Below are 54,112 nucleotides of genomic sequence, written 5' to 3'. Positions count from 1 at the left end.
GGTTCTTCCTCCCGTTTACCGACCACGAGTGGGACTTCGCGGACGCCGCCGTCGACACGATGACCATCGACCCCCACAAGGCGGGGCAGGCGCCGGTACCGGCCGGCGGGTTTCTGGCGCGCTCGCCAGCCCTGCTGGACGAACTGGCGGTCGAGACGCCCTATCTGGAGTCGACATCCCAGGCGACGCTGACGGGGACCCGCTCGGGAGCGGGCGTGGCGGGCGCGCTTGCGGCCCTGGAAGCGCTGTGGCCGGCCGGCTACCGCGAGCAGTACGGTACCTCGATGGACAACGCCGAGTGGCTGGCGGACGAACTCCGGCGCCGCGGACACGCGGTCGTCGGGCCGGAGCTCCCGCTGGTCGCGGCGGACGTGTCGGCGCCGACGATAGCCCACCTCCGCGAGCGGGGCTGGCGACTCTCACGGACCGGTACGGGGGAGCTCCGGGTCGTCTGTATGCCCCACGTCACCCGGTCGATGCTGCGCTCTTTCGTCGCGGACCTGGACTGGTACTGACGCCGCCTACATCCCCTGCGTGTACTGTCTGATCTCCTCGCGTTTGTGGTAGGCGTACACCGAGAAGACGGCGAGTGCGGCGACGAGTACGACGGCCTCGACGACGTTGCCGGTCGCCAGCCCGTCGCCGGCGAAGTTGGTGACGACGTACGCGGGGAGGCGGCCGATGAACATCACACTCACGAACACGAACAGCCGGAAGTGTGCCAGCCCGGCGAGAAAGCAGATCACGTCGTCGGGGAGCCCCGGGATGACGACGAAGAGGAACAGGCCGGGGACGCCCAGCGTCTCGACGAACCCGTCGAAGCGGTCGAGCAGGGCCCCGTCGATCATCCGCTCGACGACCGGCCGGCCGTACCGCTGAGCGATGAGGAAGGCGATGGCGCTGCCGACCGTGACGCCGACCATGCTGTAGGCGGTTCCCGCCACGGGGCCGAACAGGTAGCCGCCGACGATGGCCGTCACCTGACCGGGGATGGGGGCGACGATGACCTGGGCGACCTGGGCGACGATGAACACGAGCGGCGCGAACGCGCCGAACTCCCCGACCCAGTCGCGCATCGCCTCGGCGTCGAACAGGAACGGGGCGTACGTGCGGACCAGCAGGTACCCGCCGGCGAGCACGACGACCAGCCCCAACGCTGCGAGGACCGCGATCCGACGGCTCCGCTTCGACGTGAAGACTTTCATCCCCGTTCACCCGGCGTCCCCGGCGGACCGGCCGTCTCCCGCCCGGTAACACGGGCCGCGGCGGCGGGAGGACGGTCGGCGTGGCCGGTCTGGACAGCCATCGTTCCCGTTGTTCTAAGCCTCGCGGTGCCGCCCGATTTAATTCCACCGGATGCGCGCGACCGTCACCACCGACGTGGGGAGAGGACGCGGGGTTTTATGTCAGCAATACGTGTAGTCAGCGTATGGCACGCCGCCTCCCGACCCAGGTCCTGTTCGGCGCCCTCGTGGTCGTCGTCGGCATCGTCCTCCTGGCCGAGACGACCGGGCTCTACGACGCCCGGTTCCTGTTCGACTACGTCCCCTCGCTGTTCATCCTGCTCGGGCTGTACGCGATGGTGCGCAGCGGCTTTCGCAACCTCTTCGGCCCGGCGGTCGTCGTGGTCGTGGCCGCCGCCTGGCAGGCGGTCGCGCTCGACCTCGTCCCCGTCGACAGCGTCTGGGAGTTCTGGCCGCTCGTGGTCGTCCTCTTCGGGCTCTCGCTGATGTTCGACTACCTCCGGGGACGGCCCGGCCCGGATGCCGACAGCGGCTCGTACGTTTCGACCTTTGCGGCCTTCGGCGGCTCGGAGAAGCGGTCGACCTCCCGCTCCTTCACCGGCGGAAGCCTGACGGCGGCCTTCGGCGGCGTCGAACTCGACCTGCGGGACGCCGAGATATCCGACCCGCCGGCACACGTCAGCACGCTGGCCCTCTTCGGCGGCGTCGAGATCCACGCCCCCCGCGAGTGGGATGTCGACCTGGACGTGCTCCCGCTGTTTGGCGGGGCGAGCGACGAACGGCCGCGCCCGGCCCGCGATGCCGGCGGCGACCCGGCCGACGCGGCCGACGCCGCCACCCGCCAGGCCGGCGAGCGGGGCGACCGCGAGGAGCGGGGGAGCGAGCCGGACCTGGTCGTGACCGGCGTCGCCGCGTTCGGGGGCGTGACGGTCAACTGACCGCCGCCCGGCTCGCGGGAAGCGCACCCTACAGGTCGACCGGCCGCCAGCCGCGGGGCTGGTCGCCCGGTCCCTGCGCGTCGAGTTCGTAGCCCCCTGCGTCGGTCCGCCGGAGGTCCACCCGGCCGTCACACAGCCGGGCCAGGGTCTGGACGACCTGGGGTTCGTGCATCGCGGGGTCGAGGACGAAGACGCCGAGTCCCCCCGTCTGCGACACCCGGCCGGCCATCGTGTGGACAAAGCGGGTGATCGTGCGAAACTCCGAGTACAGCAACAGCGTCGACACCGAGTCGAAACCGGTCCGGATGCGTTCGACGCCGCCGTCGTACAGCGCCGAGTAGACGACCGAGAAGCCGATGCTGATCCCCGTCAGGTCGCCGGTGTTCGAGACCGACTCGACGTGGGCGCCGGTGTCCGTTTCCACGTCCCCGGTGCCGCTGGCGTCGACGACGCCGAGCCGCGAGGTGTCGAGGGCGGGGACCGCCGACAGGCAGTCCGCGACCACCTGGCGGCCGGAGGAGCCGGTGGAAACCAGCACCATCCCCTCCCCGCGGTCGTCCCCCGAGAGCACCAGTTCCCGGGCGAGCCGCGAGCCCGCCCGGTCGGCAGTCGTCACGAGTACCGACGACCCCGCGGGGACCGGCTCGAGCGGGAGGCCGTCGAAGGTGTACGGCTCGTCGCTCACGGCTCCGCTCCCCCATCGTTGGCCAGCGCCAGCACGTCCATCACGAGGTCGGCGAGCGTCGACAGATACTCGCGGTCGGCCGCGGAAAAGGAGCGGGGCTCGTCGTCGTAGACACACAGCGAGCCGATGCTGTGTCCCGCCGGCGTCCGGAGGTTCGCGCCGAGGTAGGCGTAAATGTCCATCTCCCGGAGGGTGTCGTTGTCGGCAAAGCGCGGGTCCTCGGTCGTGTCCTCGACGGCCATCGTCCGGTCCTCGAGGATGGTGTACGTGCAGATGGAGGCGTCCCGCGGGGTCGGGACCCACTCCCGGCCGTGGACCGTCAGGAAGTCCTGCTGGTCCTCCCGGATGAGGTTGACCGAGGCGACCTCGACCCCGAAGTGGGCGGCGGCAAGCTCCACGACCCGGTCCAGCGCGTCGCCGGCGCGGTCTTCGGCCTCGCCGTCGACGTAGGCCGCGAGCGCCGCCAGCCGGCCCGCCTCGTCTTCGGGGAGCGGGTACGCGGTGTGGCTGTTGTCGAGTGCCGCCGCCTCGAGCGCCGCGGCGAACTGGTCGGTGTCGGCGCCGGTGTTCGGGACGTACTCGAGGACCCCCTCGAACGACGCGGTGTCGATGTCGGTCGTCGCCGTATAGAGGATGCAGCCGGCGTCGGGGGCCACTCCCCGGAGGTGCTCCGCCAGGTCCAGCCCGGTCCCGTCGCCGAGGTCGTACTCCGTGACGGCGGCGTCCAGGCGGGCCGCCTCCCGGTCCTCCTCTACTGCCGCGACGAGCGCCTCCCGGGCGGCGGCGAGCGACTCGGCCTCGTGGACCGTCGCGTCGGGTAGCGCCTCCCGGACGGCGCCGGCGGTCGCCGCCCTGCGCTCCCCGTCGGGGTCGGCGACGAGGACGGTCGGTTCCGGCGCGGTCGGCTCTGGCATGTACGCCGGTAGGGGTCCGGGGACGGTTAAACACCGGTGGAAGCGGCGGCGAACCGGCCCGTTTTTGCCCCTGCCGGTCGCACGGACCGGTATGAGTCACGAGCCGCTTCCGACCGACCAGCCGGCGGTGGTGACCTGCGGGCTGCCCTACGCCAACGGCGACCTGCACGTGGGCCACCTCCGGACCTACGTCGTCGGCGACGCCTACAGCAGGGCGCTCCGGCGCCTGGGCCAGCAGACCGCCTTCGTCTGTGGCTCGGACATGCACGGGACGCCCGTCGCCGTCAACGCCGCCGAGCAGGGGGTCGCCCCCGAGGAGTTCGCCCTCGAGTATCACGAGACCTACGAGGAGACCTTCCCGGAGTTCAACGTCGAGTTCGACAACTACGGCCACACCCACGACGAGACGAACACCGAGACCACCCGGGAGTTCGTCCGGTCGTGGGTCGACAACGACCACGTCTTCGAGAAGGAGATCCAGGTCGCCTGGGACGCCGAGGAGGACCAGCCGCTCCCGGACCGCTACGTCGAGGGGACCTGCCCCTACTGCGGCGAAAAGGCGAGAGGCGACGAGTGCGACGAGGGCTGCCAGCGCCACCTCGAGCCCGGGGAGATCGTCGACCCCGTCTCCACGCTGACGGGTAACCCCGCCGAGTACCGCGAGCGCGAGCACAAGTTCCTCCGGCTGTCGGACTTCCAGGAGTATCTCCAGGGCTTTCTCGACCGGCTGGAGGGGACCGACAACGCCCGCAACCAGCCCCGGGAGTGGGTCGACGGGGAACTGCAGGACCTCTGTATCACCCGCGATATGGACTGGGGGATCGACTATCCGGGCGAAGGCGAGGAGGACCTCGTCCTCTACGTCTGGGTCGACGCCCCCATCGAGTACGTCTCCTCGACCAAGCAGTACACCGAGCGGGTCGGGGCCGAGGAGTACGACTGGCGGGACGTCTGGACGGTCGGTGGCGAACAGCGCCACGGCACCGGGTGGGAGGCGGGGTGGACCGACGAGGGCGGCGAAATCATCCACGTCATCGGCCGGGACATCATCCAGCACCACACCGTCTTCTGGCCCTCGATGCTCCGGGGGGCGGGGTACAACGAGCCCCGGGCGGTGCTCGCGACCGGCTTCGTCGGCATCGACGGGAAGGCGCTGTCGACCTCCCGGAACCGCGCCGTCTGGGCCGACGAGTATCTCGAGACCAGCTTCCACCCCGACCTGTTCCGCTACTACATCGTGACGGGCGCGGGTCTGGAGACGGACGTCGACTTCTCCTGGGACCGCTTCGCCGAGCGGGTCAACGGCGAACTCGTCGGCAACCTCGGCAACTTCTGTTACCGCGCGCTCCTCTTTGCCCACCGCAACTACGACGGCACGCCCGACGCCGAGCCCGGCCCGGAGGTCCGCGAGCGGGTCGAGGATGCCGTCGCCGCGTTCGAGGACGCGGTGGCCGACTACGACATCCGGGCGGTCGGCGAGGCGGCGGTCGAGCTCGCGGACTTCGGCAACGAGTACATCCAGCGCAACGAACCCTGGAACCTCGTCGACGACGAGCCCGACCGGGCCGCACAGGTCATCCGCGACTGCGTCCAGCTCGCCAAGGCGTGTGCCGTGTTGATGCAGCCGGTGATGCCCGAGACCGCCGAGCGGCTGTGGACCCAGCTCGGCGAGACCGGGACGGTCGCCGACGCCGCCCTCGAGGACGCGCTGGCGGCCCCGCCGGCCGAGTTCGGCGAGCCCGAGGAGCTGTTCACGCAGGTCGAAGACGAGCGCGTCGCCGGGCTGAACGAGACGCTGCGCGAGCGGGTCGCCGCCGCGAGCGATGGGGACGCCGGGGCCGACGGGGACGGTGACGACGGCGAGCCGGAAGCGGGTGACGCCGCGGACGCAGGCGACCTGGAACCGCTTGCCGACGGGCGGGTCTCCTTCGAAGCGTTCCAGGAACTTGACATGCGAGTCGGCGAGATCACGGTCGCGGAGCCGATCGAGGACTCGGACGACCTGATGCGCCTGGAGGTCGACATCGGGGTCGAGACCCGGCAAGTCGTCGCCGGGATCAAGGGGCTGCACGACGCCGCCGACCTCCCCGGAACGCGGTGTGTCCTGCTGGCGAACATGGAGAGAGCGGAGCTGTTCGGCTACGAATCCAACGGGATGGTGCTGGCGGCCGGCGAGGAGGCCGACCTGCTGACGACCCACGCGGACGCGCCGGTCGGCACGCGGGTGCGGTAGCGCGGGCACGCGGGTGCAGTGGCGCGGTCACGCGGGTACAGCCCCGCGACGGATGCAGGGGCTTTTGTCGCTGGGCCGTCAAGGTCGGCTATGGCTGCACCCGACGACGGCGAGGAGTGGCGGTTCTCGCTCGAGGACCTCGAGGACGAGGAGGCGAGCGACGAGGGGGCGGGCGAGCGCGGCACGGCGGACGGGGACGAGGCCAGCGGGAACGTCGCCGGCACGCTGCGCCCGGACCGGCCGGTCACGCCGGGGAGTATCGACCCCGAGAACGCCTTCTTCGTGCTCGTCGGCGCGCTGATCGCCGGGCTGTTCGTCGGCGCGGTCCTCTCGCTCGCGCTGTGAGCCCCGCCGTCCCGCTGCACGCGAAAGCGAAGTATTCACTACCCGCCACTACAAAGCCGGGCACATGACCGACAGTGACGCGGACGTTTCCCGCCGTGGATTCATCCGGGCGGCCGCCGGGGGCGCCGCCGCGACGGCCGCGACCGGAACTGCCGCCGCCCAGGAGACGACGGAGGGCGGTGGCGGCGGTGGCGGGGAGCCGGATTTCGGCGGGTGGCTGGACGACGTCGGGAATTTCAACGGCGTCGAGGACATGCGCGGGAACGACCAGGTCACCGTCCGGGTGGGGACGGAGGCTAACGGTGGTCCTTACGGGTACACTCCCGCTGCCGTTCACGTTGACGCCGGGACCACCATCCAGTTCGAGTGGACCGGCAATCAGGAACACAACGTCGTCCACCAGGACGGCGAGTTTGAGAGTGACCTCTACACTGCCGCCGGCGTCAACTACGAGTATACCTTCGAGGAAGACGGCATCTACAACTACTTCTGTACGCCACACCGGGGGCTGGGGATGAAAGGGTCCGTGGTCGTCGGGTCGGACTATCCCACCGCCGGCGGCGGCGACGGTGGCGGCGGCGAGCCGCGGGTCCTGCCCGACGGCGCGAAGACGATCGGCGTCGCCACGGGCTTCGTGATGGTCGCGACGCTCGGCCTGGCCTACTTCTTCATGAAGTACGGCGGGGACTACGGCGACTTCGAGGAGTAGCCCGTCGACGGGGGCAACGCGACGGCCCGCGGCACCCGCGTTACACGGAATCCGGCGCGGCGTGGATGGTGAGGGTAACCTCGCGGGGCTCGCCCTCGAGGTCGGCGACGATCCGGTGGACGATGCGCTCGGCCTCGCGTTTCACCTTCGGTTTCACCCGGTCGACCAGCCAGTCAAGCGAGACGAACTGCGGCAGGTCGATCAGCCGCTCGTCGGCTGACTCGGGGGCGAACTCGATGTACAGCCGGACGCGGGAGGCTTCCTCGACGCCTTCCGGAGCGGCCTCCGGTTCGGGGTCGACCTGCCAGTGGCCCCGGGCATCGAGGTCTTTCACGAGTCGCCAGTCGATCCGTCGTGGTGGCTCGAGGTCAGTCACCTTCGAGACCGCCGTGTAGGAGAGGCGCCACCACGCGAAGGTGATGTCGTAGTTCGTGCCGGTCCCGCCGTCGCCGCGCCGGCGAACCTCCCGGAGGTGTTTGGAGTACTCGGCGTACTGCGGGAAATCCAGCAGGAACTCGTAGACCTCCTCGGGCGGCAGGTAGACGACGGTACTGACCTCGATGCTGTCCACACCTGTAGTTCGGTCGCCAGTACGTAAGCCTCACGCCCCGCCGGAGCGCTGTCCGCGCCGGCGCGTGGGCCCGCGCTCCGCCGCGACCCCGAACACGATCGGTGATAATATGGGTGGTTTTATGCAAGTGAGCCGACTCGTCGGGGGTGTATGAATCGCCGAGACGTACTGAAGACGGCGCCGGCCGCCGCGGCCGCTGCAGGGCTCGCAGGATGCTCCTCGGTTCCCTTCCTCGGGGGCGGGTGTTCGGCACCTTCCGGGTCACCGTCGGAGGTGCTGCCCTCCGGCGGCGACAGCTTCACTCAGGAGTCGGCCACTTCCGGGAGCAGCGGCATCCAGCTCGACGGGTTGCAGGGCCAGGCCCAGGGCGTCTACGCCGACGGCGACGGGAACACGCTCACGATGGCGGTGTTCGAGTTCGAGTCGAGCGACAGCGCCTCGGGCGCGGCCGAACTGCTCCGGCAGGCGGCGGCGAACAGCGACACCCAGTCGGCCGCGGCCGGCGGACTGTTGCAGACCGGTAGCTGGCTCGTGACGGTCGGCGGGCCGAGCGAGAGCAAGGTCCGGTCGCTGGTCGCCGCGTCGGCCTTCGGCGACGGCTGTACCGGCGAGATAGAGTTCGTCACGTCCGGGTAGAGACCCCCCTGTCCGACCCGGCTCCGTTCCCGCCTGGGGCCCGACCTCGGGCCCGGAACAGTTTACATGCCGGGCGGGCCAACGGGGGGGTGTGCTGGAAGGAGTGAACGTCGCACTCGGGGTCGCGGGCTCGATCGCGGCCGTGAAGACGGTCGAACTCGCCCACGAACTCCGCCGCCAGGGGGCGGCGGTCCGCGGGGTGATGACTCCCGCTGCCGAGGGGATCATCCACCCCTGGGCGCTGGAGTACGCCACCGATAACGACGTCGTCACCGAGATCACCGGGAGCGTCGAGCACGTCGAACTCTGTGGCCGGGAGGGGTGGGCCGACGTCCTGCTCGTGGCGCCGGCGACCGCCAACACGGTGGGGAAGATGGCCGCCGCGGTCGACGACACGCCGGTCACCACCTGCGCGACGACGGCCTTCGGCGCCGGGGTTCCCGTCGTGGTGGTGCCGGCGATGCACGAGCCGATGTACGACCACCCCGGGGTGCTCGACGCGCTGGACCGGCTGGCGGAGTGGGACGTCGGCTTCGCCGACCCACGCATCGAGGAGGGAAAGGCGAAGATAGCCGCGGAGGAGGCTATCGTCACGGAGGTCGCCCGGGCCACCAGCGGGGACCCCCTCGCCGGGGAGACCGTCGTCGTCACCAGCGGCGCGACCACCGAGTCGGTCGACCCCATCCGGACGCTCTCGAACCGCGCCTCCGGGAAGACCGGCCGGGCGGTCGCCCGGGCCTGCTACGCACGCGGCGCGGAGGTCGTGCTCGTCCACGACGGGCCCGAGGTGCCCTGGGCGGAGACCGAACGGGTCGAGAGCGCCGCCGAGATGCTCGCGGCCGTCGAAGAGCACGCCTCCGACGCGGACGCGCTGGTCTCGGCGGCGGCCATCTCCGACTACACCGTCGACACCGCCGGCGAGAAACTGCGCTCGGGCCAGGAGCTAACGCTGGAACTGGAACCGACGCCGAAGCTGATCGACACCGTCCGCGAGAGCCATCCCGACCTGCCGGTCGTCGGCTTCAAGGCCGAGACCGGCGGCGACGACGAGACCATCGTCGAGAAGGCCCGCGAGACGATGGAGCGGGTCGGCCTGGCCTTCGTCGTCGGTAACGACGCGAGCGTGATGGGCGCCGAGCGGACTCGCGCGCTGCTGGTGGATGCCGACGGGGTCGAGACCGTCGAGGGGTCGAAAGCCGACCTGGGCGCCCGGGTGGCCGACCGGCTGGCCGGCGTCCTGGGGTGAGGGCCGGAGCGTTTATACCGGCGGCCGGCCGGCATACAGACCGTGTCCCGAACCGTCCACCACAACGCAGGGCGCGGGCGGCGGGAGCGCGACGCGGGCGAGACGGGCGACGTGGACAGGGCGGACGACCTGGGGGGAGTGCCGTGAAGCTGGGTGCGCTGCGCGAGGACCGGTCGGTCAGCCCGGTCATCGGCGTCGTCCTGATGGTGGCCGTGACGGTCGTGCTGGCTGCCACGGCCGCCGCCTTCGTCTTCGGCTTCGGCGACCGTATCAACACGACCGCCCCGCAGACGAGTTTCTCGACGAAGTACACCGGGAGCCCCGCGGCCTCGGCCGACAGCTGGGACCACTCCTACGGGGACGACTTCGACGGCGACAGCACCGACGAAACCGGGGAACTCGACGTCGCGTTCACGAGCGGGGACGGGATCGAGGCCGAGCGGGTCAGCGTCAGCTATCCAGGGGGGTCGGACCAGCTCGCAGACACTCCCTCCTACGCCGCCGGGAGCCAGGTGGGTGCCGGCGACAGCTTCGCGCTCGCGGTCGCGCCCGGCGACACCGTGCGGGTCGTCTGGACCGCGCCCGGCGGCGCCCGGACCGCGACGCTGACCGCCGTCGACGTGCCGGGCTGAGCGGCGCGGCACCGCTCCGCCCCGCGCAGGCACCGACGCGTGCGGCGGGTGCCGGTGCCTGCGACCGGGTTCCGGGAACCCTTTTGTGCGCTGGCCGCTTCCGGGCGACCGATGGAACGCTCGCGGGCAGCCGTCTACGCGACGGCCGCGGTCATCGTCTTGGTGACGGTCGCCAGCGGGCCGCTGGTCGGCGCCGTCACCGTCCCGGAGGGCGGGGTCTCGGGGCCGGCACCCGGCACCGGGTCGGCGACGGTCTCGGTGGTCTCGATGCCCGACCGGGCCACACTCGAGCCCGGGCAGTACGGCACCGACGTCTACTACCTGGAGGTGCCCGACGCCGCCGTCGACGTCTCGGCCGTGACTGGCCAGCCCGTACTCACCTACTCGCTGAGCGTCCCCGAGCTCAAGAGCCGCTCGTCGGTCTTCTTCCTCCGCCCCGGCGAGCAGGGACAGAAGGAACTCTCGATGGACCGGCTGAGTTTCGACCCCGGAGCGGTCGACCGGGAGCGGTACATCGGCCAGCTCCGGCTGGTGTTGCGCGCGTCCGGCGGCGAGACCACGCTGTACCGCGAGCCGGTGGTCATCGAGGTGACGGGGTGAGTCGGCGCCCGGGCTACCCCCGTCCGCCCGGTCCGGCCGTCTCCGCGGGCGGCCGGCGGCGGGCCCGGTGAGACAGGTTTTTGCCCGGCCTGGCAGTACCGCGGGTATGGACCGGCTCGCGGACTCGCTGCGGGAGACGCCGATCGTCGAGAAAGAGGGGTACCACTACTTCATCCACCCGGTCAGCGACGGCGTCCCCAAGCTCGACCCCAAGCTCTTGCGGGAGATCGTCGTCCGGATCGTCCGCAAGGCCGACATCGACGACGTGGACAAGATCATCGCCCCCGAGGCGATGGGGATCCACATCTCCACCGCAGTCTCGCTGATGACCGACATCCCCGTCGTCGTCGCCCGCAAGCGGGAGTACGGCCTCGACGGGGAAGTCGCCCTCTCGAAAGCGACGGGCTACGAGGAGTCGGAGATGTTCATCAACGACGTCAGCGCGGGCGACCGCGTGGTCGTCATCGACGACGTGCTCTCGACCGGCGGGACGCTCGCCGCCCTGCTCGACGCGCTCGACGGGATCGGGGCCGAGGTCGTCGACACCGTCGCCGTCATCAAGAAAGTCGGCGGCGAGAACGCCGTCGACGAGGCCGGCTACCACGTGAAGACGCTGATCAACGTCGACATCCAGGGCGGGGAGGTCGTCATTGTGGACGAGCAGGGCGACGACTGAACGGCGACGGTCTCCCCGGCGAGAGGGGCACCCGCGCGGCCGTCGAGCACCTCGAACCCGATGGCGACGTCGTGTTCGTCTCCTCGATCGGCGGCACCGCCGGGACCGTCGACGCGGGCTACGCGGCGAGCAAGGCCGGCCTGCACGGGCTGACCCGGGCGCTGGCCCGGGAGTACGGCGGCGGGGGCCTCCAGGCCAACGCGGTCGCGCCCGGTCCCGTCGAGACCGACATGAACGACCACGTCCAGGGCGAAGTCCTCAACGGCGGGATGCAGTTCCGGTAGTCAGTCTCCCGGGCGCTCGACTGCCCGGCCGACCTCGTCCACGAGGGCGGCGATGGCACGGCGCTTCAGCAGGACGAAGCCGAGGAAGACGACGCCGAAGCCGACGACAGTCAGCACGGTGATCTCCTCGCCGAGGACGACGACCCCGGCGACGGTCGCGACTACCGGCACCAGATACGCCACCAGCGAGGTCTCCAGCGCGCCGCGGGTCTCCAGCAGCCAGTAGTAGATGAAGAAGGCCAGGCCGGTAGCGAACACGCCGAGGTAGCCGACCGCGAGCCATCCGATGGTTGTCGTCGGGAGCGCGAACGCCTCGCCGAGACCGGCGCTGCCGGCGTGCAGGAGGAGCCCGCCCAGGAGCATCGACCAGCCCGACAGCGCCGCCCGGTCGAGTGTCGGCTTCGCCCGCTGGATCAGGACGCCGCCCAGCGCCGCGCTCGTCACCTGCGCGAGGATGAGCAGCCGGCCGACCGCGTCGCCGCCCAGCAGGTTCGTCGGGTCCGGGCGGACCACCAGCGCGACGCCCACGAATCCGAGTCCGATCCCGACCGCGCCGGCCCCGGAGACCCGCTCCTCGGGCAGCAGGGCCAGCGCCCACAGCGAGGTGACGATGGGGACGAGACTCTGCATGATCGCGGCCACGCCGCTGGGGACGGTCTGCTGGCCGACGAACAGAAACCCGTTGGCGCTGACCAGGAAGACCCCGCCGGCGACGACGGCCGCGGCGTCCGCAGGGGCCGTCGGCGCCCAGTCGACCCCCCGGACCAGCGCGTAGCCGAGCAACACCACGGCGGCGACGTCGTACCGGAAGGCCGCGAACAGAAGCGGCGCCAGCGACTCCAGGCCGACGGCGATCGACAGGAACGAAAACCCCCAGACGACGGCCAGCGTGACGAACGCGCCGACGGTCCGGAGGCGACTGTCCACGGGCCGAATTCACGCCCTCCGCAATTATGACCGGCGGTTCCGGCAGGAGGCCGGAGCGGGGAGGCCGCCGGCCGGACCGCTGTCTATTACTCAGTTGTAGTAGTTAGTTATATACCGGTCCGGAAACACTGTCCCGGTGAGATGGCGTTCAGCGACAGTCTGCTCGAGGAGGGCGCGGCGGTCTGGGAGGCACAGAGAGAACACCCGTTCGTCGTCGAACTCGCCGAGGGGACGCTCGAGGAGGCGGCCTTTCGCACTGGGTGAAACAGGACTACCGGTACCTGCTGGACTACGCACGGGTCTTTGCCCTCGCGGGGACGAAAGCCGACGACGAGGCGACGATGACCGGGCTGATGGAGGTCGCTCACACGGTCCTCGACCACGAGATGGACCTGCATCGGGATTTCGCCGCCGAGTGAGTGCGGTGTGGAAACGTCGAAACCACTCTGGATTCGAGAACATTCCTGTCCGGCGTGCGGTCACACCGAGGACAGGGACCTGAACGCGGCGAAGAACATCCTTTCTCGCGGTCGCTCACAGATAGGGGCGGGACGCTCCGAATCAACGTCCTCAGAATCGCAGAGCGATTCTGATGTGCGAACGAGAGCGAAGCTCTCGTTAACGCCTGTGCAGACTGCGCTCCCTACGGGAACCCTCTCGGTTCCTGCAAAGCGCGTCGTAGAAGCAGGAAGCCCCGAGGCTTGACCTCGGGGTGGGTTCACCCCTGTGGCCAGGGATACCTGGACGTCGCCGACCACATGGCCGACGTGGCCACGGAGAAGCACCGGTACACCCCGTTCATCGAGAAGTACACCGGCGACGAGTTCCGCGAGTCCGTCGCTTGGATGCGCGAACTCGTCGACCGCTGTGGCGAGCAGTACCCCGGCGAACGGGAGGCCTTCCTGACCAGTGCCCGCCTCGAGGGCGAGTTCTGGGAGATGTGCTACACCGAGGAAGACTGGAGCGTGTGACACGTAGCCGGCACGCAGGTGGTATTCAGGGTTATGCGGTCGGGCGACCGACGTTCGGACGTGGCGGACGACAAACGAGGGCGCGACAAGCAAGCACAGGACGCCGACCGACGGCAGCGCGAGCGCGACATCATCGCAGAGCTCGAACGGTGGGAGGAGACCGAGCCGCCGGTCGACGAGACGGAACTCGGGGAGGTCGAGGCGGCACTCGACAGCCTGGAGTTCCCGGCGACGGGTGCGGAGGTCGTCGCGGCGGTGGGCGACCGCGAACTCGACTCCGCCGAGGGGAGATTCGCGGTCGCGGAACTGGTCCCGGAGACGGACAGGGAGCGGTTCGAGGCGCCCGAAGACGTCCGGGTACGCGTCCAGCGGCCGACGGTCGCCGCGTCGATGAAGCGGATCCTGGAAGCCAGCGAGACGGTCTCGAACGTCTCCCTGGGAACCTCACAGCGGGAAGCCTACGAGAAGACCCTCCGGGCGCTCAAGGCGGTCGACGCCGACGACGAGGACGAAGGGGTCCGGTACATCACCGACTGGATCGTCGACCGGATCCGGGAGAAAGACCGGATCCCGGGCTCGCGGGCGGTCCGACGCGAGGCGGCGGAGTTCTGCCGGGCCAACGGCTACGAGGTCCGCAAGGACGAGTGGCTGGGAGTCTGACCGGTCGCCCGCTCGAGCGCCCGGAGTCTACTGGAACCAGACGACCCGCCACTCGCCAGCCTCGGGCGCCACGAGCCACTCCTGGACGAACTCCCCGGCCCCGATTGAGTCGTCGCGCAGCGACACCGCGACGACCGCGTTCTCCCCCGCAATCGGCTCGATGTCCGCCCGCCGTGCCCAGTTGGCGAACAGACCGAAGCGGTCGGCGAGCCCCCCGGCGTCGAGGTTCTCCGCGACGACTTCCGTCCCGGCGAGTTCCTGGCGGCGCAGCCCGGCGAAAAAGCGGGGGTTGTACTCGACGACGCTCGGGAGCGGCGAGACGCTGTGGGAAAGGTCATCGACGGGTTCGTCGAGTGCCTCGAAGCTCCCGGCCGCGTTCACCTGGCGGAAGAACTCCCTGACGGCCGCCCGGGGGCTGTTCCTGCCGTCGAACCAGACCAGTCGCCACTCGCCGTCCTCCGGCGCGACGAGCCACTCCTTTGCGACCCGCCCGCCGATGACCCCGTCGGCCTCGAGCGTGACCGCCACCACGGCGTTGTTCCCGGCGAGTTGCGCGATCCCCTCCTCGCCGACCGACGCGGCGAAAAAGTCCGAGATGTCCTCGATCCGCTCGGCACTGACGTCCTCCTCGACCACTTCGACGTCGACGAGTTCCTGGCGCAGCGTGCCGTCGAAGGCCATCGGAGCGTCCGTCGCGAGCTCCGAGAGCGGCGACACGCTGTGTGTGAGTTCCGGGACCTGTTCGGCGAAGGTCTCACTGTCTTCAGCCGCACGTGCACGGCGGTAGTACGCTTCGACGACGGCTGCCGGCCCGTCCGCGGTGGTCCCGGCAGCGATGGAGGGGAAGCCAGCCGTGAGTGCGAGGACCGATGCACTGCCAACCGAAAGGAACGTTCTCCGTTCCATACCGCGGAGCAGGGATCAGCACCTGAAAACAGTTTTCTCAATTGTCACCCGAGGCTTTCCCAATTTCGTCCCCAGTCGCTCGGAACGCACCACGAAGCGGCCGACGGGCACCGGCGTACCGCCGGGAGTAGCGGGAGGTGGATTTGAACCACGTCCGCTTCGGTCGCTCCGCTCCCTCGCGGCCAGGTTCGAATCCACTCGTCGCTATCACGCGCTCACAGAACGCGGCGCGATGAAACGCGCCGCCCGGGAGTTGTTCATCAGGAGTAGCGGGAGGTGGATTTGAACCACGCCGACTTCGCTCCCGGTGGTCGCTCGTCGTCCGGTTCAAACCCACACCGCAACCACTCACTCACGGAGCGCGCCGAGATGGAACTCGGCGCTAAGCAGTGAGTTCGTGAGAAGTAGCGGGAGGTGGATTTGAACCACCGGTCTGCGGGTTATGAGCCCGCCGGAATCTCCTGGCTATCCCATCCCGCTACCCGCTCGTAACCGAGTCCGCCGGTTAAGGATTGCGTTTCCCCTCGGTCGATTTCAGTCCCGGTGAACCCGCCAGGTAAAGAGGCTCTCGAAGACGTAGTTGACCACCATCCCCACGGCGATCCCGCCGCCCTTCGCGGCGATCAGCCAGAGGTTGACCCCCGCCAGGGGGACAGTCAGGGGGAACCCACGGAAGATGGCGACGAAGACGACGAACTGCGTGAGACTCCCCGCCGCGCGGACGCCGTGCGAGCGGGCCAGCCGGCCCAGAAGCGACCGCCCGTCGGCGGCCCCGTGGTCGGCGAACGTCCAGTTCTCGTTGACCGCGAACATCACCAGGATGGCCGTCTCGATCCCGACGAGCGTCGCGACCTCGGGCAGGAACCCGAGCTGTGTCAGGGTGACGAGAACGGTCGTGTCACAGACCGCGCCGACCACGCCGACGGAGACGAACTTGCCGAATCTGACCCGCGACCGCAGCGCGTCGACGAAGCTCATCGCTCCGGCGAGTCCTGTTCGACCAGCGCCGGTGACTCCCCGCGCCGGGCGGCGATGGCAGTGTGGACGGAGCTGTCCCGCAGGCGCTCGGCGCGGTGGCGGGCCGCGAGCAGCGCCCGACCCAGCCGCAGGGAGTCCCGCACCGGCGAGACCGTCGAGCCCGGCCGGTCGTTCCAGTGGACCGGGATCTCCGCGACCTCCAGGTCGAGCGCGCCGGCGATGGCCACCAGCTCGACGTCCCAGGCGAAGCCGGGCTCGTAGAGGTGCCGGCGGACCCGGTGCCAGCCCTCTGCGGTGATGGCCTTTGCGCCACACTGGTAGTCGTAGAGGTCGACCGTCAGCAGCTGGCGGGCCAGCCACGCGAACCCGTCGCCGAGATAGCGGCGGGCCAGCGTCTGGTGGCTCTCGACGGTCGCACCGGGGTGCCGGCGCGAGCCGACCGCCAGGTCCGCGGTGCCATCCCGCGCCGCCGCGACCACCTCCGCGACCGACGCCGCCGGGGTCGCCCCGTCGGCGTCCGCGAAGGCCAGCACGTCCGTCTCGAGCGCCTCGAAGCCGTCCGTGACGGCCGCACCCTTCCCGCGGCGGTAGGGGACGGTGCTGACCGCCACACCCGGGGGAACGGCCTCCATCGCTGCCTCGACGGTGTCACCGGGTGCGTCGAGTTCGACCCGGAGGGCTGCGGGGTCGACCGCCTGCTGGAGGTCGCCGAGATACGAGACCAGCTGGTCCACGTCGGGGCGGTAGGCGGGGACCACGACGCCGACGGAACTCATCACCGGCAGTCTGCCCGGGCCGATAAAAAACCGTTCGACTCCCGGACCGTCCGGCCCTCGGGGTTCGACCCCGACGCCCTCCATCGCCGCCAAACTACTTGTGGGCGACCCGCGAGGGTCGACCCATGGAGATAGAGGTCGGCGTCATGGTCGGCACGTTCGGGGAACAGGCGACCAGGGAGAACATCGAGCGGCTGGCGACGGCAGCAGACGATGGCGGGTTCGACGCGGTGTGGGTCGGCGACCACGTCACCCTCCCCGCGGAGATCCCCGACACCTACCCGTTCTCGCCCTCGGGCGAGGCGCCCTTCGACATCGGGCAGGACGTCTACGACTGCTTCGGCGTCCTCTCGTATCTCGCGGGCGTCACCGACCGGGTCGACCTCGGGACGAACACCTGCATCGTCCCCTACCGCAACCCGGTCGTACTCGCCCGCAACGCACTCACCCTCGAACAGCTCAGCGGCGGCCGCTTCGACTTCGGCGTCGCCCCGGGGTGGCTGGAGACCGAGTTCGAGGTGCTCGACGTCCCCTTCGAGGAGCGCGGCTCCCGGACCGACGAGTTCCTCGACCTCTTCGAGCAGGCCCGCGAGGAGCCCGAACTCGCCTTCGACGGCCCCCATCACTCCCTCCAGCGGACCGGCTTCCACCCGGCGCCACCCCGGGGGCGCCCGAAGCTGTGGGTCGGCGGCCGCTCCGGGGCCTCCTTCCGCCGGCTCGCGGAGTACGGCGACGGCTGGACCATCTTCTGGGACCGGCCCGGCGCCGTCGCCGAAACTCGCGAGCGGATCATGGCCGCGTGGCGGGATTTCGACCGCGCGGGGACGCCGGAGATAGCGGTCACCCGCGCGACGCAGGTCGGGACTGACACCGACCGGGATCCCGAAAAGCCGCTGGTCGGCGAGGCCGACGCGGTCCTCGAGGACCTCGCCGCCTACGCCGACGCCGGGGCCACCCGGGTCGTGCTCGACTTCTACACCCGCGACGTCGACGAGCAGCTCGACCAGCTCGAGCGGTGGAGCGAGCGGGTGCTGCCCCGCCTGCAAGACCGCAGTGCCGGCGGGGGCGACTGACCGCCGGCCACGCCGGCCGCGGCCAGTCACAAGAGGTTTAGCCGGCGCCGCCTCTCCCCCGAACGATGGAGTACGGCCTCGTCGCGGGCTGGCTGGCGCTGTATCTCGTCTTGCTCCGGGCCGGCCAGCCCGTCGCCGCCCGCCTGCTCCCCTGGCACGGGAGCGGGCTCGCCCTCCCGGTCGCGCTGGCGGTTCTCTGGCTCGTGACCTTCTGGGTCGGCCACCTCGCGCTCGGCCCCGCCGTCTGGCTCGGGGTCGCGGTGCTCGTCGGTGCGGCTATCCTGCTCGACATCCGGTCAGGTGCCGACCCGATACCGGCGGGCTATCTGGAGGCCGCGGCCGTGTTCACCGTCGCCTTCCTCTTCCTGGTGGCGGTCCGGGCGGTCGACCCCGCAATCGTCCCCGGCGGTGGCGAGAAGTTCCTCGATTTCGGCCTGCTGAAGTCGCTGGTCCGGGCCGACGCGCTCCCCGCCGAGGACGTGTGGTTCGCCGGCCGCCCCTTCTCCTACTACTACGGGGGCCACCTGCTCGCGGCGGCGCTGACACGCCTCACGGGCACCGCCGGCCGCTTCGCCTACAATCTCGCGCTGGCGGGCTTCTATGCGACGCTCGTCACGGCGGTCTACGGGCTCGCCGGTCAGGTGGCCGCCAGCCGGGGGGCGTCCCGGCGGCTCGGCGCCGCCCTCGGGGCCTTCTTCGTGGGCGTGGCCGCGAACCTGCTCGCGGCCGGCCGGCTGCTGGTCTGGCTGGTCCCCGGCGGCGAGGGGGTGGCGGCCGCGCTGGGCGCCCCCGTCGAGGGGCTGGCCGCCGGCCCCGGGGAGTTCAGCTACTGGTCGGCCAGCCGCGTCATCGCCGACGACCCCGCGGACTTCGCCACCTACACCCCCCCGAACGCGCTCACGATAAACGAGTTCCCGCTGTTTGCCTGGCTCAACGGCGACATGCACGCCCACATGATGAGCACCGCCTTCCTCGTGCTCGTCGCCGGACTCTGTTTCGCGTACTACCGGACCGACGCCGACCGCGTGCGCCGGCGCCGTCTCCTCTTGCTGGGCGCAATCCCGGCCGTCGGCGGGCTGGTCGCGGTCACGAACACCTGGTCGTTCCCCAGCGTCGCCGGCCTCGTTCTCGTCACGGTCGTTCTCGCGCCCGCAGCCCCGCGGTCGCTGTTGCCCGCGCCCGCCCGCTCGCGCCTGGGCACCGACGACGACCTGCGTGGGGAACTCCGCCGGGTCGGCGTCGGGCTGCTCGTCGCCGGGGGCGTCCTCGCGCTGGGCGTGGCGTGGTCGCTCCCGTTCTGGGTCACCTCGGTGACCAGCCGGACCGTCGCCGTCTTCCCCGACCGGAGTTCGCTCGGGGAGTTGCTGGTGGTCCACGGGGTCTTTCTCGCGGTGTTCGCGGGCTACCTCTACGTCCGGGGGGCGGACACCCTCGGGACGCGCCGGGCACGACTCGGGGCCGTCGCCAGCGTCGCGGTCGTGGGGGTCGCGGCGGCCCTCGACGTCGCGGCGCTCGGGCTGGTCGCGCCGCTGGTCGCGCTGGGGTGGCTGTTCGCCCGCCGGCCCGGGCTTCCGGGACTGGCGCCGGCGCGGGCCGACGGCGGGGCGGAGGGGGACGGGAATCCGGACAGTGGCGACGGCGCCGTCGCCGCCGGAGGCGGCAGCCGTCGCCCCGGCTTCGAGGCGGTCCTGCTGGTCGCCGGCGCCGGACTCGTAGTCCTCGTCGAATTCGTCTTCATCCGGGAGAACGTCGGCCGGATGAACACCGTCTTCAAGACCTACATGCAGGTGTGGGTGCTCTGGAGTCTCGCGGCGGGGGCGGCCCTGGCGTGGCTGCTGGCCCGGCTCGGGGGCTGGCGCGGCCGGACGGTCCGGGTCGGCGCCGCCCTCTTGCTGGTGAGCGCGTCGATTTACGGCGGCTTCGCGCTCGCGAACCACTTCACCAGCGAGGCAGACATCGCCCGGACCGACGACCCCACCCTCGACGGGCTGGCCTACCTCGACGTCCGCCACCCCGGCGAGGCGCCGGCAATCCGGTGGCTGGACGGCCGGGAGGGCAGACCCACGATCCTCACCGCGGCGCCGGGCGGGTACACCTGGTACTCGCCGGAGGGAGACGGTGCGAGCGCGCCGGCGAGTCTGACGGGGCTGCCGGCGGTGCTCGGGTGGTTCCACGAGGCACAGTACCGCGGCGAGGAGGCGTACTCGACCCGACTGCGGGCGGTCGAACTCCTCTATTCGGGGGCACCGAACCAGCAGGCGGTCCTGGCCGAGCGGTACGACCTGCGGTACGTCTACGTCGGGCCGGCCGAGCGGGCAAGATACGACGTGACGGTCGGCGAGCGGCCCTGGACGGAGGTGGCGAGGGCGTTCGAGGACGTGACCGTCTACCGGGTCAACGCGAGCGCGTTAGGAGAGAGCGAGTACCTCGACTAGGACGACTCGAGGACGGTGACGGCGCCGGCGTCGACGTCCTCGGTGTCCAGATGCATCGGGATGTACTCCCGGCGCTCGTAGGCCTCCTGCTCGTCTGCGGCGCCGACCGTACACCACAGCTTGGGCTCGGTGGGGCCGTGCCAGTCACCCTGGCGGGCGACGCTGAAGCAGACGTACTCCTCCCCGTCGTACTCGATGCGGGCCCCCTTCCGGATCCCCGGGTCGCCGTGGATGATCAGCTTCTGCATACCCGCGGATTCCCCCGTAGCGCACTTAGGCACTTCGAAGCGGGCCGTCCGTGTGGCCCGTTCCGGCGCCGTCCCCGGAGCGTCCCGGCACCGCCACGGGAACCGTGTCGGAGGAGTGGCCGGATAGTCGCTTCTGAAAATTCTCTGTGACCATCTATATTTTTCTCTCGCATTTATTTGTGTGTGCATATAGAATAATAGGTCTTCTAGATACGTATGGGCAAAGAATTCAAGTATATCCGTACATTCGAACTAATCGATGAGTGTCGAAGAAAACACGACATCAGGCGCGGTACCGGCGACGACCAGCCCGGACGGGGCCTTCGCCCCGTCGGCGAACTACATGCCCTGCGAACACTGCGGCGAGGGGACACTCGTCTACGACCCGGACCTGCGGGCCTCGCGGTGTCGCGCCTGCGGCGAGGCGGCACTGCCGGAGGTGGGTCGGTAGGGGGAGGCCTGCCCGTCCTGGTCGGCCGACCGGTCCGACCGCTCGAACGCGAACTCGCGTTCGGCACGGACAACGGCGCCCCTGCCCCGGGGTCCATGCCAGGGGGCGGGTGCGCCCAGCCGGTCACCACCCAGCCACCTGGTCGGCTGCTGCCGGCCACTCCACGTCACTGTGACTGCCGGCCGCCGGGCGGTTCTCCGGCGGCGTTTCGCCTCCCGCCCAGCGCCCGCTCCGGGTCACTCCGAAGCCGTGGCGCGGGTTCCCGAAGGCAGTCCGAACCAAACGGGTTTTAACCGGGCCTGTCCAACGAGCCCGCAAGGTCGATATCTATGGAGATGCCGCGACGGTTCAACACCTACTGTCCGCACTGTAACGCCCACCACGAACACGAGGTCGAGAAGGTCCGGAGCGGCCGGCCCTCCGGGATGACCAAGGTCGACGGCCGCCAGTCCGAGCGCCAGTCGGGCATCGGCAACGACGGGAAGTTCTCGAAGGTGCCCGGCGGCGACAAGCCCACGAAGAAGACCGACCTCACCTACCGGTGTACCGACTGCGGGAAGGCCCACCGCCGCGAGGGGTGGCGCGCCGGCCGCCTGGAGTTCCAGGACTGATGGCGGGGAGCTTCTACCGGGTGGCTTGCCCGGATTGTGAGAACGAGCAGATAGTCTTCGGCCGTGCCGCCACTGAGGTTGCCTGCCAGGTCTGTGGTCACACGCTCGCCCGCCCGACCGGCGGCGAGGCCGTCCTCGAGGGCGAGGTCACCGAGACCGTCGAGGCGCGGTAACTCCTTCTCCGTCGCGGTCCGCTGAAGCAACGAGGTTATCACCGGCCGTCGACAACCGACAGGTATGAAATACAGCGGCTGGCCCGAACCCGGCGAACTGGTCGTCGGCCGTGTCGACGAGATCGAGGACTTCGGGGTGTTCATCGACCTGCTGGAGTACGAGGACAAGCGCGGGCTCTGTCACATCTCGGAGGTGGCCTCGGGGTGGATCAAGAACGTCCGCGACCACGTCAACGTCGACCAGCGCGTCGTCGCGAAGGTGCTCGACATCGACAAGAGCGCACAGCAGATCGACCTCTCGCTGAAAGACGTCAACGACCACCAGCGAAAGGACACGATCCAGGAGTGGAAAAACGAGCAGAAGGCCGACAACTGGATGGAGCTGGCCTTCGGCGAGGACATGGACGACGAGCAGTACGCCGCCATCGCCAACGAGCTGCTCGCGGACTTCGGGTCGCTGTACGACGGCTTCGAGGCCGCGGCCATCCACGGCGCGGAGGCCTTCGAGGAGACCGACCTCGACGAGGGGGAAGTCGAGGCCATCGTCGGTACCGCCCGCGAGAACGTCTCTGTGCCCTACGTGAAGGTGACGGGCTACGTCAGCCTGGAGTGTCCGACCGGCGACGGCGTCGACGTGATCAAGGAGGCACTGCAGGCCGCGGAGGGCAACGGCGAGGTGCCCGAGGAGGTCGACCTCGAGGTGACTTACGTCGGCTCCCCGGAGTACCGTATCGAGGTCCAGGCGCCGGACTACAAGACCGCCGAGACCGAACTCGAGGAGAGCGCCGAGCGCGCCCGCGCGCTCGTCACCGAGCGTGGCGGGACCGGCCGCTTCCACCGCGAGCGCGAGACCGACGAGGAGTAGATGCGCTCGGACATCCGCGTCTGCGCGGCCTGGGCCGAGCGCCACGACCGGCCGGTGTACACCCTGGGGGAGACCTGCCCCGAGTGCGGGGCCGACGCGGTCAACAGCGCCCCCGCGCCGTTCAACCCGGAAGACCCCCACGGCAGCTACCGACGCGCTCTTAAGCGGCGCACCCGGGAGTAGGCTATGGACGAATTCGACATCGAGAGCGTCGCCGAGCCGGAGCTTTCGGACCCGGTGCTGGTCGAGGGGCTGCCCGGCGTCGGCCACGTCGGCAAGCTCGCCGCCGAGCACCTCGTCGAGGAGCTCGACAGCGAACTCGTCCGGCGGGTCTACTCCACGCATTTCCCCCCGCAGGTAAGCGTCGACGACGGCGTGTCGACGCTCGCGAACGCCGAAATCCACGCCGTCGACGCGGGCGAGCGGGACCTGCTCGTGTTGACCGGCGACCACCAGGCCCAGGACGGGCCCGGCCACTACGGCCTGGCCGAGGCGTTCCTCGACGTCGCCGGGGACCTGGGCGTCGAGCGGGTGTTCGCGCTCGGGGGCGTCCCCACGGGCGAGCTGATCGAGGAGTACGACGTCGTCGGCGCGGCCACCTCCGAGGCCGAGCGCGACGACCTGACCGAGGCCGGCGTGGAGTTCCGCGAGGACGAGCCCGCCGGCGGGATCGTCGGCATCAGCGGCCTCCTGCTGGGACTCGGAGAGCGCCGCGGCGTCCCCGCGGCCTGCCTGATGGGCGAGACCAGCGGCTACCTCGTCGACCCCAAGAGCGCCCAGGCCGTCCTCGAGGTCCTACAGGACGTGCTCGGCTTCGAGGTCGACTTCGGCTCGCTGGAGGAGCGCGCCGAGGAGATGGAGGAGGTCGTCCGGAAGATCCAGGAGATGGAGGGCGGCCCGGCGGCGACCGACGAGGACCTTCGCTACATCGGCTGACGTCCCCTGACCGGCGGCACCGTCCGTGAACGCCCGGACCGGCCGTCGGCAGCCGGCGTCGGGGGAAGAGGCGGCCGGGTCAGTCGCTCCGGCTGAGCTGTGCCCGGACGTCGATCGAGTTCTCGACGGTGTACCGCCGGACGTTGGCTGCCAGCACGACGAGCGCCAGCGTCACGCCGGCCAGTGGAGCGAGCGTGGACACCGTCGACGGGACGAACAGCAACGCGGCGGCGACGAAGGAGACCGCCCGTTCCGGCCGGGTGTACTGGGTCACGAGGAAGTTCTCGAACCCGGCCGCCAGGAACAGGATGGCGCCGAGCACCTGGACGACGGCGGTGAAGATGGCGACGGGGCCGCCGTTGGCGATGAGCGCCGGGTTGTAGATCCAGACGAAGGGGATGATGTAGATCGGGAGCGCAAAGCGGATGGCGTACTTGCAGGTGTTGAGGAAGTTCCCCTTGGAGATCCCGGTCGCCACCAGACACGCCCCCGCCACCGGCGGCGAGATGTTCGACAGGATGGCGTAGTAGAACACGAACATGTGGGCGGCGATCTTCAGGCTCTCCGTGTCGGTGAGAAAGCCGGGCCGGGCGTTGACGATAGCCGGGGCTGCGAGCAACGCCACGACGAGGTATGCGACGATCGAGGGGGTGCCGAACCCGAGCACGATGCCGATCAGGCCGGCCATCACCAGCAGGAAGAGGAGGTTCCCGCCGGCGACGTCGAGCAGGGTCGAGGAGATGACGCCGAACACGCCGGTCATGCTGAATATCTCGATGATCCACCCCAGCTCTGCGATGACGATCATGATCGACGCCATCGACCGGCTGGCGCTGTCGAAGGCCAGGGTGACCGAGCGGCCGACCTCCTTGACCCCCGAGAGGAGTGCCCCGTCGTTCAGGGCGGCGACCAGCCGGTGGAGCGCGAACAGCACCAGCATCGCCTGCATCCCCTTCCAGGCGGAGACGTAGGCGGCGTCACCCTCCGAGAGCGAGACGATGATGATGCCGATGGGGACGAACAGGTACGAGCGCACCAAAAGCGACCGGAAGCTCACCATGTCCTCTCGGGGGATCGGCTCGAAGCCCCGCTTGACCGCCCGCAAGTGTGCCGAGATCATCAGCGTCGCGTAGAACAGGAAGGCAGGAATGGCCGCCGCGACCAGGATGTTGAAGAAGCTCGTGCCGATGATGTCGGCCATGATGAAGGCCGTCGCGCCCATGATGGGGGGTGTGATCTGTCCGCCGGTCGAGGCCGTCGCCTCGACGGCGCCCGCGAAGTCCCGGTCGTAGCCGAGCCGCTTCATCAGGGGGATCGAGAAGGCGCCGGTGGCGGCGACGTTCGCGATGGCCGCGCCGGACAGCATCCCCATGAAGCCCGAGGAGATGACGGCGACCTGGGCCGGCCCCGAGCGGAGCCGGCCGGCGATCCGGCTGGCGAAGTCGCCGAAGAAATCCGCCCCGCCGAGGTGCAACAGGAAGACGCCGAAGAAGATGAACATCGTGATCAGCGACGCCGAGAGGCTCATGAACCGCCCCAGAACGCCGGTGAAGTTGGGGAAGGCCGCGCCGGCGGCGATCCGGGTCCAGTCCAGTCCGGCGTGCCCGAGGGGGCCGGGGATGAAGTTCCCGAACAGGCCGTAGGCGAGCGCGGCCAGTCCCAGGACCACGAACGGGAGGCCGACGATGCGGCGCGCGCCCTCGAGCGTGACCAGAATGAGCAGCGACGACATCAGAATGTCGGCGTCGTTCGGAAGCCCGCTGCGCTGTGAGAACGCGGCTGCCCCCTCGAGGAAGAAATACGCCGCCGCGCCCACGATGATGAGCGCCATCAGCACCGAGAGGCCGTTGTACAGCAGCCGCTTGCGCCGGCTGTCACCGGTGTACAGCGTCGTCAAAAAGACCAGCACGCCCATCGTCAGGAAGTGGGTCATGACGAACGGCCGGCCCGAGAGGACGGGGCCGACGACGAAGAGGACGTGCCAGACCGTCGTCGCGATCGCGAGTATCGAGACCCCGACGAACAGCAGCCGGCGGTAGTTGGAGGAGGTGTAGTAGGAGACCATCTCCTCGTCGTCGGTCTGGGCGTCCTCGTCTTCGTCCTCGCCGGTGGTGTCGATGGAGGTCGTCGTGCTGTCGACGAGGTCGCCGATGTAGCTGTCGAGCGATTCCCGGTCTATGAGGCTCATCGTTCGGCGACTGGCAGGGAGTCGTCCCAGAGGTCGTTTTCACGGAGCGCCTCGACGGCACCGGGGTGGAACGGGGCTGCCTCGGCGTCCTGGTCGGTGATGAGCGTCGCGAACTGCTCGGGGGCCTGTGCGAACCCCGCCCACAGCCCCGTTCCTTCCGCCAGCGTCTCGCGGTTCTCGATGGCCACGGTGACCATCTCCCGGACGGCGTCGTCGGGCATGTCCAGCGTCGCGAAGTGGGTGTTCGTCCCGGCGACCGTCTTGTACGACGACCGGTCGCTGTAGACGGAGTTCTCCAACGCTGGGCCGAGCCCCTCGATGTTGAACTCCCACTCGACGCCGCCGGTGATGTTCCAGTTATCGACGTACTCGCGGGCGTTGATCAGCCGGTCGGTTGGCTCCTCGCCGTCCGGGACGACGAGCTTCGGCTCGTCGGCAGTCTGGATGAACTGCTGGGCCTGCGGGCCGATGATGTTGTTGACACCGGCGGTGATGACCGCCGAGACCTGGCCGTCCTGGAGGTTCTGGAACCCTTCCTCACCCCCCACGCGGACCGGGTCGGTCTCCTCCCAGCCGTACCCGTTGGCGAGCATGAACAGCCGGTAGTAGGTGTGGACCGTCGACCCCGGGAGCCCGGTGACGACCCGCTTGCCGGCGGTGTCTTTGAGGTAGTCGATGTCGGTATCGGCCGTCGTGAACGCGATGGGGAACGGGTACGCCGCACACGTGAACAGGATGTTCGTGTCGAACTGGTTCTCGAATGGGGGGTGAGCCATATCGGCCGCCTGGAAATCCGGCGTCGACCCCGCACCCATGTCGACCGACCCGCTTCCCACCTGACGCTGACTGGCGTTGAACCCGCCGGTCGTCTGCACGCTGAGTTCGTAGTCGGTGCCACCCTGGATCTCGTTGGCCCAGGTCAACCCGATCTGGTAAGGGGCGGACCCGTTCTCCCCTCCGGCGTAGGTGAACCGCGTCTGCCCCCCACCGCCGCCGCCACCGTCCGAACACCCCGCGAGCGCGACCATTCCGGCCGCACTCGCCGAACCGACTGTCTTCAGGAACGTCCGTCTTCGTGTCGTCGTCTGCATGATAGTGTCTATCATACGTCAACATGAAAAATAATTTTTGGTCATTATTCACCCTTGTCCACAAGTATTGCCGGAAAATCTCGCCGGCTGGCGAGCGGGGCCGGGCGTTCGTCTCTCGGAGCTGATGTCGGTGTGACTCTCTCGAGTGGGTGTTCGACGGTGCTGACGCCGTGTTCTTCGAGGACCTGCATCGCGTAGCCCCGGTCCTCTTCCAGCCGGTCGGTGTTCGGCGTGCCACCGACGACCGCTTTCCCTCGCTCGCGGAGGTCCCGTGCGAGCCGGCCCGTGCCGACGTCCGAGCCGACCCAGATGTCGTCGAAGACAACGACGTCCGCCCACTCGATTTCCGCACGCCAGTCGTCGGTTTTGGGGACGAACCCATCGCCGATCTCCTTGTCGCTCCCGGCTTCGATGTAGTACTTCACGCCGTGGCCTTCCCGGTGGACCTGCCACGCGAGGTCGGTGACCAGGGCGGCGTCTGCAGAGACGAACAGGAACTTCTCCATGGCAAACGGTGGCTGCCGTCGCGCAAAAGGGTGCGGGCGGTGCGCGTACCGGCGAGCGGCCAGGCCGACCGGACCGGCCGGCACGCGGACGCAAAGGGGCTATAGGCCTGCACGCCCTATGGAAGAGCATGAGCGAGACCGAACTGGCGACCTTCGGTGGCGGCTGTTTCTGGTGTGTCGAGGCGGCCTTCGAGCGCGTGCGCGGCGTCCGCGAGGTGGTCTCGGGGTACGCCGGCGGTCACACCGAGGACCCGAGCTACCGGGAAGTCTGTTCGGGCTCGACCGGCCACGCCGAGGTCGTCCAGGTCGCCTACGACCCCGACGCCGTCAGCTACGAGGACCTGCTCGAGGTCTTCTTTACGATCCACGACCCGACGACGAAGGACCGCCAGGGGCCGGACGTCGGCTCGCAGTACCGCTCCATCGTGCTCTATCACGGCGAGGCCCAGCGCGAGGCCGTCGAGCGCTATATCGAGGAACTGGAGGAGAGCGGCGAGTACGAGGGGGTCGTGACCGAGGTCACGCGCCTGGAGACGTTCTACCGCGCCGAGGAGAAACATCAGAACTACTTCGCGAAGAACCCCGACCAGCCCTACTGCCGGATGCAGATCCCGCCGAAGCTGGAGAAACTCGAATCGAAACACGCGGACAAGCTGGCCCCCGAGGCGCCAGGCGGGGACTGACGCGGCAGGGGACGGATGGACGAGACAGACCCGAACGCGGGCGCCAGCACCGAGCCCGCCGCTCCCGACCCCGAGACGCGAAACGCCCTCGCCGCGGACTGTCGGCGCTGCCCCGACCTCGTCGCGAGTCGGGAGTGCATCTCCTGGGGGAACGGCCCCGCCGACGCCGAGGTGATGGTCGTCGGCGAGGCGCCGGGCGCGGGGAGCCCGGATGCGGACCGCTGGTGCGGGGGCAACTGGACCGGGCTGGCCTACACCTCCCGGCACTCCGGCCGTCGAGTTCGGGAGCTGATGACCGCCGTCGGCCACCCCGACGCCTACTACACCAACGCCGTGAAGTGTTTTCCGGGCGACGGGGAGGGCAGCAACCGCGAACCGACCGCGGAGGAACGGGCCAACTGCCGGCCGTACCTCCGCGAGGAGGTCGGGACCGTCGACCCCCGCGTCGTCGTCCCGACGGGCAAACACGCCACGCAGTCGGTTCTCGCCCTCGAAGGCAAGCAGACCGACGGGTTCATCGAGAACGTGCTGGAGCCGGTCGACTGTCCGGGGCTGGGGGTGCGCGTGGTTCCGATCCTGCACCCTTCCTACCAGGATGTCTGGCTCCCGGAGATCGAGCACACTGTGGCGTCCTACCGGGCGGCCATCGCGGACCTGCTTGCCGGGCGGTAGCGCCGGGCGTCGGCTGGGGTCGCCCGCGCCGTGGCGCCGGCGCCACCAGTCCGCCGAGCGGGAGACCCGGAGGTTTGATTTGGTCGGACGCGGGAGGGCCGGGTATGCTGGCGTCCACGCGGGCACGGCGGGACGCGGAGCAGGCGACGGCGGACGGAGCGAGGGGTGGCGGCCGTGGCTGAGGGGCCGACCCTGGTGGTCGTCTGTGGTCCGCCGGGAGTGGGCAAGAGTCTGGTCGCGCGGACCGCCGCCGACGCCGTCGGCGCGAGGGTGCTCCGGACCGACGTCGTCCGGCAGGACCTCTTCGACGACCCCGGCTACACCGACGAGGAGGTCAGCCGCGTCTACGCGGAGATGCGCGACCGGGCCCGCGAGCGCCTGGCCGCGGGCGAGCCGGTCGTTCTCGACGGAACCTACCGCTCGGTCGCCCTCCGGGACGCGGTCGCGGCGGTCGCCGAGGACCTGGGCGTCCCGTCGGTCTTCCTGCGGGTGACCTGCCCGGAGTCGGTGGTCCGCGAGCGGATGGCGGCCCGGACCGACGACCCAAGCGAGGCCGAGTTCGAGGACTACCGGGCCATCGCCGCCGAATTCGAGCCCCTGGAGCGGGACCACCACGCCGTCGACAACGCCGGGAGCGTCGAGGAGACCGAGCGGCAGGTCCGCGAGGCGCTCGGGGAGCGCTGACCCCCGGTGGCGGAGTCGGCGGGCGCCGGCGCCGTCCCCGCCGGCACCGTTTTGAGGGCGGCTCGCGCACACACGGGCATGCGCGACACAGTCAGTACCGACGAGGCACCGGCAGCGGTCGGGGCGTACAGCCAGGGGACCGTGACGGAGGACCTGGTCTTCACCGCGGGACAGATCGCCCTGACCCCCGAGGGCGACCTGCTGGACGAGGCCGCGATCGACGTCCAGACCGAGCAGGCCCTGGAGAACGTCCAGGCGGTGCTGGAGGCCGCGGACTCGAGTCTCACGGACGCGCTGAAGGTGACTGTCTACCTCGACGACATCGAGGACTTCGAGGCGATGAACGCGACCTACGAGACCTTCTTCGAGGGCGACCCCCCCGCCCGGAGCGCGGTCGCCGTCGAGGACCTCCCGGCGGGCGTCGGGGTGGAGATAGAGGCCATCGCGGCCCGGCAGCCGTGACGGCGTGACAGCCATGGACGCCAGACGGAAAGACAGCCTGCTGTGGGGCGTGGTCGGGGGGCTGGCCTTCCTGGTACTCGTCCAGGGGTACGAACTCCTCGCCGACGAGGCCGTGGCCCTGACCGTCAAGACGGGCGTGGCCCTCGGGGTGCTGGTGGTCACGGCGCTCGCCGCCCACGCGCTCAGACCGCGGCTCGCGGGGAACGAAAGGACTTAAGCCGCGCTCCCGCTATCGCCGGATGCGAGCCAGGATGGCCGAATCTGGTAAGGCGCACGCCTGGAAAGCGTGTTCCCGTATGGGATTCTGGGTTCAAATCCCAGTCCTGGCGTACCACCTTTTTTCGCCCCGGGCGCGCTCACTACGCTCGCGCACCGCGTGGCGGCGGAGCCGCCACGGCATGCGGTTGCGGGCCGTCGGCCCGCAACCCGCTCGGCAAAAAAACGTGGGCGAAAAAAGCGCGAGCGGCGGAGCCGCTCGCGTCGGCGACGCCGAGCTCTGAACGTTCGTCGGGACAGCGACTCGACAGATACTTTTCACAGAGAGTGGTGAGCCAGGGACGATGCCGTCGACGCCCACCGTCGAGGAGTTGCTGGCGCGTCACGACGACGTCCGGCACGTCGAGCGGACCCGACGGCCCGGCGCCGAGCGGTTCGCCGGCCTGCAACGGCGCGTCCGGGGCGGCCTGGAGCGGGCCCTCGCCGCCCGCGCTGCGGTCCCGGGAGAGCGGCGGATTACCGGACGATGGTGACGGGGACGGAGGCCCGGCGGGTGACCGCCTCCGCGACGCTGCCGAACAGCACGCGGCCGACGCCCGACCGGCCGCGGCTCCCCATGACGACGTGGTCGACGCCCAGTTCCTCGATGGCGGCGAGGATCTCCCGCGCCGGCGAGCCGGTCCGGAGGCTCGTCTCGGCCTCGACTCCCCGGTCGGCGGCGGTCTCGCGGTACTCCTCGAGGAGGCGTTCCCCGCGCTCGTGCTGGCGTCTGGCCTCCGCCTGGTAGCTCTCGACGTCGAAGTACTCGTCGTCGCCGTAGCCGAAGGTGTTGACGGGGTTGACCACGTGCAACAGTGTGACCGCCGGGTCGGGCCGCTCGCTCAGCGCGTACTCCAGCGCCTGCTCGGCCTGCTCGGAGCCGTCGACCGGGACCAGGATGTGCTGCCCCATGCAGGCCGGTCCCACCCGACCCGGATAAGTCCACCTGACGCCCGCCCGGGTTCCCGTCGCGGCCCCGGACTCCGTCGATACCGTCGGTGCCATCCTCTAAGTACCGGCCGGCCACAGGAGGGTCATGGAAGAGACCGACGACCGGTTCGCGGACGTCCCCGACCACGGCGGGGTCAGAGGGTTCGAGCCCGCCTTCCTCGAGGCCGACGGCCTGCGGACGCGGTACTACGAGGTCGGCGAGGGGGAGCCGCTCGTCTTGCTCCACGGCGGGCTCTGGAACGGGAGCAGCAGCGCCAACGACTGGGCGCCGGCGTTCGACCCGCTCGGCGAGCGGTTCCACACCCTCGCCTTCGACCGGGTCGGCTGCGGGCTGACGGACAACCCCGACGCGGTCGAGGACTACTGCTTCCGCACGGAACTCGACCACGCGCTCGCGGTCGTGGACGCCCTGGGGATAGAGGAGTATCACCTCTGTGGCACCTCCCGGGGCGCCGGCCTGGCCGCCTGGCTCGCGGTCGAGTACCCGGAGCGCGTCCGGACGCTGACGCTGACCAACAGCCACACGCTCGGCCCGAAATCCGGCGACCGCGCCCACCGCAGCGACCGGCTGCTCAAGCCCGACGGGGTCGAGTACGGCTCGACCGACTCGGAGTGGTACCGGTTCCAGCACGAGCAGTTCAGCCACCGGACCGGCCACGTCACCGAGGAGTTCTGCCGGACGGCCGCCGCCCTCCGGAGCCGGCCCAAGGCCGAGACGACCGCCGAGATGATGGCCGAACACGGCGAGGCCTTCGAGGAGGGTGTCGCCGAGCGGATGGTCGAGACCCGCCGCCGGCTCCGGGCCGGCGCGTTCGAGAAGCCAGCGCTGTACGTCTACGGCCACAACGACATGACCGTCCCGTTCCGGACCGCCGTCGGGGCCTTCGAACTGCTCGGACAGGCGAACCCGCGGGCGCGCCTGGAGGTGATCGGTCGCTGCGGCCACATGCCGTTCCGGGAGTATCCCGGGGAGTTCGCCGGCCGGCTCCGTGCGTTCGTCGACCGCGAGGCCGGCGAGGGGACGGGGAGCGACGCTTCGGGGACGGCGGCCACGGCCTGCGGGCCACGCGGGGGAGCGCGTGAGGGGGACTGAAGTGGCGGGGCGTGTTACCACACGTCATGAGCGAGCGCGGGGACGCGGCGTACCCGGCACCCCTCCGGAGCGAGCGCCGCCAGCTCGAACCCTTCGGGTGGTACCGCGAGATGCGGGAATCGGCGCCGGTCCGGTACGACTCCGAGCGGGACATCTGGGGGGTGTTCCGCTACGAAACTGTCGACGGGATCCTCCGGGACCACGAGACCTACTCCTCGGACCGCGAGCCCGACGTCGACGCGCCGCCGTCGATGCTCAGCTCCGACCCGCCGACCCACACCCGGCTCCGCGAGCCCGTCGAGGGGCGGTTCGCGCCCGGCGAGGTGGAGCGGCTGGCTCCCGAGATCCGGCGGATGGCCACGGAGCTCGTCGAGGAGGCCGTCGCCGGCGGGGAGATGGACGTGGTCGACGACCTGGCGCGGTGGCTCCCGACGATGACCATCGCCGCCCTGCTGGGCGTCCCGCCCGAGGAGCGCGAGCGGTTCAAGGAGTGGTCGGACACCATCGTCGCCGGGCCGCAGCTGACCGGCGGCGACCGCGAGGCGCTCCAGGAGCGCCAGGAGGCGGCCGGCCGGGAGATGCGCGACTACTTCATGGAGGTGATGGCCCGCCGCGCCGAGGAGCCCCGGGACGACCTGATCTCCGATGTCCTCCTGGAGTACGACGGCGGCGACCTCACCGAGGGGGAGATCCGCGGCATCTTCGAACTCCTCCTGGTCGCGGGCAACGTCACGACGACGAACCTGATCACCAACGCCGTCTGGTGTCTCGCAGCCAACGACTGCGTCGGCACGGTCCGGGGTGACGAGGACGCCCTGGAGCGGGCCGTCGAGGAGACACTGCGGTACCGCTCGCCGGTCCAGTGGACCTCGCGGATCCCGACCGAACCCGTCGAGGTCGAAGGTCACGAGATAGCGGCGGGCACGCCGGTCCGGACCTACATCGGGTCGGCCAACCGCGACCCCGCGGTGTTCGACCGGCCCGACGAGTTCCGTCCCGACCGGGACCCCAATCCTCACATGGCGTTCGGCCGGGGCATCCACTTCTGTCTGGGCGCCGCGCTCGCTCGCCTGGAGGCACGGATCGCCCTCTCGGAGCTGTTCGACCGGGTCGAGGACGTCAGGCTGGCGACGACCGACCTCGAACCCGTCGCTGGTACGTTCCTCTACGGCGTCCGCGAGCTCCCGGTCCGGTTCGAACGCCGCGGGTGAGCGGGAGGCCGCGGCTGGTCGCCGCCACGGCCGACCGGCGCAGGCGACAGCTAAATGCCCCGGGCGGGTGAACTCCGGGCCATGCCAGCAGAGGACATCGACCCCTTCGAGACCGACATGTTCGAGCGCCTCGACGGCGTCCGCGAGGTCGCCGAGGACGTCTACTACCACTCCTACTTCAGCTCGGTGACGGCCTTCGACACCGAGGAGGGGCTGGTGCTGGTCGACACGAGCGTCGAGCAGGCCTCCCCCCGGATCGCCGAGGACCTCCGGGAGGTGACCGACGCGCCGGTCCACACCGCCATCTACACCCACGGCCACCTCGACCACGCCTACGGGCTGGAGCACTTCCTGCTGGAGGACCAGGACGACCCACGCGTGCTCGCCCACGAGAACGTCCCCGACCGCTTCGAGCGGTACGCCCGGACTGCGGGCCACAACGAGGCGGTCAACGCCCGCCAGTTCGGCGGGACCGTCGACGCCACCGAGGACCTGGCAGACGAATCCGGCAGCCGGTTCCGGGTGCCCGACTACCCGCCGACGGTCACCTACGAGGAGGGAGTAACCCTGTCGGTGGGCGGACTCACCTTCGAAATCCACCACGGGAAAGGCGAGACCGACGACCACTCCTGGCTCTACTGTCCCGAGCGGGAGGTGCTCTGCTCGGGCGATTTCCACATCAACGTCGCCCCCAACGCCGGCAACCCCCAGAAGGTCCAGCGCTACCCCTGGGCGTGGGCCGACACCCTCCGGGAGATGGCGGCGCTGGACGCCCGCCACCTCTGTCCCGGCCACGGCCACCCCGTCGTCGACGACCCCGCCGAGGTCCAGGAGCGGCTACTCCACAGCGCCGAGTATCTCGACACAATCGTCGAGGGAACCCTGGAGGTACTCAACGACGGCTCGCCGCCCCACGTCGACGTCGTCCACGCGGTCGATTACCCGGAGTACGACGCCCCCTGGCTGGCCGAGACCTACGACGAGGGGGAGTTCATCGCCCGCAACGTCATCCGGTACTACGGTGGCTGGTGGACCGGCCGACCCTCCGAGCTCAAGCCCGCTCCGCGGGACGCGGTCGCCGAGGAGGTCGCGGCGCTTGCCGGCGACGCGGGGACGCTCGCCGACCGCGCGCTCGAACTGGCCGACGAAGACGTGCGTCTGGCCTGTCACCTCGCCGACTAAGCCCTGGAGGCCGCTCCGGACGACGAGGATGTCCAGGCGGCGGTCACTGAAGTCTACGAGCGCCGCGCCGCCGGCGAGGAGAATCTCATGTCCGGGAACCTCTACTCCTCGGCCGCCGAGTACGCCCGCGACGGCCGTCCCTTCCGGTAACGAGGCCGGGCGCTCGGCAACGGACCGGTACCGCGGGCCACGAGTGCCCCGGCCATCCCCCGTCCCGGTCTCCCGGCGCACGGGTGGATGGCAGGCACCAGGAAACAGCCGTGCAGGTGGTGGCTGGTAGGCGCACAGCCGCGACCGGCGGTGGGCACCGACTCGCTCCGCCCCGTGTCGCTGTACGCCCGCCCAGGAGCACTACTCCCGCCCACTAAAAGCCATCGTTAACTGATAACACACACCACGTAGACGGCCCCGTCGTGCGGTCGCGGGACCGCCGGGCGTGGCGGACGCCTCCCGTGTGCGCCCGGTCAGAACCCGAACGCGCGGTAGTACTGCGGCGGCCCCTCGAGTTCGTCGGTCGCGTCCAGGTCCCGGGCAGCCCGCATCGTGAAGTAGGGGTCCCGGAGGTGTTCGCGGCCGACGACCGCCAGGTCGGCGCGGTCGTTCGCGACGACTGCCTCGGCCTGCTCGGCGGTCGTGATCCCGCCGACGGTCCCGACTGCGATGTCGGACTCGCTCTCTTCGCGGACGTGCTCGGCCCACCGGAGCTGGTAGTTCGGGCCGGTGTAGTCGGGATGCGAGTCGGGGACGATCCCGCCCGAGCTCACGTCGATGAGGTCGGCGCCGGCCTCGTGGAGCCGGTCGGCCAGGCGCGCGGAGTCCCCGACCGTCCAGGACTCGCAGCCCTCGAGACAGTCCGTCGCGGAGATGCGGACGAAGACGGGCTTGTCGTCGGGCCAGACCTCCCGGACCGCAGCGGTGACCTCCCGGACCAGGCGGCTCCGGCCCTCGAAGTCGCCGCCGTAGTCGTCCTCGCGGCGATTGGTGACTGGCGAGAGGAACTCGTGGAGCAGGTACCCGTGGGCGCCGTGGACCTCTGCGACCTGGAAGCCTGCCTCCCGGGCCCGGCGGGCCGCCGCCCGGAAGGCGCCGATGACTGACTCGATGCCGTCCTGGTCCAGCCGCGCTGTCTCGGGAGCGTCTTCCTCGTAGGGCCAGGGGGTGTCGGTCGGCCCGACGACGCCCCAGCCTCCCGCTTCGGGGCCCAGCGGGTCGTGGCCCTCCCAGGGCCGGCTGGTCGAGGCTTTCCGGCCGGCGTGGGCCAGCTGGATCGCCGGCACCGACCCCTGGTCGCTGATGAACCCCGCGATGGGGGCGAGCGCCTCTGCCTGTTCGTCGGTCCAGATCCCCAGGTCCTCCGGGGAGATCCGTCCGCGGGGTTCGACGGCGGTCGCCTCGGTCATCACCACGCCCGCGCCGCCGACCGCGCGCGAGCCGAGGTGGACCCGGTGCCACTCGGTCGCCACGCCGTCGCGGTCCTCGCAGGAGTACTGGCACATCGGCGACACCATCACGCGGTTCGGGAGTGTGGTCCCGCGCAGCTCCAGGGGGTCGAACAGTTCCGTCATACCTCTCTCTCGGGTAGCCACGACAAAACACTCCCGACAGCGGTCCGGCGGTGGAATGCCGGCGGCGTCACCTCGCGGGCTCGCGGTACAAAAACCGGGGGAACGGTACCGACGGAGAGGAACCGCATACGGGCCGGAGATCCCCCGTCTCGGGGGAGTGTTCGGCGGTAGTGGCTGCGTGGCGGCGACGGCCGCTGACCGCATCCTTTATATAGAACCACAGACAAAGCTTCGCCTGATTATGAGCCAGCAGCAGATGCAGGGCCAGCCGATGATCGTACTGGGCGAGGACGCCCAGCGGATGAAAGACGAGAGCGCACAGGAGCACAACATCGCCGCGGCCCGAGCCGTCGCCGAGTCGGTCCGGTCGACGCTCGGCCCGAAGGGGATGGACAAGATGCTCGTCACCTCCCTCGGCGACATCGTCGTCACCAACGACGGGGTGACCATCCTCGACGAGATGGACATCGACAACCCCACCGCGGAGATGATCGTCGAGGTCGCCGAGACACAGGAGGACGAGGCCGGCGACGGGACGACCACGGCGGTCTCGGTCGCGGGCGAACTCCTCAAGGGCGCCGAGGAGCTCCTGGAGCAGGACATCCACCCGACGGCGGTCATCAAGGGCTTCACGATGGCCTCCGAGCAGGCCCGCGAGGAGATCGACGACATCGCCGTCGAGGTCGACCGCGAGGACGAGGAGGTCCTCCGGAAGGTCGCCGAGACGTCGATGACCGGCAAGGGCGCCGAGCAGCACAAGGACACGCTGGCCGGGCTCGTCGTCGACGCCGCCCGCGCGGTCACCGTCGAGGCCGACGACGGCTCCTACGTCGTCGACCTGGCCTACCTGAACACCCAGACCGCGACCGGCGGCTCCGCCGGCGACTCCGAGCTCATCGAGGGGAGCATCATCGACAAGGACCCCCTCCACGAGGACATGCCGACCGAGGCCGAGGGCGACGTGCTCCTGCTTGACTCGCCGCTCGAACTCGAGGAGGCCGACGTCGACACCCAGGTCAGCGTCACCGACCCCGACCAGCTCCAGGACTTCATCGCCCAGGAGGAACAGCAGCTCAAGGACCTGGTCGATACGATCGTCGACCTCGGGGCCGACGTCGTCATCTGCCAGAAGGGCGTCGACGACATGGTCCAGCACTACCTCGCCAAGGAGGGCATCCTGGGGATGCGCCGCGTCAAGAAGTCCGACCTGGAGTTCCTGCGTGAGGTCGTCGGCGCGAACATCGTCTCCGACCTGGACGCTGCGACCGCCGAGGACCTCGGCCACGGGACGGTCACCCGCGACGAGAACGCCGGCCACTACGTCGTCGAGGGCGGCGAGGACGCCCACGGCGTCACCCTGTTCCTGCGGGGATCGACCGACCACGTCGTCGACGAGATCGAGCGCGGCGTCCAGGACGCGCTGGACGTCGTCGCCGACACCATCACCGAGGGGACGGTCCTGCCCGGCGGCGGCGCCCCCGAGACCGAGGTCGCCGCCCGGCTGCGCGACTACGCCGACGGCGTCAGCGGCCGCGAACAGCTCGCCGTCGAGGCCTTCGCGGACGCACTCGACGTCGTGCCCCGGACGCTCGCGGAGAACTCCGGGCTCGACCCCATCGACACCCTGGTCGACCTGCGCTCGGCCCACGACGACGGCCGGGTCCGGGCCGGCCTGAACGTCTTCAGCGGCGACGTCGAGGACACCTTCGAGGCGGGTATCGTCGAGCCCGCCCACGCCAAGCGCCAGGCCGTCTCCTCCGCCACGGAGGCAGCCAACCTCGTGCTCAAGATCGACGACATCATTTCCGCCGGCGACCTCTCCACCGAGGGTGACGAGGACCCCGGCGCCGGCGGCCCCGGCGGCGGCATGGGTGGCATGGGCGGTATGGGCGGCATGGGCGGCGCCATGTAAGACGCCACCACCTTTTTTCGCCTCGGGTACGCTCGCGCACCGCGTGGCGGCGGAGCCGCCACGGCATGCGGTTGCGGGCCGTCGGCCCGCAACCCGCTCGGCGAAAAAACGTGGGCGAAAAAACCGAGCGCGCGGCGGCCGCCGCGCGCTCGGGTCCTCGTGAGGGAACGGAACGAGGGCTCGTCAGGGCAACGCTCTGACGGCGAACGGGCGGCCTGACGGCCGCCGGATGCTGGCCCGCCGCCTCACGCGTTTCACTCGGTGACCGGCCAGTCGTGCTGCCTTTCAAACTGCGGTTCACTCGACGGGGACTTCTCCGTGGTCGACGCGGCGCGCGTAGATGGATGGCCCCCCGGTGAGGCGCTGTGCTCCGGCAGGGTGCTACTCCTCGATGTCGAAGTCCTCGATGGTGCGGGTGGTGCGGACGACCCGCTCGCTGACCATCAGCTTCTCCGTCCGGTCGAGCCGGCTCCAGTCGAGACTCTCGGGCGGGGACTCCTCGTAGTCTTGGAACCGCTGGTAGACGTCGTCGTTGACAAAGCGCTCGAAGGAGTCACAGTTGGGACAGGTCACCGAGAGATGTGAGACGTCGAACTCGCGGGTGATAGTATGTTCGAGGCAGTTCAGACACCGGTACGTTCGCTCGCGGGTCACGCCAGTACTACGGGCTGGGGATGGTAGTATCTGTCGCGCTGGGGCGGTCCTGGTTCACACCGGGGGCCGGTCCGGGAGGCGGCCGGTCACTCCAGGTCGAGGTCGAACTGCTCGTGTTCCTTGGCGATGTTGAGCACGACGCTGGTGTTCGACTCCTTGATGTCGGGGTCGGTCAACAGCGCCTTGATCTCGTCGTTCATGTCGTCGGTGTCGGTGAACTTCCCGACCGCGATGATGTCGTGGTCGCCGGTGGTTTCGTAGACGCTCATCATCTGGCGGTGCTCCTGGAGGTCGTCGACGACCTCCTTCAGGGCGCTGCCCTCCACTTTCAGCTGGAGGATCGCCGTCACGTCGTAGTCCAGCGCGTTGTAGTCGATCTTCGGGGTGTACCCCTGGATGATCCCCTGTTCCTCCAGGTCCGAGAGGTGATTCGAGACGGTGGTGACCGACACGTCGAGGTCTTCCGCGAGGCTTCGCAGGCTCGCCCGGCCGTCGCCCAGCAGGGCATTCACCAACTTTCGGTCCAGATTTTCGTACGTCATCAGTCCCACCAACGACGGCCGGGGATTAGAATTTTACGAATACCGAATTTTCGGACAGGTAGGTAATATTTGAGCAAAATAGGAGGGTTTTAGTGGTGCCAGGCACCCCTACCAGGTGTCGAAAGATGACAAGCGAAAATCTATCTGGCGAGGCAGAGCGCGTCCTCGACGAGATCGAGGAGAAGGGTGTCGACTTCCTGCGGCTGCAGTTTACCGACATCCTCGGGACAGTCAAGAACGTCTCCGTACCGTCCGACCAGGCGGAGAAAGCCTTCACCGAGGGGATCTACTTCGACGGCTCCTCGATCAACGGCTTCGTCCGCATCCAGGAGTCGGACATGCGCCTGGAGCCGGACCCGGACACGTTCGCCATCCTCCCGTGGCGCGACGGCCCCGAGGTCACGAGCGCCCGGCTGATCTGTGACGTCCACGACACGTCGACGGACGCCCCCTTCGAGGGCGACCCCCGGCGGGTCCTGAAAAACGCCGTCGACCGGGCCAACGAGATGGGCTACACGGTCAACACCGGCCCCGAGCCCGAGTTCTTCCTCTTCGAGGAAGACGAGGACGGCAACGCGACCGTCGAGTACTCCGACAAGGGCGGTTACTTCGACCTCGCGCCGAAGGACCTCGCACAGGACGTCCGCGGGGACATCATCTACGGGCTGGAAGACATGGGCTTCGACGTCGAGGCCAGCCACCACGAGGTCGCCCAGTCCCAGCACGAGATCGACTTCAAGTACGACGACATCCTCAGCACGGCGGACAACGTCGCCACGTTCCGGTCGGTCGTCCGGGCCATCGCTGCCCAGCACGACCTCCACGCCACGTTCATGCCCAAGCCGATCCCGCGGATCAACGGCTCGGGGATGCACACCCACCTCTCCCTCTTTACCGAGGACGGCGAGAACGCCTTCCACGACGACGACGACGAGTTCAACCTGAGCGAGACGGCAAAGCAGTTCCTCGCGGGCATTCTCGACCACGCACCCGCGATCACGGCGGTCGCCAACCCCACCGTCAACAGCTACAAGCGCCTGATCCCCGGCTACGAGGCCCCGGTCTACATCGCGTGGTCGGACGTCAACCGCTCGGCGCTGGTCCGCAAGCCCGCCGCGCGCACGCCCGCCGCGAGCCGGATCGAACTGCGCTCGCCGGACCCCTCCTGTAACCCGTATCTGGCGTTCGCCGCGATGATCCACGCCGGGCTGGACGGCATCGAGCGCGGGCTGGACTGTCCGGACCCCGTCCGGGAGAACATCTACGAGTTCGACGAGGCCAAACGCGAGGAGTACGGCATCGAGACGCTCCCCTCGAACCTCGGCGAGGCCGTCGACGAACTCGAGGGCGACGAGGTCATCCAGGACGCGCTGGGCCCGCACGTCTCCGAGAAGTTCGTCGAGGCAAAGCGCCAGGAGTTCCAGGAGTACCTCGTCGAAGTGTCGGACTGGGAGCTGGACCGCTACCTCGAGAAGTTCTGAACGGCTGCAGTTTCCGCGCGCAGTCTTGCCATTTTCCCGTCTTTTTCGGCCGTCAGTCCCGGAAGTCCCGAACCGTATCCCGGAGCCGTCCGGGGAGTCCGGCGACGGTGAACGTGACTCCCACGAGCACCATCAGCGTGTACAGCCCGAGCGTCGACAGCCAGATGACGACCATCGCGAGGACCGCCCAGACCCCGTTCAGGAAGTAGAAGGCACCGAGAGTCATGAGCGTGCCGTACAGCAGGACGAGATACGGTCCCCACCCGCGTGCGTGGCCGCGGCGCTGGCGCCGGCGGATATACCCCTTCAGGTCGGCCTCGAGTTCGTCGCGGTGGACCGTGCGGTCGTCGATTTCGGACTCGAAGCGGTCGAGTTCGCGCCGGAGCTGTGCGATGTCCTCGTAGTCGACGCGCTCGCTGACGCGGTCGGCAGCCCGGTCCGTGTCGCCGACCGCTGTATCTGTACCGGCATCGGCGTCCGTGTCGTCAGCCTCGTCGTCGGGGCCGTCGGACTCGCTCATACGCGCTCGGGTAGGGTCTCGTAGCGACCCCTGTTGTAGTTGCCGGTCGCGGCGACCCGCGAGCACGGTGTTCAGGGCGGCCCCACTCAACAGCACCAGGCCGCCGAGATAGAACCACGTCAGCGCGAGCAACACACCCCCGATCAGCCCGTACAGCTGGAAACTGTCGGCGGTCGCGGCGTAGACTCCGAACAGGAAGCCCAGCAGCGTCCAGCCGACCCCGGCGAAGGCGGCTCCGGGGACGACCTCACGGACCGTTACCGGACAGTCCGGGAAGACGTAGTACAGCGGGAGAAAGACGACCGGCAGGGCCGCGGCCAGCCAGAGCGTCCGCAGGGAGCCGCCGGGGGAGAGTCCCGCGAGCGGAAGCAGCGCAGTCACCGCGACGACGGCACCGACCGCGAGCGCGATGGCGGCGAGCGCCACGGCGGCGTCGCGCACGTTCGTCAGAAACGAGCGGTGGGCGTCGGCCCGGTAGATCCGCGCGAAGGCGACGTCGAGCCCGCGAAACACCCGGAGTCCGCTCCAGAGCAGTACGACGAGGCCGACGACGGTCGCCCCGCCGCGGCCGGGCCCGTCGGTGAGCGAGTCGCTCAGGAGGGCGATAGCCTCCGGCGAGAGGATCCCGCCGACGATGGTCAACACGTCGGCGGCGAATACGGGGCCGGCAACCGCCGAAGCGACCGCCACTGTGACGAGAAGTAGCGGGACCAGCGAGACGAAGGCGTAGTAGGCGATGGCGGCCGCCATGAAGCCGAGCTGTTCGGTTCGGGCAACGGAGACGAGCGAGCGAACTGTCGAAGCGACTCCGGGCCGGGCGGAGCGGGACATATCCGATCCCTGTGGGCTTCTGGTCTAATAGCCGGCGCTCGAAAGCCATTAGATGACGGCCGTCACAGGAGTGGTATGGACTGGACGGCGGAGACGGTGCGTGCGACGGCCGTGCTGGTCGCCGCGAGCGCTCTGCTCGTCGGGCTCGGGATGGGCGGCGTCGGTGGGTCGGCGACACTCGCGGCCGTTCTACTCGGCGCCGGGGCGGGGCTGTTCGCCGCTCGGGACTGGCTCGCCGGACTCCCGGTCGTGGTCGGCCACGACCTCGGATTCTACGGCGAAGCGGTGTGGCTGGCTCCGGTCGCGGCCGCAGGTGCAACCCTCCTCGCGGTAGGTGCGACAGCCGCCGAGTTGCAGGCCATCGGCGGCCTCGTCGGGCTGGCCGGGATGGTCAACTACTTCCTGCGGCCGGTCTACCACGTCTTTGCCAGGCTCGGTCGGTACGCGACCCGCGTCGCGGGTTAGTCAGACTCGCCGGTGGCCGTCCGGATCTCACCGACCGACGCCGTCGTCTTGAACGTCGTGCCGCCGTAGTGGGTCCGGCTCGCGCCGTGGCCCACCGCCCGGAGGTCGGTGAGAAAGTCGTCCATCGCCGTCGCCGGACGTCCCCACAGCTTGCACAGCCGGTGCTGGTCGTAGTGGGTCGGGGTGTCGAGTTCGTCGCCGAGGGTCTCGAGGAGGGCGCGGGCCTCCTCGGCAGTCCCGAACTCGTCGGGGACCGCCGCCGCGGTCGCGTCGAGGAAGTCGTCCTCGACTGTTCGGCCGAGCCAGACGGGGCCGGCCGTCTGGACCGCCGCCCCGCAGTTGCCACAGCAGTCCGGGGGGTCCGCGGTGAGCCCACGCTCGGTCTCGCGCCACAGACACTCCTGGCAGTGATAGATGTGGCCCAGCCGGTCGAGCGCCGCGTCAGCGGCCTGTGCACCGCGGTCGAGCCCGAGGTAGGTGCGAACGTAGTGGTCGGAGGCGTGGGTGAGCAGCGGGTCGACGGCCACGTCGTACCGGGCGGCAGTCCGGGCGAGCGCAGCGAGGAGTATGCGGACGCCCATCTCGCCGTGGTACTCGGTGTTTCTGGGGACGGCGCTGTAGCTCCTGACACCGCTGTTGAAGTGGGCTCCACAGAGGGGGGCGAGGTCGGTGGCCGTGACGCAGAGGAGCTCACCGGTTCCCCGGAACGCGGCATCGGCGAAGGGAATGGGCGTCCCGAACGGGTCGATATCCACGACGTCGAAGGCCCGCTCGTGGAGAACGACGTTGGCGTCCCTGGTGACGGTCTCGCCGTCGAGGTCGTTCAACGCGAGATTCTCTGCAGCCAGGGCAGTCGCGTCAGGGTCGACGTCACAGCAGGTGACTTCCCAGCCGTCGGCGGCGGCCCGGACGCCGCGGACGCCGGTCGCGGTCGTGGCGTCGCAGTAGCTACTGGCGCGGGAGTTGCGCTCGCGGTGGGCCCGGAGGGCTGCGACGGTCAGGTCCCGGTTCAGCTCCTGAACGGGGTTGAAGAAGACGGCGTCGCCAGCACCCTCCTCGGGCTGTTCGGGGACCTCGAGGTCGACACCCCCCTCGTGGATGCGCATACGGCCCGGTCGGGTGGGGCAGCGAAAAGCGCCACGGTCGGACGGCCGGTCCCGATTCGGGTCAGGGGGGTTCGGCGTCATCGAGATGGCGAGCAGCCGGCCTCCCGGCGCGTGGCGGTCGGCCGGACTCCCGCTGGCCGCCACGCGGCGATCCGTCAGGTCACGGGCAGCCTGGCCCCGTTTCCGTACAAAAAGCTGCGTGCCGAAACGGCTTTGACCGACGAGCGGCGAGGGCGTGTATGGATTGGGTCCTCGTCGGGATGGTAGGGCTCCTGCTGGGGTTCGTCTTCTTCCTGTACCTGTTCATCCGCCGAACGGTCACGGGTTTCAGCGAGGGCGTCGACCGCGGCAAGCGTTAGTGGTTTGTCCGCCGCGGCCCGCGCTCCCGTATGGACCCGCGCATCCGCGAGCACGCCGAGGTGGTAGTCGACCACTCGATCGACCTCTCGGCCGGAGAGGACATCGTCATCGACGCCCACCCGGTCGCCGAGGACCTGGTCGTGGCGCTGCACGAACTGGCCGCCGACCGGGGAGCGAACCCGCTCGTCATCCAGGAACGGCTCGGCGAGCGCTACCAGCGGGCCTTCCTGCGCAACCGTGACGAATTTGAGACGCCCGCGCACCTGCAGGCGCTGTACGAGGAGATGGACGTCTACATTGCGATCCGCGGGAACGGGAACGTCACCGAGACCAGCGACGTCGACCCCGAGACGAACGCCGCCTACCAGCAGGCTCTGCAGCCGCTGCTCGACGAGCGGCTCTCGAAGACCTGGTGTCTCACCCAGTTCCCCGCCGCCGCGAACGCTCAGCTCGCCGGGATGTCCACCGAGGGGTACGAGGACTTCGTCTGGGACGCCGTCAACAAGGACTGGGACGCGGTTCGCGAACACCAGGCACAGATGGTCGAGATCCTCGACCCCGCCGAGGAGGTCCGGATCGCCTCGGGAGACACGACTGAGGTCACCATGTCTGTCGCCGGCAACCGCACACTGAACGACTACGGCGAGAAGAACCTGCCCGGCGGCGAGGTGTTCACCGCGCCCGTCCCGGACAGCGTGGAGGGGGAGGTCCTGTTCGACAAGCCGCTCTACCACCAGGGCCGGGAGGTCACCGACGTCTTCCTGCGCTTCGAGGGCGGCGAAGTCGTCGAGCACTCCGCGGGGAAAAACGAGGAGGTGCTGACCGAGGTACTGAACACCGACGACGGCGCCCGGCGGCTGGGCGAACTCGGCATCGGCATGAACCGGGACATCGACCAGTTCACCTACAACATGCTGTTCGACGAGAAGATGGGCGACACCGTCCACATGGCGGTCGGCCGGGCCTACGAGGAGACCGTCGGCGAGGGCAACGACCAGAACGAGTCGGCCGTTCACGTCGACATGATCGTCGACATGAGCGAGGATTCGGTCATCGAGGTCGACGGCGAGGTCGTCCAGCGGGACGGCACCTTCCGGTTCGAAGAGTAGCGAGGCTCGACCGCAGGGAGAGCCTCGGAGACCGAGCGGGGAGCGGAGCGACCCGCGAGAAATAGCGAGGCGCGAACGAAGTGAGCGCCTCGAAAACGCGAGCGGCGACGAGTGTGGTGAGCCACCGCGGCCGGGGTCCGTGTCACCACCTCTCTCGCCAACGGTATCCCGCCCGGTCCCCTCCGGGACGTATGAACTACGATTCTGCGCTCGACAGGGCCTACGACGACCTGCCGGAGGAGACACACGACGCCGGCGAGCGACTCTCGGTCCCGGACCCGGAAGGCGAGACCGACGGCGCGTTCACCCGGCTGACCAACATCGGCGCCATCGCGGACGCGCTCGGCCGCGAGCCCGAGCACCTCCACAGCGCCATCCAGACCGCGCTGGGCACGAGCGGCCAGTTCGAGGGCGACCGCGCCCGCTACAACGGCGACTTCGGGATCGACGACTTCGAGGCGGCCGTCGACAGCTACATCGAGCAGTTCGTCACCTGCTCGGAGTGTGGCCTGCCCGACACCGTGTTGAGCCGCGAGGACGGCGTCGAGATGCTGCGCTGTCAGGCCTGTGGCGCGTTCCGCCCGGTCGGAAAGAACGCCCCCTCGACCACCCGGACCCAGCAGCGCGAGACCGTCGAGGAGGGGACGACCTACGAACTGGAGATCACCGGGACCGGTCGGAAGGGTGACGGTGTCGCCAACCGCGGCGACTACACCATCTTCGTCCCCGGCGCACAGGAAGGACAGGTCGTCCGGGCGGTCATCGAGTCCACCAGCGGCGACCTGGCCTTTGCACGGCTAGTCTGAGTGCCCGACGTCGCCTTCCCACCCCGCCGACTCACTCTTCGTCGACGAGTTCCTCGCGCAACTCGACCTTGCGGATCTTGCCGCTGCCGGTCTTCGGGAGTTGCTCGCGGATCTCCACGATCCGGGGGTGTTTGTACGGGGCGATTTCCTTGAGGGCGTACTCCTTGATCTCCTCTTCGGTGAGGTCCGAGCCCTCGACGAGCGTGAGCGCTGCCGCGACCGTCTCGCCCTTGCGCTCGTGTGGGACCCCGAAGACGGCGACCTCGTGAATCTCGGGGTGGTCGTACAGCACCTGCTCGACCTCGGCGGGGTAGACGTTGTACCCGCCGGTGAGGATCATGTCCTTCTCGCGGCCGCTGATGTAGTAGTAGTTGTCCTCGTCGCGGTACCCCCGGTCGCCCGTCCGGAAGTAGCCGTCCTCGGTAAAGGCCGCCTCGGTGGCCTCCGGGCGCCTGTAGTACCCCTCCATCACGTGTGGCCCCTTCATCACGATCTCCCCTTCCTCGCCGTCGGGGACCTCCTCGCCGGTCTCGGGGTCGACCACCTTCGAGTGGGTGTGGCCGGCCGGCTGGCCAACGCTGCCGATCTTGTCGCCCAGCGTCGCGTACCGCACGGAGTGACTCCCGGCGGTCGTCTCCGTCAGCCCGTACCCCTCGATGACCGGGACGTCGAAGACCTCCTCGAACTCCTCGTGGACCGGGACCGGAAGCTTGTCGCCGCCCTGGCCGGCCCGCCACAGCGAGGAGAGGTCGTAGGCGTCGGGGTTTTCCTTGTAGGTCTGGAGCAGGTCCATGAACATCGTCGCGACCCCGGTAAAGGAGGGGATGTCGTACTCGTCCAGCGTCCGGAGGACGAGGTCGGGGTCCCACTGGTCGGGGCGGATGGTATGGAGGGTGCGGCCGGTGGCGAGTGTCGTCGTCATCACCACGACGCCGGTGATGTGGTACATCGGAACGACTGCGAGCCCGTCCCCGCGGATCTGTCCGGCGGTGTAGGAGGTGACGCCGTTGACGATCTGGACCCGGAAGTTCTCGTGGGTCAGCAGGACCCCCTTCGGTTTGCCCGTCGTTCCCGAGGTGTACGGCTGGAGGAGGACGTCGTCGTCCTCGCGTTCGACCAGCGTGGGCTCGCCGGCCGCCGCGAGGTCGTCGAGCGTGGTGTGGTCGCTGTCGGGGTCGGCGCTGATGACCTCCAGCCCCACCTCCTCGGCGACCGGCACCGCCCACTCCTCGCGCTCGCCGTCGCAGACCACCGCAACGGAGTCTGAGTCCTCGAACTGGTACTCGGTCTCCCGGCGGCGGTACTCCGGATTGATCGGGGAGGCGACGACGCCGGCGTGGATGCAGGCCCAGATGGTGACACAGAAGGGGATGCCGTTGGGGAGGTAGACACAGAGCCGGTCGCCCGGTTCGAGACCCATCTCGTGGAGGCCGCCGGCGACCCGCTTCACCCGGTCGTGAAACTCGGCGTAGGTGAGTTCGTCGCCGGCGTGTTCGACCGCCACCTCGTCGGGGAACTTCTCGGCTGGCCGCGTTAGCAGGTTCGCCACGCTCCCGTCGTAGGGCGACGTCATAAGGTCCTCGGCTGGGACGGGTTCCATGTGTACCGCCGTCGGCACTCACCGATTTATAGGTTGGGACGGCGGGACGCGCTCCCCCGAGGGGCGGCGAGCCGGTAGCCTCATCAGCGTCCGGCTCGGGGCGGGAACTGATGACGCCGAGCGTCTCCGAGCTACTGGTCGTCGACCCGTTCGCGGTGATGAATGCGGTCGGGCTCGTGGCGTTCGCGCTCGTGGGCGCGGCCAAGGCGGTCCGCGAGCACTTCGACATCTTCGGGGTCGCCGTGGTCGGTCTCGCCACGGCCTTCGCCGGGGGAACCACCCGGGACCTGCTCGTCAACCGCGTGCCGCTCGTGCTCCAGGCGCCGGTCGAACTCGGCCTCGGCCTGCTCGGAGTCTGTCTGGCGCTCGTGCTGACGGCTACCCGGGACGCCCCGGACGAGCTCCGGGTGACGCTGCTGGCCGACGCTATCGGGCTCGCCGCGTTCACCACCTCCGGCGCCATCGTCGCCACCCAGACCGGCGTCTCGCCGGTCGGCGTCGTCGTGGTGGCGACGGTCAACGCCGTCGGCGGGGGCGCCCTCGCTGACATCCTGCTGGACCGGGCGCCCTTCATCCTGCTCGATGACTTCTACGCCAGCTGTGCGGTGCTCGGCGGGACTGCGTACGTGCTTGCGGACGTCGTCGGCCTGGCGGGTGGTGCCGCGGCTGCGGTCTGTGCGAGCGTGGTTGTCGGGACCCGGCTCGCCGCGCTGGTCTACGGCTGGGAGCTCCCGACCGCACAGGCGCTCGGGCTCGCCGAGGACTAGCTGCCTGCGGGGGTCGTAGTCGCCGCGGTAGACGAGGGGGAAGGCGATCCGGCCCTGGCCTCAGCCCCACTCTTCTCGAACGACAGCAAACAGTGGTGAGCGGGCACGGAGGGATTATGAACCACGCCGTCGGCTCGCTTCACTCGCTGCCGTCTACTTCAAATCCCACGGGCCGCTTCGCTCCTCGCGTCCGCTCGTCGAAGAAGCGGGCACGGAGGGATTTGAACTCGATTGCGAGACTCACTCCGTTCGTCTCGCGTAGTTCAAATCCTCGCGTGGTTCGTTCCGCACGCCTCGCTGGCGCTCGTCGCAGAAGCGGGCACGGGGGGATTTGAACCCTCGACCGTCGGATTAGAAGTCCGACGCTCTGGTCCGGACTGAGCTACGTGCCCTCACCGGGGCCAACGGAGCGACTGGCAAAGCCGTTGTGGTCGCGCGAGTGCAGGGCTGCATGTGCTCGTGCTTACTGCTGAAAACAGCATGAAAGCCCCGAGTGTCTCGACTCCCGGGCACCGAGCGACTCGCGCTGCTCGTCTCTCGACGTCACGCTCGGCTTCGCCTCGCGTGACTCTTGCTGCGCTCCTTGCCTCCCGCTGGTTGCCTGCGGTGTCTGCTCACGGGCAGCGGGGCGGTTTCACCGCCCCGACGTCGCGGCGCGGAGCGCCGTGCACGGCCCGTTCGCGTGGTCCGAGGGACCTGCGGTCCCTCGCTACTTGCGCCGGCCGCGTTCGTCGAAACACTCGCCCCTTTCAGTCCCGCCCGGAACCACACACCTCCCCAGCCGATACTCTCACTCGGTCGCGGGGCTCCCTCGTTCGCTCATCCACCGGAAGGCTCGCCTCGCTCCCCTTCCGAGCCCTCGGTGGCTCTGTTCCCGAGGACCTCGCACGGTGTCGTCGCGGCACAAGGCCGCGACAGCGTGCGCCCGGGTTGACTGTCCAGGTCAGGCGGCCCCTTTCGTGCTGTTCGAGTCCTCGCGGGTTGAATTCACACCCGAAAACCACGCCATCAGAAGTTCAGGCCGCCTCGGTCCGCCGCTCCGACCGCGACTCCGCCACCGCGAAGGAGAGCGTACTCACGAGCCCGAGAAGCGTCCCGCCGGTCAGCGCGATGGCGAGATACTGGAGGGTGACCGTCCCGAGGAAGTACGCGCTCAGGCCGTGCAACACGGCGGCGATGGCGAGCACGTAGAAGGGGGCGTTGAGATACCGCCACCGGAACTGGCCGGCGAGGTACTCGTCGGTGACCTGCCCGAGGCTGCTCGTGACCCCGGCGGCCGCGAACCACGGGACGGCGCCGTCGACCAGCGCGGCCACCACCCCGAGCACGCCGAGGGGGCTGCTGTGGGCGAGCTGGACCCGTTCGAGTGCCTGGACGCCGCTGACCCCGCCGATGACCAGCAGGGCAGCAGCGACCACGTAGGTGATGATCGTCACCCGGCCGGTAAACAGCGCCTTCCGGGCGCGGGCGACCGCGGTGTCGAGCGCCTCCTCGACGCCGAAGGCACGGCCCAGCACGTACAGCCCGAGCAGGCCGGAGGTGACCCCGAAGACCGTCCCCGGGAAGCCCAGCGCGTTCGCCAGCACCGTCAGCGGGTAGATGAGCAGCAAGATCCCGAGAGGGACGAGGATCGTCCCACGCGTCTCGGGGTCGTCGAGCACCTGCTTGATGGTGTAGTACATCGACTCCAGGTCCTGGGCCTGGCGGACGACGACCCGACGGACGCCGTCGATGGCGACCCGCGAGCGGATGACGGGGATGACCGACTCGTCCTGGGCGCCGTCGGTCACCACGAGCGCGCGGATGTCCTCGCCGGTCTCCAGGCCGGCGAGCACGCGGTCGACCTCCTCGCCGACCTTCCGGGTGGCGGCGACCTCGCTTCCCTCGAGACCGGTGACGGCGGCGACCTCGACGCTGTCCTCGACCTCCTCCGCGAGGTGGAGCCCTTCGAACATGACGTTGACGTCGCTGTCCTCGGGGTCGGCCGTGGCGAGGTCGACCGCCGCGTCCCGGACCGCGTCGCGTCCGACGACGGGCGTGTCGACTCCGGTCTTCCGGCCGAGGTCGTCGTCGAGGTCGACACACAGCACCAGCAGCATCGTGTGGGTCTAGACCACCCCCGGTATATCTGTTTTCGGCCCGCGCCGTCACGAGCGCACGCGCGTTCAGCAGGACGGTCGCTCGACCGCGCTGCCCCCACCTCGTTTGTCTTCGGGCGCGCGCAGCCACGGCGGTCGCCCGCGCCCGCCGTCTGAACCGTTCCCACAGGACCGAGGCGCCTATAACCGCGGCGACGGATCGGTGGGACATGAGCCACGACGACGCGTCCGCCGGGGACGGGAGCGAGCGCGAGCGCTTCGCCCCGGTGGACGACCAGTACGACCCCGACGCGGTCGAACCGCGTGTGTTCGACCGCTGGGAGGCGGTCGACGCCTACGAGCGGACCGTCGAGCACCGCAGCGACGGCGAGGACTTCTTCTTCGTCGACGGCCCCCCCTACACCTCCGGCGCGGCCCACATGGGCACCACCTGGAACAAGGTGCTCAAGGACCTCTACATCCGGTATCACCGGATGCAGGGGTACGACGTCGCCGACCGGCCGGGCTACGACATGCACGGCCTGCCAATCGAGACCAAAGTCGAGGAGCGACTGGGCTTCGAGAACAAGAAGGAGATCGAGGACTTTGGCGAGGAGGCGTTCATCGAGGAGTGCAAGGCCTTCGCCCAGGAGCAACTCGAGGGGCTGCAGGCGGACTTCCAGGACTTCGGCGTCTGGATGGACTGGGACGAGCCCTACCGGACGGTCAGCCCGGAGTACATGGAGGCGGCCTGGTGGGGCTTCGCGCAGGCCCACGAGCGCGGCCTCGTCGAGCAGGGCAAACGCTCCATCAACCAGTGTCCCCGGTGTGAGACCGCCATCGCCAACAACGAGGTGGAGTACCACGACGTCGGCAAGCCATCCATCTACGTCCGGTTCCCCCTCGTCGACCGGGAGGGGAGTCTGGTCATCTGGACCACCACGCCCTGGACCATCGTCGCCAACACATTCGTCGCCGTCGACGGCGACCTCACCTACGTCGGCGTCGACGCGGAGAAGGACGGCCAGACGGACCGTCTCTACGTCGCCGAAGCCGTCGTCGAGGACGTGCTCAAGGAGGGCCGCTACGAGGACTACGAGGTCGTCGAGGAGCTCTCCGGCGAGGAGATGGTCGGCTGGACGTACGACCACCCGCTGGCCGAGGAGGTGCCGGCCCACCCCCAGGGGGAGGGTGCCGGCCAGGTCTACACGGCGGAGTACGTCGAGGCCGACCGGACGGGGCTGGTCCACTCCGCGCCCGGCCACGGCGAGGAGGACTTCGAGCGCGGCCAGGAACTCGGATTGGAGGTGTTCTGTCCCGTCGGCAGCGACGGCCGGTACACCGACGACGCCGGCACGTACGCCGGCACGTTCGTCCGCGACGCCAACGACGAGATCATCGACGACCTCGACGCGAAGGGGCACCTGCTCGCACACGACCGGACGAACGTCCGCGAGGGGCAGTGCTGGCGCTGCGATACCGACATCGTCCGGGTCGTCACCGACCAGTGGTTCATCACGATCACCGACATCAAGGAGGAGCTGCTGGCGAACATCGAGGACGCCCAGTGGCACCCGGAGTGGGCCCGGGACAACCGCTTCCGTGACTTCGTCGAGGACGCCCCCGACTGGAACGTCTCCCGGCAGCGCTACTGGGGGATCCCGATCCCGATCTGGACTCCCGAGGACTGGGAGGGGGACATGGACGAGGTGGTCGTCGTCGGCGACCGCGAGGAACTGGCCGAGCGCGTCGACCAGGATATCGATCCCGGGGACGTGGACCTCCACAAGGGGACCGTCGACGACCTCACCATCACCGAGGACGGGACGACCTACACCCGCGTCGGCGACGTCTTCGACGTCTGGCTGGACTCCTCGGTCGCTACCTGGGGGACCGTCGACTACCCCAGCGAGACGGAGGGCTTCGAACAGTTGTGGCCCGCGGACCTGATCATCGAGGCCCACGACCAGACCCGCGGGTGGTTCTGGTCGCAACTGGGGATGGGGACGGCAGCCGTCGGCGAGAGCCCCTACGAGGAGGTGTTGATGCACGGCTACGCCAACATGCCCGACGGCCGCGGGATGTCCAAGTCCAAGGGCATCTTCGTCGACCCCGGCGAGGTCATCGAGGAGTACGGCCGGGACCCGATGCGCCTGTTCCTGCTGTCGGTGACTCCCCAGGGGGAGGACATGAACTTCTCCTGGGAGGAGACCGAGGAGATGCAACGGCGGCTGAACATCCTCTGGAACGTCGCCCGGTTCCCGATGCCGTACATGCGCGCCGACGGGTTCGAGCCCGGCGTTGCGGCGGAGCCGCAACGGGACGGAGGCGGCGAAGCCGCCGACGGGACGACCCTCGCGGACGTCGCCGAGGACCTCGAACTCGTCGACGAGTGGGTGCTCTCACGGCTCCAGTCCGTGGAGAAGACGATGACAGAGCACATGGACGCCTTCGAGAACCACAAGGCCGTCGAGGCGCTGCTCGATTTCGTCGTCGAGGACGTCTCGCGCTTCTACATCCAGGTCGTCCGCGAGCGGATGTGGGAGCCCGAGGATTCGCCGAGCAAGCGGGCGGCCTACGCCACCCTCTACCGTGTGCTGGAGGAGGTCGCCGCCCTCGTCGCGCCCTTCGCGCCCTTCGCGGCCGAGGAGGTCTACGCCGCGCTGACCGGCGGGGCCGGCCACCCGACGGTCCACATGTGTGACTGGCCCGAACCCGACGACGGACTGCGGGACCCCGACCTGGAGCGGGAGGTCGAGGTCGTCCGGGCCGTCGAGGAGGCAGGGTCGAACGCCCGCCAGCAGGCCGAGCGGAAGCTGCGCTGGCCCGTCTCCCGCGTGGTCGTCGACGCCGACAGCGCGGACGTGGCGGCGGCCGTCGAGACGCGAGCCGACCTGGTGGCTGACCGGCTGAACGCCCGCGCGGTCGAGGTGCTCGGCCCGGACGAGGAGTGGGGCGAGTTGCGCTACTCCGCGGCGGCGGATATGAGCGAACTCGGGCCGGCCTTCGGCGACGACGCCGGCCGGGTGATGGAGGCGCTGAACGAGGCTCGCGTCCCGGAGCCGACCCTCGACGCCCTGGAGGCTGCTGTCGCCGACACACTCGGTGAAGCCGTCGAATTGACCGAGGCGATGGTCGAGTTCCGCCGCGAGACGCCCCCGGAGGTCGCGGGCGCGGACTTCACTGCCGGCGACGGCGGCGGGGTCGTCTACGTCGACACCGCGCTGACCGAGGACATCGAGAGCGAGGGCTACGCCCGCGAGGTAGTCAGGCGAGTTCAGGAGATGCGCAAGGACCTCGACCTCGACATCGAGGCGGAGATCCGGCTCGACCTCGAGATCGAGGACGACCGGGTCGCGGGGCTCGTGGCCCGCCACGCCGACTACCTCGAGGAGGAGGTCCGGGCTGGTGACCGCGGGACCGTCGAGGATGGCCACCGAAAGACCTGGGACGTGGAGGGCGTCGACGTGGAGATCGCTATCGAGCCACTTCCGGAGGCAGCCGCCAGCGACGACTGACCGGCCGCGAGTCGTGATGGCGCGACCATCGGGAGCGGCGTGGAACGACGAGCGGCCGGCTTTTTCGCCCACGTTTTTCGACGAGCGGGGTGGGGGG

At 69.6% G+C, this 54,112-nt stretch carries 56 protein-coding genes, 3 tRNA genes and 2 pseudogenes (1 of these 61 cut by a window edge); 39 read left to right on the top strand and 22 right to left on the bottom strand.

All coding sequences use genetic code 11. The annotated features are described in order from the left end of the window. Positions 1-515: the 3' end of a tyrosine decarboxylase MfnA gene (mfnA, locus tag GN153_RS10195; RefSeq protein WP_159902382.1), read on the top strand. Its footprint begins 550 nt before the window's first position; only the last 515 of its 1,065 coding nucleotides appear in the window; its start codon lies beyond the left edge, outside the window; the stop codon is at positions 513-515. 6 nt (positions 516-521) lie between these two features. Here mfnA and GN153_RS10190 read toward each other — a convergent pair whose 3' ends face one another. Further along, positions 522-1,205, bottom strand: a complete 684-nt coding sequence (locus GN153_RS10190; protein ID WP_159902380.1) for a TVP38/TMEM64 family protein — start codon at positions 1,203-1,205, stop codon at positions 522-524. Between the two features lie 224 nt (positions 1,206-1,429). Here GN153_RS10190 and GN153_RS10185 point away from each other — a divergent pair, with 224 nt between their 5' ends. Further along, positions 1,430-2,182 carry a LiaF transmembrane domain-containing protein gene (locus tag GN153_RS10185; protein ID WP_159902378.1) on the top strand — a complete coding sequence of 251 codons (753 nt, stop codon included), beginning with the start codon at positions 1,430-1,432 and terminating at the stop codon, positions 2,180-2,182. Positions 2,183-2,210: 28 nt separating this feature from the next. On the opposite strand, the gene GN153_RS10180 is transcribed toward GN153_RS10185, so the two are convergent. Further along, positions 2,211-2,867 carry a DUF7504 family protein gene (locus GN153_RS10180; RefSeq protein WP_159902376.1) on the bottom strand — a complete coding sequence of 219 codons (657 nt, stop codon included), beginning with the start codon at positions 2,865-2,867 and terminating at the stop codon, positions 2,211-2,213. Next, complete coding sequence (locus GN153_RS10175) at positions 2,864-3,781, bottom strand: GAF domain-containing protein (RefSeq protein ID WP_159902374.1); 918 nt, start codon at positions 3,779-3,781, stop codon at positions 2,864-2,866. Before GN153_RS10175 ends, GN153_RS10180 begins: the two co-directional genes overlap by 4 nt. 91 nt (positions 3,782-3,872) lie before the next feature. Here GN153_RS10175 and metG point away from each other — a divergent pair, with 91 nt between their 5' ends. From metG to GN153_RS10160, 3 genes are all read left to right on the top strand, one after another. Continuing rightward, positions 3,873-6,014: a methionine--tRNA ligase gene (gene metG, locus GN153_RS10170; RefSeq protein ID WP_159902372.1), complete on the top strand. Its 2,142-nt coding sequence runs from the start codon at positions 3,873-3,875 to the stop codon at positions 6,012-6,014. A 90-nt stretch (positions 6,015-6,104) separates the two neighbouring features. Further along, positions 6,105-6,359: a DUF7312 domain-containing protein gene (locus tag GN153_RS10165; protein WP_159902370.1), complete on the top strand. Its 255-nt coding sequence runs from the start codon at positions 6,105-6,107 to the stop codon at positions 6,357-6,359. Between the two features lie 64 nt (positions 6,360-6,423). Next, a complete protein-coding gene (locus GN153_RS10160) occupies positions 6,424-7,068 on the top strand; it encodes a halocyanin domain-containing protein (protein WP_159902368.1) in 645 nt (214 codons plus the stop codon). A 40-nt stretch (positions 7,069-7,108) separates the two neighbouring features. Here the strand turns inward: GN153_RS10160 and GN153_RS10155 are convergent, their stop codons facing one another. Next, positions 7,109-7,639 carry a type II toxin-antitoxin system RatA family toxin gene (locus tag GN153_RS10155; protein WP_159902366.1) on the bottom strand — a complete coding sequence of 177 codons (531 nt, stop codon included), beginning with the start codon at positions 7,637-7,639 and terminating at the stop codon, positions 7,109-7,111. A gap of 150 nt (positions 7,640-7,789) precedes the next feature. On the opposite strand from GN153_RS10155, the gene GN153_RS10150 reads away from it, so the two are divergent. From GN153_RS10150 to GN153_RS10125, 6 genes are all read left to right on the top strand, one after another. Continuing rightward, positions 7,790-8,275: a twin-arginine translocation signal domain-containing protein gene (locus GN153_RS10150; protein ID WP_159902364.1), complete on the top strand. Its 486-nt coding sequence runs from the start codon at positions 7,790-7,792 to the stop codon at positions 8,273-8,275. A gap of 91 nt (positions 8,276-8,366) precedes the next feature. After that, positions 8,367-9,521, top strand: a complete 1,155-nt coding sequence (coaBC, locus tag GN153_RS10145) for a bifunctional phosphopantothenoylcysteine decarboxylase/phosphopantothenate--cysteine ligase CoaBC (protein WP_159902362.1) — start codon at positions 8,367-8,369, stop codon at positions 9,519-9,521. 143 nt (positions 9,522-9,664) lie between these two features. Further along, the gene (locus GN153_RS10140) at positions 9,665-10,153 is read left to right on the top strand and encodes a type IV pilin (protein WP_159902360.1); all 489 of its coding nucleotides are present in this window, start codon (positions 9,665-9,667) and stop codon (positions 10,151-10,153) included. A gap of 111 nt (positions 10,154-10,264) precedes the next feature. Beyond that, complete coding sequence (locus tag GN153_RS10135) at positions 10,265-10,753, top strand: hypothetical protein (RefSeq protein ID WP_159902358.1); 489 nt, start codon at positions 10,265-10,267, stop codon at positions 10,751-10,753. Positions 10,754-10,859: 106 nt separating this feature from the next. Continuing rightward, positions 10,860-11,429: a hypoxanthine/guanine phosphoribosyltransferase gene (hpt, locus tag GN153_RS10130; protein WP_159902356.1), complete on the top strand. Its 570-nt coding sequence runs from the start codon at positions 10,860-10,862 to the stop codon at positions 11,427-11,429. Next, on the top strand, positions 11,426-11,713 hold the full coding sequence (locus GN153_RS10125) for an SDR family oxidoreductase (RefSeq protein ID WP_268893130.1): 288 nt from the start codon (positions 11,426-11,428) through the stop codon (positions 11,711-11,713). Before hpt ends, GN153_RS10125 begins: the two co-directional genes overlap by 4 nt. On the opposite strand, the gene GN153_RS10120 is transcribed toward GN153_RS10125, so the two are convergent. Further along, positions 11,714-12,640, bottom strand: coding sequence for a DMT family transporter (locus GN153_RS10120; protein WP_159902354.1), 927 nt, complete (start codon positions 12,638-12,640; stop codon positions 11,714-11,716). Between the two features lie 141 nt (positions 12,641-12,781). Here GN153_RS10120 and GN153_RS17905 point away from each other — a divergent pair. Together GN153_RS17905 and GN153_RS10100 are read left to right on the top strand one after the other, a co-directional pair. Continuing rightward, positions 12,782-13,611 (top strand): annotated as a pseudogene (locus tag GN153_RS17905) (thiaminase II/PqqC family protein). Between the two features lie 60 nt (positions 13,612-13,671). Next, positions 13,672-14,271: a DUF5789 family protein gene (locus tag GN153_RS10100; RefSeq protein ID WP_159902352.1), complete on the top strand. Its 600-nt coding sequence runs from the start codon at positions 13,672-13,674 to the stop codon at positions 14,269-14,271. A gap of 27 nt (positions 14,272-14,298) precedes the next feature. Here the strand turns inward: GN153_RS10100 and GN153_RS10095 are convergent, their stop codons facing one another. The 4 genes from GN153_RS10095 to GN153_RS10080 form a co-directional block, all read right to left on the bottom strand. After that, positions 14,299-15,177 (bottom strand): hypothetical protein, encoded by an 879-nt coding sequence (locus GN153_RS10095; protein WP_159902350.1) that lies wholly within the window; start codon positions 15,175-15,177, stop codon positions 14,299-14,301. Positions 15,178-15,582: 405 nt separating this feature from the next. Next, a tRNA-Met gene (locus GN153_RS10090) sits at positions 15,583-15,657 on the bottom strand. Between the two features lie 54 nt (positions 15,658-15,711). Continuing rightward, complete coding sequence (locus GN153_RS10085) at positions 15,712-16,155, bottom strand: GtrA family protein (protein WP_159902348.1); 444 nt, start codon at positions 16,153-16,155, stop codon at positions 15,712-15,714. Then, positions 16,152-16,934, bottom strand: a complete 783-nt coding sequence (locus GN153_RS10080) for a glycosyltransferase (RefSeq protein ID WP_159902346.1) — start codon at positions 16,932-16,934, stop codon at positions 16,152-16,154. Before GN153_RS10080 ends, GN153_RS10085 begins: the two co-directional genes overlap by 4 nt. A 122-nt stretch (positions 16,935-17,056) precedes the next feature. On the opposite strand from GN153_RS10080, the gene GN153_RS10075 reads away from it, so the two are divergent. Both GN153_RS10075 and GN153_RS10070 read left to right on the top strand, forming a co-directional pair. Continuing rightward, the gene (locus tag GN153_RS10075) at positions 17,057-18,004 is read left to right on the top strand and encodes a TIGR03619 family F420-dependent LLM class oxidoreductase (RefSeq protein WP_159902344.1); all 948 of its coding nucleotides are present in this window, start codon (positions 17,057-17,059) and stop codon (positions 18,002-18,004) included. Positions 18,005-18,069: 65 nt separating this feature from the next. After that, a complete protein-coding gene (locus tag GN153_RS10070; protein ID WP_159902342.1) occupies positions 18,070-20,439 on the top strand; it encodes a DUF2298 domain-containing protein in 2,370 nt (789 codons plus the stop codon). Here GN153_RS10070 and GN153_RS10065 read toward each other — a convergent pair. Continuing rightward, positions 20,436-20,687, bottom strand: coding sequence for an HAH_0734 family protein (locus GN153_RS10065; RefSeq protein ID WP_159902340.1), 252 nt, complete (start codon positions 20,685-20,687; stop codon positions 20,436-20,438). The two genes, GN153_RS10070 and GN153_RS10065, sit on opposite strands and share 4 nt — an antisense overlap. Before the next feature lie 259 nt (positions 20,688-20,946). Here GN153_RS10065 and GN153_RS10060 point away from each other — a divergent pair, with 259 nt between their 5' ends. The 6 genes from GN153_RS10060 (at position 20,947) to GN153_RS10035 (ending at position 23,723) form a co-directional block, all read left to right on the top strand. Further along, positions 20,947-21,138 (top strand): hypothetical protein, encoded by a 192-nt coding sequence (locus GN153_RS10060; RefSeq protein WP_159902338.1) that lies wholly within the window; start codon positions 20,947-20,949, stop codon positions 21,136-21,138. Between the two features lie 329 nt (positions 21,139-21,467). Continuing rightward, positions 21,468-21,749 carry a 50S ribosomal protein L44e gene (locus tag GN153_RS10055; RefSeq protein ID WP_159902336.1) on the top strand — a complete coding sequence of 94 codons (282 nt, stop codon included), beginning with the start codon at positions 21,468-21,470 and terminating at the stop codon, positions 21,747-21,749. Further along, positions 21,749-21,922 (top strand): 30S ribosomal protein S27e, encoded by a 174-nt coding sequence (locus GN153_RS10050; RefSeq protein ID WP_159902334.1) that lies wholly within the window; start codon positions 21,749-21,751, stop codon positions 21,920-21,922. Before GN153_RS10055 ends, GN153_RS10050 begins: the two co-directional genes overlap by 1 nt. Positions 21,923-21,986: 64 nt before the next feature. Then, positions 21,987-22,787 carry a translation initiation factor IF-2 subunit alpha gene (locus GN153_RS10045; RefSeq protein WP_159902332.1) on the top strand — a complete coding sequence of 267 codons (801 nt, stop codon included), beginning with the start codon at positions 21,987-21,989 and terminating at the stop codon, positions 22,785-22,787. Next, positions 22,788-22,970 (top strand): RNA-protein complex protein Nop10, encoded by a 183-nt coding sequence (locus tag GN153_RS10040; RefSeq protein ID WP_159902330.1) that lies wholly within the window; start codon positions 22,788-22,790, stop codon positions 22,968-22,970. A 3-nt stretch (positions 22,971-22,973) separates the two neighbouring features. Further along, positions 22,974-23,723: a proteasome assembly chaperone family protein gene (locus GN153_RS10035; RefSeq protein WP_159902328.1), complete on the top strand. Its 750-nt coding sequence runs from the start codon at positions 22,974-22,976 to the stop codon at positions 23,721-23,723. Positions 23,724-23,802: 79 nt separating this feature from the next. On the opposite strand, the gene GN153_RS10030 is transcribed toward GN153_RS10035, so the two are convergent. The 3 genes and pseudogenes from GN153_RS10030 to GN153_RS10020 all read right to left on the bottom strand — a co-directional run. Then, positions 23,803-25,911, bottom strand: a complete 2,109-nt coding sequence (locus GN153_RS10030; protein WP_159902326.1) for a TRAP transporter permease — start codon at positions 25,909-25,911, stop codon at positions 23,803-23,805. Then, on the bottom strand, positions 25,908-27,002 hold the full coding sequence (locus GN153_RS10025; protein WP_159902324.1) for a TAXI family TRAP transporter solute-binding subunit: 1,095 nt from the start codon (positions 27,000-27,002) through the stop codon (positions 25,908-25,910). The genes GN153_RS10030 and GN153_RS10025 overlap by 4 nt, the downstream gene beginning before the upstream one ends. 149 nt (positions 27,003-27,151) lie before the next feature. Continuing rightward, positions 27,152-27,508 (bottom strand): annotated as a pseudogene (locus tag GN153_RS10020) (phosphoribosylamine--glycine ligase); the annotation flags it as partial. A 128-nt stretch (positions 27,509-27,636) separates the two neighbouring features. Here GN153_RS10020 and msrA point away from each other — a divergent pair. The 7 genes from msrA (at position 27,637) to GN153_RS09985 (ending at position 30,758) form a co-directional block, all read left to right on the top strand. Further along, positions 27,637-28,191, top strand: a complete 555-nt coding sequence (msrA, locus tag GN153_RS10015) for a peptide-methionine (S)-S-oxide reductase MsrA (protein ID WP_159902322.1) — start codon at positions 27,637-27,639, stop codon at positions 28,189-28,191. Between the two features lie 15 nt (positions 28,192-28,206). Next, the gene (locus GN153_RS10010) at positions 28,207-28,863 is read left to right on the top strand and encodes a uracil-DNA glycosylase (RefSeq protein WP_159902320.1); all 657 of its coding nucleotides are present in this window, start codon (positions 28,207-28,209) and stop codon (positions 28,861-28,863) included. Positions 28,864-29,037: 174 nt separating this feature from the next. Further along, complete coding sequence (locus GN153_RS10005) at positions 29,038-29,547, top strand: AAA family ATPase (protein WP_159902318.1); 510 nt, start codon at positions 29,038-29,040, stop codon at positions 29,545-29,547. Positions 29,548-29,625: 78 nt separating this feature from the next. After that, positions 29,626-30,009 carry a Rid family detoxifying hydrolase gene (locus GN153_RS10000; RefSeq protein WP_159902316.1) on the top strand — a complete coding sequence of 128 codons (384 nt, stop codon included), beginning with the start codon at positions 29,626-29,628 and terminating at the stop codon, positions 30,007-30,009. 13 nt (positions 30,010-30,022) lie between these two features. Next, a complete protein-coding gene (locus GN153_RS09995; protein ID WP_159902314.1) occupies positions 30,023-30,226 on the top strand; it encodes a hypothetical protein in 204 nt (67 codons plus the stop codon). A 28-nt stretch (positions 30,227-30,254) separates the two neighbouring features. Further along, a tRNA-Ser gene (locus GN153_RS09990) sits at positions 30,255-30,338 on the top strand. A 231-nt stretch (positions 30,339-30,569) separates the two neighbouring features. After that, complete coding sequence (locus GN153_RS09985; RefSeq protein WP_159902312.1) at positions 30,570-30,758, top strand: hypothetical protein; 189 nt, start codon at positions 30,570-30,572, stop codon at positions 30,756-30,758. Here GN153_RS09985 and GN153_RS09980 read toward each other — a convergent pair. Further along, positions 30,742-31,176, bottom strand: coding sequence for a universal stress protein (locus GN153_RS09980; RefSeq protein WP_159902310.1), 435 nt, complete (start codon positions 31,174-31,176; stop codon positions 30,742-30,744). The two genes, GN153_RS09985 and GN153_RS09980, sit on opposite strands and share 17 nt — an antisense overlap. 124 nt (positions 31,177-31,300) lie before the next feature. On the opposite strand from GN153_RS09980, the gene GN153_RS09975 reads away from it, so the two are divergent. The 3 genes from GN153_RS09975 to GN153_RS09965 all read left to right on the top strand — a co-directional run bounded on the left by GN153_RS09975 (position 31,301) and on the right by GN153_RS09965 (position 34,701). Further along, positions 31,301-32,308 carry an alpha/beta fold hydrolase gene (locus GN153_RS09975; RefSeq protein WP_159902308.1) on the top strand — a complete coding sequence of 336 codons (1,008 nt, stop codon included), beginning with the start codon at positions 31,301-31,303 and terminating at the stop codon, positions 32,306-32,308. Between the two features lie 26 nt (positions 32,309-32,334). After that, positions 32,335-33,519 carry a cytochrome P450 gene (locus GN153_RS09970; protein ID WP_159902306.1) on the top strand — a complete coding sequence of 395 codons (1,185 nt, stop codon included), beginning with the start codon at positions 32,335-32,337 and terminating at the stop codon, positions 33,517-33,519. 81 nt (positions 33,520-33,600) lie between these two features. Next, positions 33,601-34,701, top strand: a complete 1,101-nt coding sequence (locus GN153_RS09965) for an MBL fold metallo-hydrolase (protein ID WP_201287866.1) — start codon at positions 33,601-33,603, stop codon at positions 34,699-34,701. Between the two features lie 464 nt (positions 34,702-35,165). On the opposite strand, the gene GN153_RS09960 is transcribed toward GN153_RS09965, so the two are convergent. After that, entirely contained in the window at positions 35,166-36,266 is a 1,101-nt protein-coding gene (locus GN153_RS09960; protein ID WP_159902304.1) for an NADH:flavin oxidoreductase/NADH oxidase, read from the bottom strand. A 241-nt stretch (positions 36,267-36,507) separates the two neighbouring features. Between GN153_RS09960 and thsB the strand changes: the two genes are divergently transcribed. Then, complete coding sequence (gene thsB, locus GN153_RS09955) at positions 36,508-38,178, top strand: thermosome subunit beta (protein ID WP_159902302.1); 1,671 nt, start codon at positions 36,508-36,510, stop codon at positions 38,176-38,178. A 381-nt stretch (positions 38,179-38,559) separates the two neighbouring features. Here the strand turns inward: thsB and GN153_RS09950 are convergent, their stop codons facing one another. Together GN153_RS09950 and lrp are read right to left on the bottom strand one after the other, a co-directional pair. Beyond that, complete coding sequence (locus GN153_RS09950; protein WP_159902300.1) at positions 38,560-38,832, bottom strand: hypothetical protein; 273 nt, start codon at positions 38,830-38,832, stop codon at positions 38,560-38,562. Between the two features lie 86 nt (positions 38,833-38,918). Beyond that, a complete protein-coding gene (gene lrp, locus GN153_RS09945) occupies positions 38,919-39,374 on the bottom strand; it encodes an HTH-type transcriptional regulator Lrp (protein WP_159902298.1) in 456 nt (151 codons plus the stop codon). 125 nt (positions 39,375-39,499) lie between these two features. Here lrp and glnA point away from each other — a divergent pair, with 125 nt between their 5' ends. Continuing rightward, a complete protein-coding gene (glnA, locus tag GN153_RS09940; RefSeq protein WP_159902296.1) occupies positions 39,500-40,855 on the top strand; it encodes a type I glutamate--ammonia ligase in 1,356 nt (451 codons plus the stop codon). Positions 40,856-40,907: 52 nt separating this feature from the next. Here glnA and GN153_RS09935 read toward each other — a convergent pair whose 3' ends face one another. Beyond that, positions 40,908-42,206 (bottom strand): YihY/virulence factor BrkB family protein, encoded by a 1,299-nt coding sequence (locus GN153_RS09935; RefSeq protein WP_159902294.1) that lies wholly within the window; start codon positions 42,204-42,206, stop codon positions 40,908-40,910. Between the two features lie 75 nt (positions 42,207-42,281). Here GN153_RS09935 and GN153_RS09930 point away from each other — a divergent pair, with 75 nt between their 5' ends. Further along, positions 42,282-42,671 carry a hypothetical protein gene (locus tag GN153_RS09930; protein WP_159902292.1) on the top strand — a complete coding sequence of 130 codons (390 nt, stop codon included), beginning with the start codon at positions 42,282-42,284 and terminating at the stop codon, positions 42,669-42,671. Here the strand turns inward: GN153_RS09930 and GN153_RS09925 are convergent. Next, positions 42,668-43,777 carry a tRNA (guanine(26)-N(2))-dimethyltransferase gene (locus GN153_RS09925; protein ID WP_159902290.1) on the bottom strand — a complete coding sequence of 370 codons (1,110 nt, stop codon included), beginning with the start codon at positions 43,775-43,777 and terminating at the stop codon, positions 42,668-42,670. The two genes, GN153_RS09930 and GN153_RS09925, sit on opposite strands and share 4 nt — an antisense overlap. Positions 43,778-44,016: 239 nt before the next feature. Between GN153_RS09925 and GN153_RS17930 the strand changes: the two genes are divergently transcribed. The 3 genes from GN153_RS17930 (at position 44,017) to GN153_RS09915 (ending at position 46,052) form a co-directional block, all read left to right on the top strand. Next, positions 44,017-44,136, top strand: a complete 120-nt coding sequence (locus tag GN153_RS17930; protein ID WP_449329033.1) for a DUF7859 family protein — start codon at positions 44,017-44,019, stop codon at positions 44,134-44,136. 30 nt (positions 44,137-44,166) lie between these two features. Continuing rightward, positions 44,167-45,246 (top strand): aminopeptidase, encoded by a 1,080-nt coding sequence (locus tag GN153_RS09920; RefSeq protein WP_159902288.1) that lies wholly within the window; start codon positions 44,167-44,169, stop codon positions 45,244-45,246. Between the two features lie 191 nt (positions 45,247-45,437). After that, positions 45,438-46,052: a translation initiation factor IF-2 subunit beta gene (locus tag GN153_RS09915; protein ID WP_159902286.1), complete on the top strand. Its 615-nt coding sequence runs from the start codon at positions 45,438-45,440 to the stop codon at positions 46,050-46,052. A 31-nt stretch (positions 46,053-46,083) separates the two neighbouring features. Here GN153_RS09915 and GN153_RS09910 read toward each other — a convergent pair whose 3' ends face one another. Further along, positions 46,084-47,652, bottom strand: a complete 1,569-nt coding sequence (locus GN153_RS09910) for a class I adenylate-forming enzyme family protein (protein ID WP_159902284.1) — start codon at positions 47,650-47,652, stop codon at positions 46,084-46,086. A gap of 110 nt (positions 47,653-47,762) precedes the next feature. Between GN153_RS09910 and GN153_RS09905 the strand changes: the two genes are divergently transcribed. Further along, positions 47,763-48,419: a trimeric intracellular cation channel family protein gene (locus GN153_RS09905; protein ID WP_159902282.1), complete on the top strand. Its 657-nt coding sequence runs from the start codon at positions 47,763-47,765 to the stop codon at positions 48,417-48,419. A 316-nt stretch (positions 48,420-48,735) separates the two neighbouring features. Here the strand turns inward: GN153_RS09905 and GN153_RS09900 are convergent. Together GN153_RS09900 and GN153_RS09895 are read right to left on the bottom strand one after the other, a co-directional pair. Further along, positions 48,736-48,811: transfer RNA gene (locus GN153_RS09900), tRNA-Arg, on the bottom strand. 624 nt (positions 48,812-49,435) lie between these two features. Further along, positions 49,436-50,518: a DUF373 family protein gene (locus GN153_RS09895; protein WP_159902280.1), complete on the bottom strand. Its 1,083-nt coding sequence runs from the start codon at positions 50,516-50,518 to the stop codon at positions 49,436-49,438. Between the two features lie 209 nt (positions 50,519-50,727). Between GN153_RS09895 and ileS the strand changes: the two genes are divergently transcribed. Further along, positions 50,728-54,015, top strand: coding sequence for an isoleucine--tRNA ligase (gene ileS / locus GN153_RS09890; protein WP_159902278.1), 3,288 nt, complete (start codon positions 50,728-50,730; stop codon positions 54,013-54,015). Positions 54,016-54,112 lie beyond the last annotated feature (97 nt).

Source organism: Salinirussus salinus, from assembly GCF_009831455.1.
In the GTDB taxonomy this organism is placed as follows: Archaea; Halobacteriota; Halobacteria; order Halobacteriales; family Haloarculaceae; genus Salinirussus; species Salinirussus salinus.
Note: the sequence above shows the minus strand (reverse complement) of the source record. Positions and strands in the feature narration are given on the sequence as shown.

What these genes read in the sequence shown, in the direction of transcription:
- GN153_RS10190 (WP_159902380.1), bottom strand. Translation starts at nt 1,205, where the DNA reads ATGAAAGTCTTCACGTCGAAGCGGAGCCGTCGGATCGCGGTCCTCGCA.
- GN153_RS10185 (WP_159902378.1), top strand. Translation starts at nt 1,430, where the DNA reads ATGGCACGCCGCCTCCCGACCCAGGTCCTGTTCGGCGCCCTCGTGGTC.
- GN153_RS10175 (WP_159902374.1), bottom strand. Translation starts at nt 3,781, where the DNA reads ATGCCAGAGCCGACCGCGCCGGAACCGACCGTCCTCGTCGCCGACCCC.
- metG (WP_159902372.1), top strand. Translation starts at nt 3,873, where the DNA reads ATGAGTCACGAGCCGCTTCCGACCGACCAGCCGGCGGTGGTGACCTGC.
- GN153_RS10165 (WP_159902370.1), top strand. Translation starts at nt 6,105, where the DNA reads ATGGCTGCACCCGACGACGGCGAGGAGTGGCGGTTCTCGCTCGAGGAC.
- GN153_RS10160 (WP_159902368.1), top strand. Translation starts at nt 6,424, where the DNA reads ATGACCGACAGTGACGCGGACGTTTCCCGCCGTGGATTCATCCGGGCG.
- GN153_RS10150 (WP_159902364.1), top strand. Translation starts at nt 7,790, where the DNA reads ATGAATCGCCGAGACGTACTGAAGACGGCGCCGGCCGCCGCGGCCGCT.
- GN153_RS10135 (WP_159902358.1), top strand. Translation starts at nt 10,265, where the DNA reads ATGGAACGCTCGCGGGCAGCCGTCTACGCGACGGCCGCGGTCATCGTC.
- hpt (WP_159902356.1), top strand. Translation starts at nt 10,860, where the DNA reads ATGGACCGGCTCGCGGACTCGCTGCGGGAGACGCCGATCGTCGAGAAA.
- GN153_RS10095 (WP_159902350.1), bottom strand. Translation starts at nt 15,177, where the DNA reads ATGGAACGGAGAACGTTCCTTTCGGTTGGCAGTGCATCGGTCCTCGCA.
- GN153_RS10085 (WP_159902348.1), bottom strand. Translation starts at nt 16,155, where the DNA reads ATGAGCTTCGTCGACGCGCTGCGGTCGCGGGTCAGATTCGGCAAGTTC.
- GN153_RS10075 (WP_159902344.1), top strand. Translation starts at nt 17,057, where the DNA reads ATGGAGATAGAGGTCGGCGTCATGGTCGGCACGTTCGGGGAACAGGCG.
- GN153_RS10070 (WP_159902342.1), top strand. Translation starts at nt 18,070, where the DNA reads ATGGAGTACGGCCTCGTCGCGGGCTGGCTGGCGCTGTATCTCGTCTTG.
- GN153_RS10065 (WP_159902340.1), bottom strand. Translation starts at nt 20,687, where the DNA reads ATGCAGAAGCTGATCATCCACGGCGACCCGGGGATCCGGAAGGGGGCC.
- GN153_RS10060 (WP_159902338.1), top strand. Translation starts at nt 20,947, where the DNA reads ATGAGTGTCGAAGAAAACACGACATCAGGCGCGGTACCGGCGACGACC.
- GN153_RS10055 (WP_159902336.1), top strand. Translation starts at nt 21,468, where the DNA reads ATGGAGATGCCGCGACGGTTCAACACCTACTGTCCGCACTGTAACGCC.
- GN153_RS10050 (WP_159902334.1), top strand. Translation starts at nt 21,749, where the DNA reads ATGGCGGGGAGCTTCTACCGGGTGGCTTGCCCGGATTGTGAGAACGAG.
- GN153_RS10045 (WP_159902332.1), top strand. Translation starts at nt 21,987, where the DNA reads ATGAAATACAGCGGCTGGCCCGAACCCGGCGAACTGGTCGTCGGCCGT.
- GN153_RS10040 (WP_159902330.1), top strand. Translation starts at nt 22,788, where the DNA reads ATGCGCTCGGACATCCGCGTCTGCGCGGCCTGGGCCGAGCGCCACGAC.
- GN153_RS10035 (WP_159902328.1), top strand. Translation starts at nt 22,974, where the DNA reads ATGGACGAATTCGACATCGAGAGCGTCGCCGAGCCGGAGCTTTCGGAC.
- GN153_RS10030 (WP_159902326.1), bottom strand. Translation starts at nt 25,911, where the DNA reads ATGAGCCTCATAGACCGGGAATCGCTCGACAGCTACATCGGCGACCTC.
- GN153_RS10025 (WP_159902324.1), bottom strand. Translation starts at nt 27,002, where the DNA reads ATGCAGACGACGACACGAAGACGGACGTTCCTGAAGACAGTCGGTTCG.
- msrA (WP_159902322.1), top strand. Translation starts at nt 27,637, where the DNA reads ATGAGCGAGACCGAACTGGCGACCTTCGGTGGCGGCTGTTTCTGGTGT.
- GN153_RS10010 (WP_159902320.1), top strand. Translation starts at nt 28,207, where the DNA reads ATGGACGAGACAGACCCGAACGCGGGCGCCAGCACCGAGCCCGCCGCT.
- GN153_RS10000 (WP_159902316.1), top strand. Translation starts at nt 29,626, where the DNA reads ATGCGCGACACAGTCAGTACCGACGAGGCACCGGCAGCGGTCGGGGCG.
- GN153_RS09995 (WP_159902314.1), top strand. Translation starts at nt 30,023, where the DNA reads ATGGACGCCAGACGGAAAGACAGCCTGCTGTGGGGCGTGGTCGGGGGG.
- GN153_RS09985 (WP_159902312.1), top strand. Translation starts at nt 30,570, where the DNA reads ATGCCGTCGACGCCCACCGTCGAGGAGTTGCTGGCGCGTCACGACGAC.
- GN153_RS09980 (WP_159902310.1), bottom strand. Translation starts at nt 31,176, where the DNA reads ATGGGGCAGCACATCCTGGTCCCGGTCGACGGCTCCGAGCAGGCCGAG.
- GN153_RS09975 (WP_159902308.1), top strand. Translation starts at nt 31,301, where the DNA reads ATGGAAGAGACCGACGACCGGTTCGCGGACGTCCCCGACCACGGCGGG.
- GN153_RS09970 (WP_159902306.1), top strand. Translation starts at nt 32,335, where the DNA reads ATGAGCGAGCGCGGGGACGCGGCGTACCCGGCACCCCTCCGGAGCGAG.
- GN153_RS09965 (WP_201287866.1), top strand. Translation starts at nt 33,601, where the DNA reads ATGCCAGCAGAGGACATCGACCCCTTCGAGACCGACATGTTCGAGCGC.
- GN153_RS09960 (WP_159902304.1), bottom strand. Translation starts at nt 36,266, where the DNA reads ATGACGGAACTGTTCGACCCCCTGGAGCTGCGCGGGACCACACTCCCG.
- thsB (WP_159902302.1), top strand. Translation starts at nt 36,508, where the DNA reads ATGAGCCAGCAGCAGATGCAGGGCCAGCCGATGATCGTACTGGGCGAG.
- lrp (WP_159902298.1), bottom strand. Translation starts at nt 39,374, where the DNA reads ATGACGTACGAAAATCTGGACCGAAAGTTGGTGAATGCCCTGCTGGGC.
- glnA (WP_159902296.1), top strand. Translation starts at nt 39,500, where the DNA reads ATGACAAGCGAAAATCTATCTGGCGAGGCAGAGCGCGTCCTCGACGAG.
- GN153_RS09935 (WP_159902294.1), bottom strand. Translation starts at nt 42,206, where the DNA reads ATGTCCCGCTCCGCCCGGCCCGGAGTCGCTTCGACAGTTCGCTCGCTC.
- GN153_RS09930 (WP_159902292.1), top strand. Translation starts at nt 42,282, where the DNA reads ATGGACTGGACGGCGGAGACGGTGCGTGCGACGGCCGTGCTGGTCGCC.
- GN153_RS09925 (WP_159902290.1), bottom strand. Translation starts at nt 43,777, where the DNA reads ATGCGCATCCACGAGGGGGGTGTCGACCTCGAGGTCCCCGAACAGCCC.
- GN153_RS17930 (WP_449329033.1), top strand. Translation starts at nt 44,017, where the DNA reads ATGGATTGGGTCCTCGTCGGGATGGTAGGGCTCCTGCTGGGGTTCGTC.
- GN153_RS09920 (WP_159902288.1), top strand. Translation starts at nt 44,167, where the DNA reads ATGGACCCGCGCATCCGCGAGCACGCCGAGGTGGTAGTCGACCACTCG.
- GN153_RS09915 (WP_159902286.1), top strand. Translation starts at nt 45,438, where the DNA reads ATGAACTACGATTCTGCGCTCGACAGGGCCTACGACGACCTGCCGGAG.
- GN153_RS09910 (WP_159902284.1), bottom strand. Translation starts at nt 47,652, where the DNA reads ATGGAACCCGTCCCAGCCGAGGACCTTATGACGTCGCCCTACGACGGG.
- GN153_RS09905 (WP_159902282.1), top strand. Translation starts at nt 47,763, where the DNA reads ATGACGCCGAGCGTCTCCGAGCTACTGGTCGTCGACCCGTTCGCGGTG.
- GN153_RS09895 (WP_159902280.1), bottom strand. Translation starts at nt 50,518, where the DNA reads ATGCTGCTGGTGCTGTGTGTCGACCTCGACGACGACCTCGGCCGGAAG.
- ileS (WP_159902278.1), top strand. Translation starts at nt 50,728, where the DNA reads ATGAGCCACGACGACGCGTCCGCCGGGGACGGGAGCGAGCGCGAGCGC.